Raw genomic sequence first — 55,415 nt, 5'->3', positions numbered from 1 at the left:
CCTGGACGGCACATGGAATCATCTACCACGAGCTCAGCCTCATACAGCGTCCGGATATGGGAAGGCTTCGTAGAATGGCGCGAAGCAAAGGAAGTAAAGTCATGAGTCCCGATCAGATGCTTCAATCCTTCCGCCATGGCCGCAGTGTCCAGCTTGACGGGATGATGGAATTGGGTTCGTCTCTGGAACAGATCCGGAAACTGGTTGGCATTGATGGTATACCGGTACGTCTTCCTTTTGGCTGACCTTCTGGAGTGGAACTCCAGCGGAACTTCTGCCGCCTCCCAGACGATAATGTCTTGGGGCAGCCTCGAGTTGAGGGCGATGCACCAGCGCTCGACGGGAATATCGGAAGAGGTGATGAAATTAAACACCTGGCCGCGAGCATGCACACCGGCGTCTGTTCGCCCGGAAGCATGGATCTTGACCTCTTCCCCTGTCAGCAGCTTAATCGCCTTCTCCAGGGCATCCTGGACCGTGCTGCCGTCCGGCTGGGTCTGGAAGCCGCAGTAGTCTGTACCGTCATAACTGACCTTCATGCATAGGTTGCGCATTTCTTAAACCTCCTGAATCCGATACCGCATGGTTTCCCGATGAACGGGGAATCCTATCCATTCGTACGTTTTTACACAAAAACGGCCCCACCGCGATATCACGGCGGAGCCGTTCCTGTATTCTGGCTCGGATGAACCGGCTGCTTCTTTTCAGAAAAAGAAGCTCCCTTCAGGAGCTCCTTAAACACGTCCCTAGAAGTGAAAAAAAGGGTTTGATCAGAATCATGGATTCCTTCCACCCTTTCCTCATCCTCATCAGTTTACGCGCGGTCAACCAGTTCCAAATAAACCATAGGCGCGGAATCACCGCGACGAGGTCCGAGCTTCAGGATACGTGTGTATCCGCCTGGACGCTCAGCGTAACGTGTAGCCAGCTCGCTGAACAGTTTTTGGATTGCGTCTTGCTCCCCATCTACCGTTTCACGACGAACGAATGCTGCCACTTGGCGACGGGCATGAAGATCACCCTTCTTTGCTTTCGTGATCAGCTTTTCAGCGATCGTGCGAACTTCTTTCGCTTTCGCTTCTGTCGTTTGGATACGCTCGTATAAGAACAGGTCGGTTACCAGGTCACGGAACAAAGCTTTACGTGCGCTGGAATCGCGGCCCAACTTTTGGTATGCCATGTTTTCCCCTCCTTCGCTAACAATCCTAAGATGCTATTCTTCTGTACGGAGTCCCAAACCGAGCTCTTCGAGCTTCTCTTGAACTTCCTCCAAAGATTTGCGGCCCAGGTTGCGGACTTTCATCATATCTTCTTCGGTTTTCGTGGTCAGCTCTTGCACCGTATTAATACCGGCACGTTTGAGACAGTTGTAAGAACGTACGGAGAGATCAAGCTCTTCGATTGTCATCTCAAGCACTTTTTCTTTTTTGTCTTCTTCTTTTTCGACCATGATTTCCGCATCTTTCGCTTCGTCCGTGAGACCCACGAACAGCATCAAATGCTCGGTCAAAATTTTGGCGCCGAGGCTAACCGCCTCTTCTGGTCTGATGCTGCCATCAGTCCATACTTCAAGCGTCAATTTGTCGTAGTTGGTCACTTGACCAACCCGCGTATTCTCCACGCCGTAATTCACGCGGCTAATCGGGGTATAGATAGAATCGACCGGGATGACGCCAATGGGTTGATCATCACGTTTATTCTTATCTGCTTGGACATAGCCACGACCGCGGTTAGCAAAAATACGCATATGGAGTCTCGATCCAGGACCCAGTGTAGCAATATGCAGGTCCGGATTAAGAATTTCCACATCGCTGTCCGCCCGGATGTCTCCTGCCGTCACGACTCCTTCGCCTTCAGCATCGATTTCGAACACTTTCTCTTCGTCCGAATGAATTTTCAGGGAAAGAGCCTTCAGGTTCAGAATAATTTCCGTTACGTCTTCCATGACGCCCGGAACCGTTGAGAATTCATGAAGCACACCGTCAATCTGAACAGATGTAACGGCCGCGCCAGGCAGCGAGGAGAGCAGAATCCGGCGAAGTGAATTCCCCAGAGTCGTTCCATATCCTCGTTCCAGCGGCTCTACCACAAATTTTCCATAGGCTCCGTCTTCACTGACGTCTACGGTCTCAATTTTCGGCTTTTCGATTTCAATCACGCAAGTACCCCTCCTTCAAACGTCGCTCCTATATGAAACTGTCACCTTGTTCAAGTGTATCCATGTAGTATGCCTAAACAACCATTATTAGCAGATTGTGCCGGTTTTATACCACATTCCCAGGTTGACTATCAATTAGACACGACGACGTTTTGGCGGGCGGCAACCGTTGTGAGGAATTGGAGTTACGTCTTTGATCAGGTTGACTTCCAGACCAGCAGCTTGCAAAGAACGGATCGCTGCTTCACGGCCTGCACCTGGACCTTTAACCATAACCTCAACTGCCTTCATACCATGTTCCATTGCAGCTTTGGCAGCTGTTTCAGCAGCCATTTGCGCAGCAAATGGAGTGGATTTACGGGAACCTTTGAATCCGAGGCCGCCGGAGCTTGCCCAAGAAATTGCGTTACCGTGAGGATCCGTGATCGTTACGATCGTATTGTTGAACGTGGAACGGATATGAGCCACGCCAGATTCAATATTTTTACGGTCACGACGTTTAGTACGTACGACTTTTTTCGGTTTAGCCATTGTCTTTTATCCCCCCTTATTATTTCTTCTTGTTCGCTACAGTACGACGAGGGCCTTTCCGTGTACGAGCATTGGTTTTAGTACGTTGTCCACGAACCGGCAGACCGCGGCGATGACGCACACCACGATAGCATCCGATTTCAACGAGACGCTTAATATTTAAGGAAATTTCACGACGCAGGTCACCTTCAACCTTAACCCCTTTGTCGATCGTTTCACGCAATTTGCTGACTTCATCTTCCGTCAAATCACGAACACGAGTGTCCGGATTGATGCCTGTTTCGCTCAGAATTTTCTGGGAAGTCGTTTTACCGATTCCGAAAATATAAGTCAAGGCGATCTCAACGCGTTTGTCACGTGGCAAATCCACACCAGCTATACGAGCCATTTTACGCTACACCCCCTTCTCTTAACCTTGTTTTTGTTTGTGCTTCGGATTTTCACAGATAACCATTACAGTACCTTTGCGACGAATGACTTTGCATTTTTCGCACATAGGCTTTACAGAAGGTCTTACCTTCATGTTCATTACCTCCCTAAAGTTTTGCCAAGCAAAACTCTCTTCGTAGGATGACTCGGAGTCAACCGGACCAGGTCCGGATAAAATGTTCACTACGTTAATTGCTGCAAACGGGATGTTTAACATCCTGAACGTTTCCCCTAAAGGAAACGGAATTGCTATTTACGATAAGTTATACGACCTTTGGTTAGATCATAAGGCGATAACTGAACGACCACTTTGTCGCCTGTCAGAATACGGATAAAGTGCATCCGCAGCTTACCGGAAACATGGGCAAGAATCTGATGACCGTTCTCCAGTTCGACCTTGAACGTTGCATTCGGCAATGGTTCAAGAACCGTGCCTTCCACTTCAATAACATCTTCTTTGGCCACAGTCAGTCTCCTTTCTCTTCAGCTTGGGATTCGGTGGACTTCATAAACTTCATCACTGCATAACGCAGCTTTCCGTTTGTGACCCGACCGCTTTCTTTTAAACTGTCAACAACCTCACTGCTGATAAACTTTTGGGGTTCCAGATGCAATAGATTCTTCTTCTTGCACTGGTCAAACTTTCGTTTGTCCCCGTCAGCTATATACACAAATCTGCTGTCAGCTATGGATACGACCACGGCGAGCTGTCCGGCATCCTTGCCTTTCAGGATCTTCACAATTTGACCGATTTGCGGGCTGCTTTGATTGCTCAAGAACGATCACCTACACATCCAGTTTTGTGAAAATCTCCATGCCGTCCGGCGTCACAGCCACCGTATGCTCGAAATGGGCACACAGGGAGCCGTCAACCGTAACGACCGTCCAGTTGTCTTCCAGCGTCTTAACATACCTTGATCCGGCATTGACCATCGGTTCGATCGCCAACACCATGCCGGGTTTAAGCCGAGGCCCTCGGTCCGGCGTGCCAAAGTTCGGAATTTGTGGTTCTTCATGCAGTTCTGCCCCAACACCGTGCCCGACATACTCCCGGACAACCGAGAAGCCGGCATCTTCAATCACGCGTTGAATGGCATGCGAGATCGTAAACAGGCGCACATCAGGTTTGACAAGCTCTAAGCCTGCATATAAAGACTTTTCGGTGACGTCCAGCAGACGCTGGGCTTCCTCCGAAATGCTCCCTACAGGATAGGTCCAAGCGGAGTCTCCATGGTAACCACGGTACTGCGCACCGATGTCTAGCGTAATAATGTCGCCTTCGTTTAATTTGCGTTTGCCGGGAAATCCGTGCACCAATTGATCATTGACTGAAGCGCAAATGCTGGCAGGAAAACCATTGTAGCCTTTAAAAGACGGCAGCGCATGTTGACTGCGAATGTAGTGGTCTGCAATCCGATCAAGTTCTCCGGTAGTGATCCCCGGTTCGATGTGTTTGGCCATAAGGCGATGCGTTTCCGCAACGATCCGTCCGGCCTCCCTCATAAAGCCAAGTTCCGTTTCGGACTTACAAATGATCATTACAATTAACCTCGCAGTACCGATACGATTTCATCGGATACCGTACCGATTTCCTGATCCCCATCGATCTGACGCAAAAGACCTTTGTTCTCATAAAACGTAAGGAGCGGTGCTGTTTTGTTGATATATTCGTCCAGGCGGGTACCTACGCTCTCTTCGTTATCATCCGAGCGCTGATACAGTTCGCCTCCGCATTTATCACATACACCTTCCTGTTTTGGCGGGTTGAAAATCACATGATAAGTTGCACCGCAGTTCTTGCAGATCCGGCGTCCCGTAAGGCGCGCCATCAGCTTGTCGCGGTCTACTTTCAGGTTGATGACATGATCAAGCTTCGTGTTCAGTCTGCTAAGAATTTCATCCAGCGCTTCCGCTTGCGAAAGGGTTCTTGGAAAGCCGTCCAATAAAAAACCTTTTTCGCAATCGGACTGCTGCAGACGTTCTTCAACAATGCCGATCGTTACATCATCCGGTACCAGGAGTCCTTGATCCATGTATTCTTTGGCTTTCTTCCCGATAGGAGTTCCCTGTTTAATCGCCAAACGAAATGCATCGCCTGTCGAAATATGGGGAATGCCGAATTCATTGACAATGACTTCCGCCTGTGTTCCCTTACCTGCCCCAGGAGGTCCCATGAATAGTATGTTCACGTTTCTCTCTCCCTCCAAACACTACCGTTACAAGAAACAACGCAATAAGCACCGGGAAGTTCAATGGACTTCACCGGGACCTATTACTATTTATTGATAAAGCCTTTGTAATGGCGCTTAATCAATTGACTTTCGATGGTCTTCATTGTATCCAGTGCCACACCGATGACGATGAGCAGTGAAGTTCCCCCGATTTTCACCGAGTTCGGCAGACCGGCAAGCGTACCGAAACCGATCGGAAGCAGAGAAATAACGGCCAGGAAGATGGCGCCGGTCATCGTTAACCGGGACATTACGCGGGTCAGGTACTTCTCAGTCGCTTTGCCAGGACGAATGCCAGGAATGTAGCCACCGTTTTTCTTCATGTTATCAGCCATTTGGTTTGGATTCATCTGCACGAATGTGTAGAAGAAAGTGAAACCAATGATCATCAGAACATACAGTACCATACCAAGAGGGTAATCATATCGCAAGTTTGTTTGGATCCATTGGGCCCAAGCATAAGTGTTAAAGAATCCTGCGATAATCGTAGGGAACTGCAGCAAGGAGACAGCGAAGATGACCGGAATAACACCCGCAGCATTGATCTTGAGCGGAATGTGTGTATTCTGTCCGCCGTACATTTTGTTGCCTACCACACGTTTTGCGTACTGCACAGGAATTTTACGAATCGCTTGCTGGATGTAGATAACACCCGCAATAATCGCCACGATCACAATAAGTATGATGATCGTCTTGAGTGTATTCATAAATACCTGACCATCTTGGATAAAGTTGGAGCTCGCTGTACTCCGGATATACATCGGGATGTTAGCGACAATCCCTGCAAAAATCAGAATGGAAATACCATTTCCGATTCCTTTTTCAGTAATTTGTTCACCAAGCCACATCAGGAATGCCGTACCTGCGGTCAATACGATCGCAACGAGTAGGTAATCCACGAAGGTGGCGTTAGGAATCATTTGCGTACCGTACAACCGGTTAAAACCGATGGCCATCGCAAACGACTGAATCAGGCCCAATACTATCGTACCATAGCGTGTCAATTGCGCCGATTTCTTCTTCCCGTGCTCGCCTTGTTTAGCCCATTCGGCAAGTTTCGGGACGACATCCATCGACAACAACTGCACGATGATGGACGAGGTAATATACGGCACGATCCCGAGGGCAAAGATGGAGAACTGATGAAGCGCTCCTCCCGAGAACGTGTTTAAGAGACCAAACAACTCGCTACCCTGCTGATTCGTTTGCTCCAGGACCGTTTTATCAACGCCTGGAACAGGAACGAATGAACCGATACGGTAAATGATCAGTACAAACAAGGTGAACAAGATTCTCTTGCGTAGGTCCTCAACCCGCCATATATTCTTCAGGGTCTTAAACATTAGATCACCTCGGTTTTACCGCCGGCAGCCTCGATTTTCTCTACCGCAGATTGAGAGAACTTGTTTGCTTTTACAGTCAATTTTACGGTTACTTCGCCATTACCAAGAATTTTGATGCCGCTCTTCGTGTTTTTCACGACGCCACTTTCCACCAAAAACTCAGGAGTTACTTCAGTACCCTCTGCAAAGCTGTTCAGTTCCTCGATGTTCACGATCGCATACTCTTTCCGCGTAGGATTTACAAATCCACGTTTCGGCAGACGACGATACAATGGGTTTTGCCCACCTTCGAAGCCAGGACGCACACCGCCGCCAGAACGAGCGTTTTGACCTTTGTGACCACGGCCAGATGTTTTACCAGTACCGCTACTTGTACCACGGCCAACACGTTTGCGTTCTTTGCGGGATCCAGCAGCTGAGGAAAGTTCGTGTAACTTCATCGTTCGTTGCACCTCCTTAATATTTCTAGGTTAATCTTTTTGCAAGATTAACCTTCAATTTCTGTAACAGATACCAAGTGGCTCACTTTGTTGATCATTCCGCGAATTGCAGGATTGTCGTTATGAACCACCGTCGAATTTAATTTACGCAAGCCGAGAGTTTTCACAGTCGTGCGCTGAGTTTCAGGACGGCCGATCAAACTGCGGACGAGGGTAATTTGAAGTTTAGCCATGACATTCCCTCCTTAACCGAGCAGCTCTTCGACAGATTTGCCACGCAATTTGGCTACATCTTCAGCACGCTTCAGACGGGACAAGCCCTCCAAAGTCGCGTTGACCATGTTCATGGAGTTCGAAGAACCCAAAGATTTTGTCAAGATGTCACCTACACCTGCCAGTTCCAGTACGGCACGCACAGGACCGCCGGCGATAACTCCAGTACCTTCAGACGCTGGTTTCAAAAGAACGCGTCCAGCACCAAAGTGGCCAGTGACCAGGTGAGGAATTGATGTTCCAACGAGAGGAACGTGAATCAGATTTTTCTTAGCATCTTCGATGCCTTTGCGGATGGCGTCAGGAACTTCGCCTGCTTTACCGATACCAGCACCAACCCAGCCTTTGCCGTCACCGACAACTACCAGCGCGCTGAAGCTGAAACGGCGTCCGCCTTTTACTACTTTAGCAACGCGGTTAATATTAACCACTCTTTCAGTCAGTTCCAAAGTGTTAGGATCTACACGCAAGTCGTTTACCTCCTTTTTAGAAATTCTTAGAATTCCAAGCCTGCTTCGCGAGCTGCGTCAGCCAGAGCTTGAATCCGTCCATGGTACAGGTATCCTCCGCGGTCGAATACGATCGAAGTATGACCTTTTTCTTTTGCACGCTTAGCAACGAGTTCGCCGACTTGACGAGCAGCCTCAACGCTGCCGCCGTTTTTCACGGAACCGCTAAGCTCTTTATCAACTGTAGACGCAGAAACGATGGTTACGCCAGCTACGTCGTCGATCAGTTGAGCGTAGATATGTTTAGAAGAACGGAATACGTTCAAACGTGGGCGTTCAGCAGTACCTTGGATCTTCTTGCGGACACGCAGATGACGTTTGAGACGAGCTTTGTTCTTATCCTCTTTTGTAATCATGTCTTCCCTTTCACTCCTTTCAGTTTTGCCATGACAGCTTCACTTTAAGACGCACGGGGTAAAGAAGGCTTAAGAAATAACTGCTTATTTCTTCTTACCTGCTTTACCTTCCTTACGGATAATGCGCTCACCTTCATACTTAATCCCTTTACCTTTGTAAGGCTCAGGCTCGCGAACGGAACGGATTTTAGCGGCGTATGCACCTACGCGCTCTTTATCGATACCGCGAACGATGATTTTCGTATTTGCAGGTACTTCGAACTCGATACCTGGTTCTGGAGTGATTTCTACCGGATGAGAGTAACCAACGTTCAGGACGATCTTATCTCCAGACTTGCTTGCACGATATCCGACCCCAACCAACTCCAGAGATTTCGAAAAGCCTTCAGTTACTCCGCTCACCATATTGTTGACAACGCTGCGGGTCGTGCCGTGAAGCGAACGATGCGCTTTGTTGTCGGATGGGCGCTCAACGACGATTTCGTTGTTTTCTACCGTTACCTTCATGTCTTTATGAAGTTCACGAGTCAAAGATCCTTTCGGTCCTTTAACCGTAATAACGGAATTGTTCAGTGTGATATCCACACCGCTTGGTACTGCGATTGGTTTGCGACCAATACGGGACATGTGTTGCACCTCCTTGTTCTGTGACGTGTATTACCAAACGTAGCAGACAACTTCTCCGCCAGCTTTGGATTGACGAGCTTCTTTGTCGGTCATAACTCCCTTGGATGTGGAGATAATCGCAATACCCAAACCGCCGAGGACACGAGGAATTTCGTTGCTCTTCGTGTACACGCGCAGACCTGGTTTACTGATTCTCTTCAAACCGGAGATGACGCGTTCATTGTTGGCACCGTATTTCAGGAAAACACGGATAATCCCTTGTTTGTTGTCATCGATATATTCTGCATCACGGATGAAACCTTCACGCTTCAAAATGTCAGCGATTTGTTTTTTCATCGTCGAAGCAGGCATTTCAACCGTTTCGTGACGCACAGTGTTGGCGTTACGAATACGAGTCAGCATATCTGCAATTGGATCAGACATAGTCATTTTGTGTGAACCTCCTTCCCGATTGTAAACTTCTTACCAGCTTGCTTTTTTCACGCCAGGGATCTGGCCTTTATAAGCTAATTCACGGAAACAAATTCTGCAAATTTTGAACTTTTGCAGTACCGAATGTGGACGACCGCAACGTTCGCAGCGTGTATAAGCACGCACTTTAAACTTAGGCGTACGTTGTTGTTTTACTTTCATCGAAGTTTTTGCCACTTAGCCTGACACCTCCTAAAAATTTTCGGAGAAATGGATTTGCGAATTACTTCGCAAAAGGCATTCCCAATTGAGCGAGCAGCTCGCGGGACTCTTCGTCAGTTTTAGCCGTCGTTACGATAACGATATCCATACCACGGACTTTATCAACTTTATCATACTCGATCTCAGGGAAGATCAGCTGTTCCTTGAGGCCAAGCGTGTAGTTGCCGCGTCCATCAAATGCTTTGGTAGACACGCCGTGGAAGTCACGGACACGTGGAAGGGTAACGTTGAACAATTTGTCCAGGAAGTAGTACATACGCTCTCCGCGCAGTGTTACCTTCACACCGATCGGCATATTCTCACGCAGTTTGAATCCGGCGATGGATTTTTTAGCACGAGTAATTACCGGCTTTTGACCAGCAATCAGCTGCATATCATTAACTGCGGCATCCAGTACTTTCGAGTTGGATACGGCATCACCCACACCCATGTTGATGACAACCTTCTCGATTTTAGGTACCTGCATTACCGTAGAATAACTGAACTTCTGCATCAAAGCAGGAGTAACTTCATTCAAAAAACGTTCTTTCATTCTTGCTGCCATGAATTATGAACCTCCTTTCTTAACGATTCGATTAGTCGATAACCTCTCCGGACTTCTTCGCAACACGGACCTTTTTACCGTTATCCAGCGTTTTGTAACCGATACGGGTTACTTTGCCGCTCTTCGGATCGATATGCATCACGTTGGATACATGGATCGGTGCTTCCTGCTCGATGATTCCGCCTTGAGGGTTGGATTGGTTCGGCTTTTGGTGTTTCTTCACCATGTTCACGCCTTCGACAAGCACACGGTTTTCACGAGGATACGCTGCGATGACACGGCCTTTTTTGCCTTTGTCTTTACCGCTGATGACCATAACCGTATCTTCTTTCTTCACGTGCAGTTTGTTGCTGTGCGATTCCAGAACCTTTTTCACTTTCGGCATTTTGTTACACCTCCTATGACTGCATGTCAGCGATTTATCGGGATCCCGTAACAGCTCACTGTCCGGGAATCAGCTATTAGATTACTTCCGGTGCCAAGGAAACGATTTTCATGAAATCTTTGTCGCGAAGTTCGCGAGCCACTGGTCCGAAAATACGAGTTCCGCGCGGGCTTTTGTCTTCTTTAACAACAACCGCTGCGTTTTCGTCAAAAGAGATGTAAGATCCGTCTTTGCGGCGTACAGAACGCTTCGTACGAACCACAACAGCTTTAACAACATCACCTTTTTTGACAACGCCGCCTGGTGTTGCTTGTTTGACGGAGCAAACGATCAAATCACCGATGGCTGCTGTACGACGTCCTGTACCACCCAGCACGCGGATACACATCAGTTCCTTCGCACCAGAGTTGTCAGCTACTTGAAGACGTGTAAATGGTTGAATCATTGAAATTTCCTCCTTTCGGAAAAACTAACTCTATCTTTAGATGATAACCGCTTTTTCAACGACTTCTACCAGTCTCCAACGTTTGTCTTTAGAGAGTGGACGAGTTTCCATGATTTTAACGGTATCTCCGATTTGTGCTGTGTTGTTCTCATCATGTGCTTTAAATTTCTTCGTGTATTTAATGCGCTTGTGGTAGAGATCATGCTTTTTGTAAGTTTCAACGGCTACAACAATGGTTTTATCCATTTTGTCACTGACAACTTTACCGATTTGCACTTTACGAGCATTGCGTTCTTCGCTCATAGTTAGCCTCCTTCCTGATTACAGACGAGCACGGCTGTGATCTATTAACTAATCCCAAGTTCTCTTTCACGGATGACGGTTTTAGCACGAGCTATTTCCTTGCGTACATCACGGATCCGAGTTGGGTTATCAAGCTGTCCGGTAGCCAATTGAAAACGGAGGTTAAAGAGTTCCTCTTTAAAGCCCGCAATCTTTTGCTCGATTTCTGCAGTGGTCAAGTTACGCAGATCATTAGCTTTCATTTGCTTCACCACCCAATTCTTCACGTTTCACAAACTTCGTTTTGATCGGCAGCTTGTGAGCGGCGAGACGCATCGCTTCGCGAGCGATTTCCTCAGACACGCCTCCAAGTTCAAACATAATCTTGCCTGGTTTGACAACTGCGACCCATTTCTCAACGTTACCTTTACCGCTACCCATACGAACCTCAAGAGGTTTTTGAGTGATCGGCTTGTCAGGGAAAATCTTAATCCATACTTTACCGCCACGCTTGATGTAACGCGTCATCGCAATACGCGCTGCTTCGATCTGACGGTTCGTGATCCAAGTTGGCTCCAGAGCTTGCAAACCGAATTCACCGAAGTTCAGTTCAGTTCCGCCTTTTGCCATACCCTTCATGTGACCGCGTTGTTGCTTGCGGTGTTTTACACGTTTTGGTACCAACATGATTAGTTGCCTCCTTCCTGAGCAGCTTGTTTCTTAGCCGTAGGAAGAACCTCTCCACGATAGATCCATACTTTTACGCCGAGACGGCCATAAGTTGTATGTGCCTCAGCCGTACCGTAGTCGATGTCAGCACGAAGCGTATGAAGTGGAACAGTTCCTTCACTGTAGCCTTCCGAACGAGCGATCTCGGCGCCGCCAAGACGTCCGCCCACTTGAGTTTTGATTCCTTTAGCGCCAGCACGCATCGTTCTTTGGATCGCTTGTTTCAATGCACGACGGAAAGAAACGCGGCGCTCCAATTGCTGAGCAATGCTTTCTGCAACCAGGACTGCGTCCAGGTCAGCTTGCTTAATTTCAGAGATGTTGATGTGAACTTTTTTACCGCCTGCAATTTTCGTAACTTGGCTGCGAAGTACTTCAACTTCGGAACCACCTTTACCGATAACCATGCCTGGTTTCGCAGTGTGGATAGTGACGTTCACACGATTTGCCGCTCTCTCGATTTCGATGCGAGAAACAGCAGAATCCTTCAATTTATTTTTCAGGTATTCACGGATTTTGACATCTTCCAGCAAAAGATTACCGAAATCTTTGCCAGCATACCATTTCGATTCCCAATCACGGATGATCCCGATACGGAGTCCGACTGGATTTACCTTTTGGCCCACACGTTATCCCTCCTTATTTTTCAGATACCACCAAAGTAATGTGGCTGGTGCGTTTATTGATCCGGCTCGCACGACCCATGGCGCGTGGACGGAATCTCTTCATTGTTGGGCCTTGGTTAACGAAAACCTGGCTCACAACCAAATTGTTAATATCCATCGAGTAGTTATGCTCAGCATTGGCGATCGCTGAGTTCAGCAGCTTCTCCACAACCAGGGAAGCCGATTTCGGAGTGTGGCGGAGAATGGCGATGGCCTCACCAACTTGCTTACCGCGGATCAAGTCAACAACGAGCTTGACTTTACGAGGAGCAATCCGAATAGATCTGGCATGTGCTTTTGCTTCCATTTGTTTTACCTCCTCTCAAACAAAGAGCTTCGAAATTATCTTCTTGTTTTCTTGTCATCGTCCGTATGACCCTTGTAGGTACGTGTTGGAGCGAATTCACCCAACTTGTGTCCTACCATGTCTTCCGTTACGTATACCGGAACGTGCTTGCGTCCGTCGTATACACCGAACGTGTGACCGATAAATTGTGGGAAAATCGTAGAGCGACGGGACCAAGTTTTGATAACCGCCTTCTTGTTCGATTCGTTCATCACTTCTACTTTTTTCAGCAGGTACCCGTCAATGAAAGGCCCTTTTTTCAAACTGCGACTCATCTATAAAATCCTCCCTTCATCCAATCTTCTCGTTACTTTCGGCACTTCACAAAGTTATGCACAGCGTGCATTATTTTGTGCGGCGGCGAACGATATATTTGTCAGAAGCTTTGCCTTTTTTACGCGTTTTGTAACCAAGGGTTGGTTTGCCCCATGGAGACATTGGCGATTTACGTCCGATTGGAGCGCGGCCTTCACCACCACCGTGAGGGTGATCGTTAGGGTTCATAACTACCCCGCGAACTTCAGGACGTTGTCCGAGCCAGCGGCTGCGGCCTGCTTTACCGATTTTGATCAGCTCGTGGTCTTCGTTACCAACGGAACCGATTGTAGCACGGCAAACTTTAAGCAGTCTGCGAACTTCGCCCGAAGACAAACGTACGGATACGTATTTATCTTCTTTACCAAGAAGCTGAGCTTCGGTACCGGCTGCGCGAACCAATTGTCCGCCTTTGCCAGGCTGCAGTTCGATGTTGTGGATAACAGTACCTACCGGAATGTTCTCCATTGGAAGTGCGTTACCGATTTTGATGTCGGCGTTTGGACCGGATTCAATTTTGTCTCCCACTTTCAGACCTTTAGGAGCGATGATGTAACGCTTCTCTCCGTCTGCGTAGTGGATCAGAGCAATATTGGAAGTACGGTTCGGGTCATACTCGATCGTAGCAACGGTACCTGGTATGCCGTCTTTCGTACGTTTGAAGTCGATGATGCGGTATTTACGCTTGTGTCCGCCGCCGTGGTGACGAACCGTAATTTTACCTTGGTTGTTGCGGCCAGCTGTTTTGCTGAGCGGTGCAAGCAACGATTTCTCCGGCTGATTTGTCGTGATCTCTTCAAAAGTAGACACGGACATGTTACGTCTAGCCGGGGATGTCGGCTTATACTTTTTAATAGGCACGTGATTTCCTCCTTACTCTACAGATTCAAAAAACTCGAGCGCTTTGCTGTCTTTGCTCAGCGTTACGATGGCTTTTTTCCACTCGGTTGTGTAACCGTTGTAGCGGCCATAACGTTTCGGCTTAGCAGGGACGCGCATTGTATTTACATTCGTTACTTTCACTTTAAAGATCGATTCAACAGCTTGTTTGATCTCGGTCTTGTTCGCACGGATATCCACTTCAAAGGCATACTTCAAGTCGCCCATGTATTCAGCCGTACGTTCAGTGATCACCGGACGTTTGATAATATCACGAGGATCTTTCATTACGCGAGCACCTCCTCTACCTTCTGAACTGCTTCTTTCGTAATGATCAGTTTGTCGTACAGAAGTACGTCAAGAACATTAATGCCGTCTGCTGCAACAAATTTCACGCCAGGAATATTCCGTGCGGAAAGAGCCACATTATCATCATAGCCAGGAGCTACGATCAGAGCCTTACGTTCTACTTTCAGATTGTTCAGGATCGCTGCGAATTCCTTTGTTTTAGGCGTGTTCAGAGCGAGTTGGTCCAGAACGATCAGATTGTTAGCGATCACTTTGGAAGACAATGCAGATTTAATAGCCAGACGACGAACTTTCTTAGGAAGCTTGAACGAGTAGCTGCGTGGTGTTGGACCGAATACAGTACCGCCGCCCTTCCATTGTGGTGAACGGATCGAACCTTGACGAGCACGGCCGGTTCCTTTTTGTTTCCAAGGCTTACGTCCGCCGCCGCGTACTTCAGAACGGCCCTTCACTTTGTGTGTACCACGACGCAAAGATGCTCTTTGCAGCAATACCGCTTGGTTCATTACGTGTACGTTTGGCTCTACGCCAAATACCGCATCGTTCAGTTCCAATTCTCCTACTTCGCTACCGCTGACATTAAACAGGGTTACTTTTGGCATTATGTGTTCCTCCTTTCCTTAGGTGATTATTTCTTCACCGTTTCGTTAATTTTAACGAAGCTGTTTTTAGGTCCAGGAATAGCACCTTTAACGAGCAATACGTTGCGTTCAACGTCAACTCTAACAACTTCAAGTTTTTGTACAGTTACCGTAGCATTACCCATGTGACCTGGCAGACGCTTTCCTTTAGGAACACGGTTAGCCTGGATCGAGCCCATGGAACCCGGTCTGCGATGGTAACGCGAGCCGTGAGCCATTGGTCCGCGGCTTTGTCCCCAACGTTTGATAACGCCTTGGAAGCCTTTACCTTTGGAAGTACCGGTTACGTCAACAAATTCGCCTTCTGCGAAGACATCCGCCTTCAGTTCTTGGCCAACCTCGAAAGCTCCGAGGTCAACACCGCGAATTTCGCGAACGTAGCGCTTAGGTGCAGTGTTAGCTTTTTTAGCATGTCCTGCTTCTGGCTTGTTTGCACGCTTCTCCTTCTTATCGGCGAAACCGATTTGAATAGCTTCGTAGCCATCGTTCTCAAGATCTTTCTTTTGCAGAACAACACAAGGACCTGCTTCGATAACCGTCACAGGAATTACATTACCTTCTGGAGTAAATACTTGAGTCATTCCGAGTTTTTTTCCTAAGATACCTTTCATGTTGACACCTCTTTTCCCGTCTTAATTCATTTCGAATTACAATTTGATTTCGATATCTACACCGGACGGCAGGTCCAAGCGCATAAGAGCATCCACAGTTTGTGGAGTTGGGTTAACAATGTCGATCAGACGCTTGTGTGTGCGCATTTCGAATTGCTCCCGAGAATCCTTATACTTGTGTACCGCACGGAGAATAGTAATGATTTGTTTCTCAGTTGGAAGCGGAATCGGTCCAGATACACCAGCACCCGAACGTTTTGCAGTTTCAACGATTTTCTCAGCGGATTGATCAAGAATTCTGTGATCGTAAGCTTTCAAACGAATACGAATTTTTTGCTTTGCCATTTTAGTCCCTCCTTCTATCGCCCAATTTGGTATCGGACATACTCCGTGAAAATTTTCTAACCCACCGCTCCATGGCAAAGGGGCCGGGTGTGTCAGTAACCTCTCACATCATCGCAACGTCTCAGAACAACATTCACTATTATATATAAAGAATGGGCATAATGCAAGCTTTTAATGAAAAGGTGTTGTTGTTCTTTTCTTCCTATATATAAAGAAAGGAATCCTCCCGCCAGGAGAGGATTCCTCTGTATCTCTTGCGTTTACAACACAGCGTTACTCGTTCCAGCACATCGTTGCTATATAGAAGGCAATTTGCCTTTTAATTATTTGCTGATTGTTGCGATGGCACCAGCAGCTACTGTACGTCCACCTTCACGGATCGTGAACTTCGTTCCTTCTTCAATCGCGATTGGAGCGATCAGTTGAACGGATACAGTGATGTTGTCGCCAGGCATAACCATTTCAGTTCCTTCTGGAAGGTTAACCACACCAGTTACGTCCGTTGTACGGAAGTAGAACTGTGGACGGTATCCAGTGAAGAAAGGCTTATGACGGCCACCTTCTTCTTTAGTCAAAACGTATACTTGAGCAGTGAACTCAGTATGCGGTTTAACGGAAGCTGGTTTGCAAAGTACTTGACCGCGCTCGATTTGGTTACGGTCTACACCGCGAAGCAGGGCACCGATGTTGTCACCAGCTTGAGCGGAATCCAGCAATTTACGGAACATTTCAACGCCCGTAACGACGGATTTCTTAGTTTCTTCAGCGATACCAACGATTTCAACTTCGTCGCCCACTTTAACCGTTCCGCGTTCTACACGGCCTGTAGCAACCGTACCACGACCAGTGATGGAGAATACGTCCTCGACTGGCATAAGGAAAGGTTTGTCAGTGTCGCGCTCTGGAAGAGGGATGTACTCATCGATGATGTTGAACATTTCGATGATTTTTTGTGCCCACTCGCCGTCTGGGTTTTGCAGAGCTTCACGAGCAGAACCTTGGATGATTGGAGTGTCGTCGCCTGGGAACTCATATTCGTTCAGCAGGTCACGAACTTCCATTTCAACCAGTTCAAGAAGTTCAGCGTCTTCAACCATGTCGCATTTGTTCAGGAATACGACGATGTAAGGTACGCCTACCTGACGGGAGAGCAGGATGTGTTCGCGAGTTTGCGGCATTGGGCCGTCAGCTGCGGATACAACCAGGATCGCTCCGTCCATTTGAGCAGCACCAGTGATCATGTTTTTAACATAGTCGGCGTGCCCTGGGCAGTCAACGTGTGCATAGTGACGGTTAGGTGTTTCGTATTCCACGTGTGCAGTGGAGATTGTGATACCGCGTTCGCGCTCTTCTGGAGCTTTGTCGATTTGATCGAATGCTACTGCAGCACCACCGTAAGTTTTGGACAATACAGTCGTGATAGCAGCAGTCAGAGTAGTTTTACCATGGTCGACGTGACCGATAGTACCGATGTTAACGTGCGGTTTAGTACGTTCAAACTTAGCCTTTGCCATTTGAACAATTCCTCCTTAAATGGATTGAATATAGGTTTTATGTTTGAACTGACCGGTGTTTATGCAAGCAGTTCTGGATGTAATCGTACCGGTCAGGGTTTAAAACTCAAAAGCAGATATTACTCGTCAGATCCTTTGGACTTCGAAACAATTTCTTCAGCAATGTTCTTAGGAACTTCTTCGTAGTGGGAGAGTTCCATGGAGAACACGCCGCGTCCTTGGGTACCGGAACGAAGTGTCGTCGAGTATCCGAACATTTCGGAAAGAGGCACTTTCGCACGGATGATCTGAGCGCCGGAACGGTTATCCATACCTTCGATACGTCCGCGGCGGGAGTTCAGCATACCCATTACGTCGCCCATGTATTCTTCAGGCACCGTAACTTCGACTTTCATGATTGGCTCGAGCAGGACAGGTTTACACTTGTCTTTAGCCGCTTTAAGCGCCATGGAACCGGCAATCTTAAACGCCATCTCATTGGAGTCGACATCATGGTAAGAACCGTCTACGATTGTAGCTTTGATGTCTACAAGCGGGAAGCCGGCAAGAACACCATTCTTCATGGCTTCTTCAATACCATTCAGTGCAGGCTGGATGTATTCTCTTGGTACAGAGCCACCGACGATCTTGCTGTCAAACTGGCTGCCAGTACCTGCTTCGAGAGGTTCAAACTCAACCCAGACGTGACCGTATTGACCACGACCACCGGACTGACGAACGAATTTACCCTCAACGCGTGCAGCTTGACGGAAGGTTTCACGGTATGCAACCTGTGGTTTACCCACGTTGGTTTCTACCTTGAATTCACGACGCATACGGTCAATGATGATGTCGAGGTGAAGCTCACCCATACCAGCCAAAATTGTTTGGCCAGTCTCTTCATCTGTATGAGCACGCAGCGTAGGATCTTCTTCTGTCAATTTGCCCAAAGCAACGCCCATTTTGTCTTGGTCGGCTTTGGTTTTAGGCTCAACTGCGATTTCGATAACCGGATCCGGGAAGTTCATGGATTCCAGGATAACCGGAGCTTTCTCGTCGCAGAGTGTGTCGCCCGTACCGGTATCTTTCAAGCCTACGGCAGCCGCGATGTCACCGGAGTAAACTTCGCTGATTTCTTGACGGCTGTTCGCGTGCATCTGAAGGATACGTCCGATACGTTCGCGTTTGCCTTTGGTAGCGTTCAATACGTAAGAACCGGATTGAAGGATACCAGAGTATACGCGGAAGAACGTCAATTTACCAACATAAGGGTCGGTCATGATTTTGAATGCCAGAGCCGCGAACGGTTCTTCATCGGAAGAATGACGCTCAACTTCTGTACCGTCTTCAAGGTGACCTTGAATCGATGGTACATCAACTGGAGCTGGCAGATAATCGATAACAGCGTCCAGCATCAGCTGAACCCCTTTGTTGCGGTAAGAGGAACCACAGATAACCGGGAAGATCTTAACTTCGCAAACCCCTTTGCGGAGGGCTGCTTTCAGTTCCGGAATGGTGATTTCTTCACCTTCCAGATACTTCATTGTCAGGTCTTCGTCGAGTTCTGCGACTTTTTCGATCAGTTCAGCGCGAAGTTCTTCAACTTTGTCTTGGAACTCGGCCGGAACGTCGACCACCTCAATGTTTTGACCCAGGTCGTCTTTGTACATATGAGCTTTTTGCTCAACCAGGTCGATGATGCCCACGAAGTCGTTCTCCGCACCGATCGGCAATTGAATCGCTACTGCGTTCGCTTGCAGACGATCGCGCATGTCGTTAACGACGTTCAGATAGTCGGCACCGATAATATCCATTTTGTTTACATATGCGATCCGCGGAACGCCGTAGCGGTCAGCCTGTCTCCATACGGTTTCAGACTGAGGCTCAACGCCCTCTTTCGCACTGAAAACACCTACTGCCCCATCCAATACACGAAGGGAACGTTCAACTTCAACCGTGAAGTCAACGTGCCCTGGGGTGTCAATGATATTAACGCGGTGACCTTTCCACGAAGCGGTCGTCGCAGCGGAAGTAATCGTGATCCCGCGCTCCTGTTCCTGCTCCATCCAGTCCATTGTAGCCGCACCCTCGTGAACTTCACCGATTTTGTGCGTACGGCCTGTGTAGAACAAGATCCGCTCTGTGGTGGTCGTTTTACCAGCGTCAATATGCGCCATGATCCCGATGTTGCGTGTATTTTTCAAGGAGAACTCTCTTGCCATGAAAATAGTCTCCCTTCAAAATTGAAGTGTAATTTGTTGAGCCGAATCCTACCAGCGGTAGTGAGCAAACGCTTTGTTCGCTTCAGCCATTTTGTGAGTGTCCTCGCGTTTCTTAACGGAAGCGCCTGTGTTGTTGGAAGCGTCGATGATCTCAGCCGCCAAACGCTCTTCCATTGTCTTCTCACCGCGGTTGCGGGAGTAGTTCACGAGCCAACGTAATCCCAAAGACGTACGTCTTTCAGGTTTTACTTCAATCGGCACCTGGTAGTTGGCACCGCCGACACGGCGAGCTTTAACTTCCAGTACTGGCATGATATTTTTGATAGCTGCTTCAAACACTTCCATAGGATCTTTACCCGTACGTTCTTGAATCAGGTTGAACGAATTGTAAAGGATGCTTTGGGCAACACCTCTTTTACCATCCAGCATGATGCGGTTGATAAGGCGTGTAACCAGTTTGCTGTTGTACACCGGATCCGGCAATACGTCTCTCTTACTAACTGGACCTTTGCGTGGCATGGATATCCCCCTTTCTCAAGTCTTTGAATTCTTATAGAAATCAATTACGATTTTTTAGCTTTCGGACGTTTCGCGCCGTATTTGGAACGAGCTTGCATCCGGTTGTTCACACCTGCAGTATCAAGCGCACCGCGAACGATATGGTAACGTACACCTGGAAGGTCTTTTACCCGTCCACCGCGAACCAATACCACGCTGTGCTCTTGCAGGTTGTGTCCGATCCCCGGAATGTAAGCAGTCACCTCGATGCGGTTCGTCAAGCGAACACGGGCATATTTACGAAGCGCGGAGTTCGGTTTCTTCGGAGTCATTGTACCTACACGGGTGCAGACACCACGTTTTTGAGGAGCGCTAAGTCCTGTCTCTTCACGCTTCAGAGCGTTGTATCCTTTCTGCAATGCAGGGGACTTCGACTTGTAGATCTTAGCTTGACGTCCTTTGCGAACTAGCTGGTTAATTGTTGGCATGTTAGCCACCCCCTTCCCATAATACTTATCCTCATTACAAACCTCTTTTTAAGTCCACAGACCCAGGCGGTTCATAAAAGAACAAATGAAAAGTCTTTGCCGGAAGAACTCTGTTGATTTCTCCAACAAAAACGTTCCTTACCCTATGATTTAACGATGGCAGCCATCGCTGCGCCCACTTCAATTCCACATGCTTTACCCAAATGATGCATAGTATCCACATAGGTGATCTTCACTCCATGCTTACTGCAAAGAGCTTCAACCTTTGAAACGAGCCGGTGTTCCGCATCTTCCGCCACAAACACTTCGGCGGCTTGGCCCAATTCTACGAGTTTCATCGTTTGTTTGGCACCGATCTTGACATGAGCATCCTGTAATCCTTTATCATTAGACATTTTAATATCCTCCAAAAGCACAGGGGTACTTAACTACTCACGCACCTTTGCTATATTAGCACTTGCATTAGGCGATGTCAAGAATGTTTCAGGAAAGTTTTCGCGGAAGCAGCCCTTTTTCATGCCGCCTCCGCGCAAAACCGCCTGTATAGCAGTCTTTTACTCTACTGTTGCCGTTTCAAGCTCTTTGGAGTCCTGATCTTCGGCGTTCGGATCATCGAACTTGACGCTGCGGTAACGGTTCATACCGGTACCTGCAGGGATCAATTTACCGATGATGACATTTTCTTTCAGGCCGAGCAGCTGGTCAACCTTGCCTTTGATCGCCGCATCGGTAAGAACGCGTGTCGTCTCTTGGAAGGATGCCGCGGACAAGAAGGAATCGGTCTCCAGGGAAGCCTTGGTGATACCGAGCAGAACCGGTTTAGCCACCGCAGGCTCTTTTCCGGACAGGATTGCTTCTTTGTTCGCTGCTTCATATTCATGAATGTCGGTGAATGATCCAGGAAGAAGCGGTGTATCTCCCGCATCGACGATACGGATTTTACGCAGCATCTGCTTGATCATGACTTCGACGTGCTTATCGTTGATTTCTACGCCCTGGTTACGGTATACGCGCTGTACTTCCTGCAGAATGTAGTTCTGCACCCCGCGGATGCCTTTAATGCGCAGCATTTCTTTCGGGTCGATGGAACCGTCTGTCAGCTCGTCGCCGGCTTCGATTTCCTGACCTTCGCTTACGCGCAGACGGGAACCGTAGGTAACGGAGTACACTTTCGTTTCCGCTTCACCTTGGACTTCGATTTCACGACGGTCTTTCGCTTCGCGGATTTCCTTCACGACGCCGTCGATTTCACTGATAGTTGCTTGACCTTTCGGATTCCGGGCTTCGAAAAGCTCCTGAATACGCGGAAGACCTTGGGTAATATCGTCCCCTGCGACACCACCGGTATGGAACGTACGCATGGTAAGCTGGGTTCCTGGTTCACCGATGGATTGCGCGGCGATGATGCCGACTGCTTCCCCGATTTCCACGAATTTGCCTGTGGCCAGGTTGCGTCCGTAGCACTTCTTACATACGCCGTGACGGGCACGGCAGCTGAGTACCGAACGGATTTGCAGTTTTGTTACGCCGGAGTTGACGATCAGGTTTGCTTTATCCGAATCGATCAGCTCGTTGCGGTTAACCAGAATTTCGTTGGTTTCCGGATGACGAACCGTCTCGAAGCAGTAGCGTCCTTCAATACGGTCATACAGATCCTCGATAACTTCTTTACCATCCTGAATCCGGCTGACGGTAAAGCCTTTATCGGTACCGCAGTCTTCTTCGCGGACGATAACATCCTGGGCAACGTCTACCAGACGGCGTGTCAGGTAACCGGAGTCCGCTGTACGCAGCGCGGTATCCGCCAGACCTTTACGGGCACCGTGCGTCGACAGGAAGTACTCGAGGACGGTCAGGCCTTCACGGAAGTTGGATTTGATCGGGAGTTCGATAATCCGGCCGGATGGGTTCGCCATCAGACCCCGCATGCCGCCGAGCTGAGTAATCTGCGATTTGTTACCCCGTGCTTTGGAATCAACCATGAGCATGATGGAGTTAAAGCGGTCCATGGATTTCATCAGGATGTCCGTAATGTCATCCTTCGCCTTGGACCAAATATCGATAACGCGGTCGTACCGTTCTTCGTTCGTAATCAAGCCGCGGCGGTATTGGTTTGTAACGACTGCAACCTTCTCGTCGGATTCCTTCAGGATCGCCTGTTTCTCATCAGGAACGATAACGTCGGATACCGCAACGGTTACGCCGGCACGCGTCGAATACGTGAAGCCGAGCTGCTTGATTTTGTCCAGAATAACGGAAGTTTCCGTCGTGTGGTAAATCTCGAAGCAGCGGGCAATGATTTGACCCAGATACTCTTTACCAACAGCGCTGCTTATAGGCAGGTCGTACATGCGCTCGCGGATGTCCGCGCCTTTTTCATAGACGAAATATTTTTCCGGCGTTCCGTTGAACAGATTGTCGCGGGTTGCTTCGTTAATGTACGGGAAGCTGCTCGGAAAAATTTCGTTGAAAATGATGCGTCCGACGGTCGTCAAGAGCATTGCGTCCTGCTGCTTGTCGGTAAAGCTCGTTTTACCAAGCGCTTTTACCGGAATGGCTACCCGTGCATGCAGACCTGCGGTTCCGCGTTGGTAAGCCGATACGGCTTCGTTCACGGAGCTCAGGATCATACCGGAACCTTTCTCTTCCTTGTTGTCCATGGTCAGATAGAAAGATCCGAGAACCATATCCTGCGAAGGAGTTACGACAGGTTTACCGTCTTTAGGGTTCAAAATGTTGCCGGAGGCCAGCATGAGGATACGGGCTTCAGCCTGTGCCTCAGCGGACAGCGGAACGTGAACCGCCATCTGGTCACCGTCGAAGTCGGCGTTGTAAGCCGTACATACGAGCGGATGCAGACGGATCGCGTGACCTTCCACCAGGATCGGTTCAAACGCCTGGATACCGAGACGGTGAAGCGTAGGGGCACGGTTCAGCAGAACCGGATGCTCTTTAATGACTTCTTCGAGAACGTCCCAGACTTCCGGACTCACGCGCTCAACCTTACGTTTGGCGCTCTTAATGTTATGGGCGAGGCCCTTGTTTACAAGTTCTTTCATGACAAACGGCTTGAACAGTTCCAGCGCCATTTTCTTCGGCAGACCGCACTGATACATTTTCAGGTACGGACCAACGACGATAACGGAACGGCCGGAATAGTCAACACGTTTACCGAGCAGGTTTTGCCGGAAACGTCCTTGCTTACCTTTCAGCATGTGGCTGAGGGATTTCAGCGGACGGTTGCCTGGTCCAGTAACCGGACGGCCGCGGCGGCCGTTGTCGATCAGGGCGTCAACCGCTTCCTGCAGCATCCGTTTTTCGTTCTGAACGATGATATCCGGAGCTCCCAGGTCAAGCAGACGCTTCAAGCGGTTGTTCCGGTTGATCACGCGGCGGTACAGGTCGTTCAGGTCAGACGTTGCAAAACGTCCGCCGTCCAGCTGTACCATCGGGCGCAGTTCCGGAGGGATAACCGGCAATACGTCCATGATCATCCACTCTGGCTTGTTGCCGGAGTTGCGGAAAGCCTCGATGACTTCCAGACGCTTGATCGCACGGTTACGGCGTTGGCCTTGAGCCGTGCGCAGCTCTTCCTTCAGAAACTCGAGTTCCTTTTCGATATCGAGATCCTGCAGCAGCTTCTTGATCGCTTCAGCACCCATGCCCGCTTGGAAACCGTAGCCGTATTTTTCACGGTAGCTGCGGTATTCTTTCTCGGACAGGAGCTGTTTCTTCTCCAGAGGCGTATCTCCAGGGTCGGTTACTACATAAGATGCAAAGTAAATGATCTCTTCCAGAGATCTTGGCGACATATCCAAAGCGAGACCCATACGGCTCGGAATACCTTTAAAGTACCAGATATGGGATACAGGAGCTGCCAGCTCAATATGACCCATCCGTTCGCGGCGCACCTTCGCGCGGGTAACTTCTACGCCGCAGCGATCGCAGACTACGCCTTTGTAACGGACACGCTTATATTTGCCGCAATGGCATTCCCAGTCTTTTTGCGGTCCAAAAATCCGTTCGCAGAACAGGCCTTCTTTCTCCGGTTTGAGCGTACGGTAATTGATGGTTTCCGGCTTTTTCACTTCTCCGCGGGACCATGAACGAATTTTCTCCGGGGATGCAAGCCCGATCTTCATGAATTCGAAATTGTTAACGTCCAACAAGGAGCAACCCTCCTTAACCTAGTCCTAATGATTTGAACCGTGAATGAGGACGGACGGTATTCCCGCCCGCCTTCACACGGTCTTTATTCCACTCCGACTTCTTCGCCTTCCAGGTTGAGGCTCAGCTTATCGCCGGCTGCCTCGTCTTCATCATCGAGCTCTTTCATCTCGATCTCCTGCTCGTCACCGCTCAGGATCTTAACATCCATACCGAGGGATTGAAGCTCTTTGATCAGAACCTTGAACGATTCAGGAACACCCGGTTCCGGAACGTTCTCGCCTTTAACGATGGACTCGTAGGTTTTCACCCGGCCGACCACATCGTCGGATTTGACGGTCAGGATCTCTTGCAGTGTATATGCGGCGCCGTATGCTTCCAGCGCCCAAACTTCCATCTCACCGAAGCGCTGTCCGCCGAACTGGGCTTTACCACCCAGAGGCTGCTGCGTAACGAGCGAGTATGGTCCAGTTGAACGAGCATGGATTTTATCGTCAACCATGTGGGCCAGCTTGATCATGTGCATGACGCCGACGGTAACTTCACGTTCGAACATCTCGCCCGTGCGGCCGTCGTACAGACGCGTCTTACCGTTGCGCTGCATGCCGGCTTCTTCCATGGTGTCAAATACGTCATATTCATTGGCACCGTCGAATACCGGCGTAGCCACGTGAATACCAAGACGCATGGCCGCAAAGCCCAAGTGGACTTCCAGAACCTGCCCGATATTCATCCGGGAAGGTACCCCCAGCGGGTTCAGTACGACCTGAACAGGCGTACCGTCCGGCAGGAACGGCATATCTTCTTCCGGCAGAATGCGGGCCACGACCCCTTTGTTACCGTGACGTCCGGCCATTTTGTCACCTTCAGAAATCTTACGCTTCTGAGCGATGTACACCCGAACCAGTTGGTTTACACCAGGAGGCAGCTCGTCGCCGTTCTCACGGGTAAACACTTTAACGTCCACGATAATCCCGTCACTACCATGCGGTACGCGCAGGGAGGTGTCGCGCACTTCACGCGCCTTCTCACCGAAGATGGCGTGCAGCAGTCGCTCTTCCGCCGTCAGCTCCGTTACGCCTTTCGGTGTAACTTTACCGACGAGAATGTCGCCGGCGCTGATTTCGGCACCGATCCGGATAATGCCGCGCTCGTCGAGGTTCTTGAGAGCTTCCTCGCCGACGTTCGGAATATCGCGGGTAATTTCTTCCGGTCCGAGCTTGGTGTCGCGCGCTTCGGATTCGTATTCCTCGATGTGAATCGAAGTGTACACATCTTCCTTCACCAGCTTCTCGCTGAGGAGGATGGCATCCTCGTAGTTATAACCTTCCCAGGTCATGAATGCTACGACAACGTTACGTCCAAGAGCCAACTCGCCCATTTCCGTCGAAGGTCCGTCCGCGAGGATGTCGCCCTTCTTGATGACGTCGCCTCTCTTCACGATCGGGCGCTGGTTGATGCATGTGCCTTGGTTCGAACGCATAAATTTGTGTAATTTATGTTTAACGATGTCGCCTTTGACTTCTTTGCCGTCCACGGTCTCGATGCGGCGCACCCAGATTTCGTTGGCGGAAGAACGTTCAACTACACCGTCATATTTGGAAACGATACATACTCCGGAATCCTTCGCAGACTTGTGTTCCATTCCTGTACCAACCAGCGGAGCTTTAGGTACGAGAAGCGGCACAGCCTGACGCTGCATGTTCGATCCCATCAGGGCGCGGTTGGAGTCATCGTTCTCGAGGAACGGAATGAGCGCCGTTGCGACCGATACGACCTGTTTCGGCGAAACGTCCATGTAGTCCACGCGATCGCTCGGCATCGGCAAGATGTTGTCGGACTGCTTGTTGTAACGGACGATAACCATATCCTCCGCGAACGTGCCGTCTTCATTCAGCTTCGCGTTTGCCTGTGCGACCACATAGTTGTCTTCCTCGTCAGCTGTCAGGTAGTCGATCTGGTCGGTTACAACACCCGTCTTCGGATCGACCCAACGGTACGGAGCTTCGATAAAGCCGTATTCGTTGATCCGTGCGAACGTAGACAACGAGTTGATCAAGCCGATGTTCGGACCTTCCGGCGTCTCGATTGGACACATCCGGCCGTAGTGACTGTGATGGACGTCACGAACTTCAAAGCCCGCGCGCTCACGCGTCAAACCGCCGGGTCCGAGTGCAGACAGACGGCGTTTGTGCGTCAGTTCAGCAAGCGGGTTGGTCTGGTCCATAAACTGGGACAGCTGGGAGCTTCCGAAGAACTCTTTGATCGACGCGATAACCGGTCGAATGTTGATCAGGGCTTGCGGCGTGATGACATTCGCATCCTGGATGGACATTCTTTCGCGTACGACACGTTCCATACGGGACAGACCGATACGGAACTGGTTCTGCAGCAATTCACCGACCGAACGCAGACGACGGTTACCAAGGTGGTCGATATCGTCCGTGTCGCCGATGCCATGCAGCAGGTTAATAAAGTAGCTGATCGAGGAAATAATATCAGCAGGCGTAATATGTTTAACCGATTTATCAATATTACCGTTCGCAATCACTTTAACGACCTTGCCGTCTTCGATCGGGGAGAATACGTCGATGCTCTGCATCGGAATGTCATCGGCATCAAGCACACCATTGGCAACATGGTACGTCTTGTGTCCGACATTCTTCTCCAGGTGCGGCAGGATTTCGTCAAGGAGACGGCGGTCCACCATTTGTCCGGCTTCGGCAATGATCTCACCGGTATCGGTATCGATCAGTGATTCAGCAAGACGCTGGTTGAACAGACGGTTTTTGATATGCAGCTTTTTATTGATTTTATAGCGGCCGACATTGGCCAGGTCATAACGCTTTGGATCAAAGAAGCGCGCTACCAGCAAGCTCTTCGCATTGTCGAGGGTAGGCGGCTCGCCCGGACGGAGGCGTTCGTAAATTTCGATGAGCGCTTTTTCCGTGGAATCGGTGTTGTCTTTGTCCAGCGTGTTGCGGATGTATTCGTCGTTGCCGAGCAGGTCCAAAATTTCGGCGTCGCTGCCGAAACCAAGCGCCCGCAGCAAAACGGTAACCGGGATTTTACGGGTACGGTCGATCCGGACATACATGATGTCCTTTGCATCCGTCTCCAGTTCAAGCCAGGCACCACGGTTTGGAATCACTGTTGCAGTGTAGGTTTTCTTACCGTTCTTATCGACTTTCGTGCTGAAATAGACGCTAGGAGAGCGTACCAACTGGCTGACAATGACCCGTTCTGCACCGTTGATAATAAATGTACCGGTCTCCGTCATCAGCGGGAAATCTCCCATGAATACTTCCTGTTCTTTGACTTCTCCGGTTTCTTTGTTGATGAGCCGTACTTTCACCCGAAGCGGCGCCGCATACGTCACGTCACGCTCTTTCGCGTCATCGACGGTGTATTTGGGTTCGCCCAGGCTGTAGTCGATGAACTCCAGCACCAAATTGCCCGTAAAATCCTGAATTGGCGAGATATCCTGGAACATTTCGCGCAATCCTTCCTCCAAAAACCATTCATATGATTTCTGTTGGATTTCGATCAGGTTCGGAATCTCAAGTACTTCATTAATTCGTGCATAACTTCGCCGAGTGCGTCGACCATACTGAACAAGATGTCCTGCCAACTTTAACTCACCCCTCATGTCTACTCACTTTAAAAATTGATTGCGAACCTCTGTTTGGAACCTTATAATGGATTCATGCAGAGGATTCATCCACAAATAAAGAAAAGCCCTTACCCGAATGCTTTCGAACAAAGAGCAACTTATCCATGGTCTTGCCTTCTAAACATAGAAGTGACTTCATATCCAGTAGATTTGCCCAAAATGTACATATTATACGTGGACATGCCCTATTTTATGCATATCTCCGCATAAAAACTTTTGACATTTCAGCCAACTAAAGACAAGAAGCCTATCCTAATACTGACATTTTATAATAATATCACACATGATTTTTCAAGTCAATAGTCCTATTGCATATTATTGAAAAGATTTTGTAGCCTTAAAAATCCGGTACCCTTTATCTTTGGTGACTTCCTCCACCTGTGCGAACAAGCTCTCCAGCTTCGCCTTTGCCGATGGTGCCCCCTGCTTCTTCTGAATCACGATCCACAAGGTTCCACCTTCACGAAGATGCTCATACGCCTGCTCGAAAATCCGATGCACCGTTTCCTTGCCCGCACGAATCGGCGGATTGGTCAGGATGACATCGAAAGCTTTCCCTTCTACCTGCTGCAGCAGATCGCTCTCCAGAATCGTCACGTTCGTAATTCCGTTCAGCCTGGCGTTTTCCTTGGCGAGTTCCACTGCACGGCTGTTCACATCCAGCATCGTCACATGCCCATCCCCGGCCAGTCTTGCCGCCACCAGTCCGATAGGACCGTACCCGCAGCCCACATCCAGAACCTCGGCCCCCTGCGGAATATCCATCGCTTCGATCAGTACCTTGCTGCCAAAATCAATTCCCTTCTTGGAAAACACCCCGGCATCGCTCGTGAACTTGTAGACTGCACCCCGCAGTCGCTCTTCCAGACTCCGCCGGTCATGTCCGGCTTCGGGCTGGTTGGAATAGTAATGCTGTGACATGCTTTCCCTCCGAATCCTTGGTTTCATTACACAGGATCCCCTGGTTCTAGTCGTTTAGTCACAAGGGATGCGGTTTTACAAAAACAAACCCCTTGAATGATCAAGGGGTTTGCTATGTGCTTCAACTGAGAAGGAATTACTTCACTTCTACAGTAGCGCCTGCTTCTTCCAATTTAGCTTTAACGGATTCAGCTTCTTCTTTACCCACTTTTTCTTTCAGTGGTTTTGGAGCGTTGTCAACGAGTTCTTTAGCTTCTTTCAAGCCAAGACCTGTGATTTCGCGAACGGCTTTGATAACGTTGATTTTGGAAGCACCAGCGTTAGCCAGGATTACGTCGAATTCAGTTTGCTCAGCAGCTTCAGCTGCGCCAGCGCCGCCGCCAACTACAGCTACTGGAGCTGCAGCAGTTACGCCGAATTCTTCTTCGATTGCTTTAACCAGGTCGTTCAGTTCCAAAACAGTCATACCTTTGATTGATTCCAAGATTTGCTCTTTACTCATGGTTGAACCTCCATTTTATAATAAAATTATTTTTTGTTTACTTTTAAGCTGTCAGAACGGGAAGCTTACGCTCCTTGTTCTTCTTTCTCAGCCACAGCCTTAACTGCAAGCGCGAAGTTGCGAACTGGAGCTTGAAGCACGCTGAGGAGCATGGAAAGGAGACCTTCGCGGGATGGCAGTTCTGCCAACGCCTTGATTTGGTCAACGCCGACTACACGGCCTTCAACCACGGCACCTTTCAGTTTCAAAGCTTCGTTCTTCTTAGCAAAATCGTTAAGGATTTTAGCTGGTGCTACGGCGTCTTCTGCACTGAATGCGATAGCTGTTGGACCGGTCAATACTTCGTCCAGTTCAGTCAGCTCAGCAGCGGCAGTCGCACGGCGCAGCAAAGTGTTCTTCAACACTTGGAATTCAACACCCGCTTCGCGAAGCTGCTTACGCAGTTCGGTAGCTTGGGCAACGTTCAATCCGCGGTAGTCGGCCACTACTGTCGTTGCACTTTCGCGCAATTTCGCAGTTACCGCATCTACAGCTTCTTGTTTCGCTTGAATCACTTTTGCGTTTGCCAATGTCTACACCTCCTGAAAGTTTCAATGACTGTCCAGCCGGACTTGCCGGCCGCCAGTTCGATCTACGTCGGAGTCCGCTTCGAGTCTGAGTACTCTTGGCTTCTCCGATTTCATAGGCAAGTAAAAAGCCTCCGTAGATTTACGAAGGCCTGATGAATGATGATTGTCCGGGCAAAGCGCAGGAAAATCATATATATTCTATCACAACACCTCGGTAGGAAATTAAGCCCTTAGGCACCTACTGTCTACGGTAAGCATATTCAACTTTAGTGGTCGGTCACAAGGACCTAAACAACAACTTTTATATAGTAACAGATAACTCAGAACGAGTCAACGATAACTTATTTAAAGGTTGCTGTATTCACGCGTGCGCTTGGTCCCATCGTCGAGGATACGGCGATCCCCTTCAGATAAACACCTTTTGCAGCAGCTGGTTTAGCACGGTTGAGTGCGTCGATGAGAGATTTGAGGTTCTCATTCAGTTTGGCCGCATCAAAAGATACTTTACCGATCGGTGCGTGAATTTGACCTGCTTTGTCCAGACGGTATTCGATTTTACCGGCTTTGATTTCTTGAACAGCCTTGGCAACATCGAACGTAACTGTTCCTGCTTTAGGGTTAGGCATAAGGCCTTTACCACCGAGCAGACGACCCAGTTTACCGACTTCGCTCATCATATCAGGTGTAGCGACGCAGACGTCGAATTCGAACCAGCCTTGTTGGATCTTGTTGATCATGTCTTGATCGCCAACAAAATCTGCGCCAGCCGCTTCCGCTTCCTTCGCTTTGTCACCTTTCGCAAATACCAATACGCGTTGTGTTTTACCCGTGCCATGAGGCAGGACAACAACACCACGAACGGCTTGGTCTTGTTTACGTGGGTCAACGCCCAAACGAACTGCAACTTCAACGGTTTCGTCGAACTTGGCAGTCGCAGCCTTTTTCACAAGCTCTACAGCTTCTGCTGGCTCGTATACTGCTTCGCTGTCGATCAGCTTGGCAGCTTCAACATACTTCTTACCATGTTTAGCCATGTTTGTTCCTCCTTTGTGGTTTTAGCGGATATTCCTCCCACATGTGCCGGCCTCATAGGCCGGGTGTCGCAAGAAAAACCGGATTAGTCTTCGATTGTGATACCCATGCTGCGCGCAGTACCTTCAACCATACGCATAGCTGCTTCAACGGAAGCTGCGTTCAGGTCAGGCATTTTTTGCTCAGCGATTTCACGGACAGTGCTGCGTTTAACGGTAGCGACTTTCTTCTTGTTAGGTTCGCCGGACCCCTTCTCGATTTTGGCAGCTACGCGAAGCAGAACTGCAGCCGGTGGAGTTTTGGTAATGAACGTAAAGGAACGATCCTCAAATACCGAAATTTCAACCGGAATGATCAGACCAGCTTGATCAGCGGTACGAGCGTTGAATTCTTTACAGAATGCCATGATGTTGACACCTGCTTGACCCAATGCTGGACCTACTGGCGGCGCCGGATTCGCTTTACCTGCAGGGATTTGCAGTTTAACAACCTTGATTACCTTCTTTGCCATGTAAGACACCTCCTTCAAAAGTGGTTAGCGGGCCTCGAGGCCCTCCCACAAGAAACCTGAAGAACATTATATCTTCTCCACCTGAGTATAATCCAGCTCAAGCGGGGTTTCCCGTCCAAACATGTTGACGTGTACCTTCAGCTTGCTCTTGTCGACGAGAATTTCTTCTACCGAGCCAACAAAATTCGCAAAAGGACCAACTTTGATACGTACGGATTCTTTAATATCGAATTCGATCTTCGGCTTCGGCTCTTCCATACCCATATGCTTCAGAATCTGTTCCACTTCTTCCGGAAGCAAAGGCGTCGGCTTGGAACCCGAACCCGTCGAACCGACAAATCCCGTAACCCCTGGCGTATTGCGTACAACGTACCAGGAATCGTCAGTCTGGATCATTTCCACCAAGACATATCCGGGGTAAACCTTTCTCATGACGACCTTTTTCTTGCCGTCCTTGTTTACCACTTCTTCTTCCATCGGAACAAGAACGCGGAAAATCTTGTCTTCCATGCCCATGGACTCAACGCGTTTTTCCAAATTGGCTTTGACCTTATTCTCATACCCAGAGTAGGTATGAACTACGTACCATCTTTTTTCCATATCAAGCCACCCGGGACCCTTCTTAAATAATCGCTTCGATCACAGCGGAAATGCCGATATCTAGAACCCAAAAATAAATCGTGACGATCGCAATGGTGCCAAGTACGATAAGCGTGTAATTCGTCAACTCTTTACGATTAGGCCAGCGAACTTTTTTAAGTTCCGCCCAGCTTTCAGAGAAAAAGGAAAACAGAGACTTGAAACCTTTCACGCCGACTACACCTCCAAAAAACTATCTGGTTTCGCGATGAGGAGTTTGCTCGTTACAAAACTTGCAAAATTTCTTCATCTCCATGCGGTCGGGGTGATTTCGCTTGTTTTTGGTAGTCGTATAGTTTCTTTGTTTGCAATTCGTACAAGCCAAAGTGATAATTACCCGCATGCTGTGCACCTCCCGAAGACGTCCTTCTATTTCAGAAGAGTCAATATTGATCCCTAGTAGGAAACAGCCTAAACTTTTCATCGCTGAAAAGAAAAAAAACCGTTCCTGCGAAATGAACGATTAAGCTCGTGCCGAAGCCTTTGCTCTCTCATTCATTAAAACACGCGAATTTAGGCCTACCTAAAACACTTTATCACAAGGGTCAAACCATGTCAACGAAAGAATGGCCTTGTCAATACGCGTTTAAAAACCACGATTCCCTGTCGTTTCAAGCCTTTTTTCTCATCATAAGCCGCCTGCATTCATTTACCAGTATGATTCATTCGTCCAGAGGTTAAACCTCGGCACTTCCGAGTGAATAAAAAAAGACTCCTTACGAGCCTTTCTTCACCTTAGCGTCTGTTCAATTGTCGCGAACTTCCAAATATCTCTCCAGCTTGCGCTTGACCCGCTGCAGAGCATTATCGATCGATTTCACATGCCGTTTCAAATCCACCGCAATTTCCTGATAGGAGCGGCCGTCCAAATACAGCATCAGCACTTTGCGCTCCAAGTCGCTCAGAATCTCGGACATCTTGTCCTCGAGTCCGACGAACTCTTCCTGGTTAATAATCAGCTCTTCCGGATCGCATCCCTGCGAGCCGCAAATCACGTCAAGCAGCGTACGGTCGGAGTCCTCATCATAGATAGGCTTGTCCAATGACACGTAAGAATTCAGCGGGATATGCTTCTGTCTCGTCGCGGTCTTGATCGCCGTAATGATCTGCCTCGTAATGCACAGCTCGGCAAAAGCCTTGAACGAGGACTGCTTGTCCCCTCTGAAATCACGGATCGATTTGTATAAACCGATCATGCCTTCCTGGATGATATCCTCGCGGTCGGCGCCGATCAGAAAATAAGATCTGGCTTTGGCCCGCACGAAATTCCGGTACTTGTTAATCAAGTACTCCAGCGCTTCACTGTCACCTTCGCGGAAATATTCGACTACGTCCTCATCCGTCTTGTAATCATAATCAGATAACATTAACTCTTTAAGGTCGACGCTCACCAAGAAACCCCCCGGCTGCAACGCAAGGTACCCGTTACTCGTGAAATATACGAACAGTATAAATGATGCTCTCCAAGCCGTCAACCACGGATTATCCAAAAAAGAACAGCGATAGCAAAATTGTCAAGAGCTGCAAATTTGTCATTTCATACAAAAGTTGGCTATTCCCGCCGCCATCGTTCGAAGATTTCGCGGATGTCCGGCGACAGCTTGCTGTCCAGCGTATTGCGCGTCGATCTGGCCTGATCTTCCTTGATCCGCTTCTGGATCATCTGCTCGCTGTTCTCCACTTCGATCAGCAGCTCCCGGGCGGACAAGCGAAGCGCTCCCCGCGCGAAGATGACATGCTGTTCGATCAAATCGCTGGTCGCCACATAAATCTGCCTGCTTCGCCGGGTCAGCTCTCCAACAAGACGCTCAATGCATTCGTCCGCCGTCTCCTTCTCCTTCGTAAAGTACACCTGGACCTTGCTCTGCGAAAAGGATTTGCCCAGACCCGGCACCCGGTAGGCGTCAAATACCGCGATCACTTTTCTTCCGGAAAAAGCCTGGTAATCGGCCAGCCTGGCCAGCAGCTCGTCCCTGGCCTCCTGCATGCTGATCTGCGACAGCTCTGCAAGGGACGGCCATCCGCCGATCATGTTATAGCCATCGACCAGAAGCACATCGCGCAAAGCCGCCATTCCGGCTAACCTTGGGTGCGGCGCCGGCGCAGAACTTCGTACATCACGACTCCCGCGGCCACGGAAGCGTTAAGCGAGTTGATTTGACCTTTCATGGGGAGTTTCACCAAAACATCGCATTTTTCGCGGATCAGTCTGCCCATGCCTTTCCCTTCGTTACCGATGACTACGGCGACGGGGCCGTCAAACACATTCGTGTCGTACATCTCGGAGGAAGCCGACACGTCGGTACCGACGACCCAAATCCCTCTCTCTTTCAGCTCCTCAATGGTCTGCCCCAGGTTCGTTACGCGTGCGACCGGGACGTATTCGGCGGCGCCGGCGGACGTCTTGGACACGGTCGCGGTAACCTGCGCCGACCGGCGTTTCGGCACGATTACCCCATGAACGCCGGTGCAGTCCGCGGTCCGGAGAATGGAGCCGAGGTTGTGCGGATCTTCGATCTCATCCAACAGCAAGATGAACGGCGCCTCCCCCTTGGCTTCCGCTGCCTGCAGGATGTCCTCCACTTCGGCGTAGGCATAAGGCGCCGCCTGCGCGACCACCCCTTGATGCTGCATGCCCGGCGCCATCTGGTCCAGCTTGCGCTTGTCCACCTGCTGAATGACGACGCCAAGCTTTTTGGCCTCGAAAATGATCGGCTGCGTCAGATGCTTTTGGGCATTTTCCGCAATCCATATTTTATTGATCGTCCGCCCGGATCGAAGCGCTTCGGTGACCGAATGCTTCCCGGCAATGATTTCTTCCTCCATCGATTTTCCTCCTGATTCTTATTGCCTGTGATGGCCTGCCATCTTATTTCTTCTTGGGCAGCTGCTCTATGAACTTGATCCCCGTGTCGATTAACTCCTGCATGCGCCCGAACTGCCCGGTATAGTACAAGTATCCGATCAGGGACTCGAAAGCGGTGGCATGCCGGTATTCCAGCACGTCGGCATTTTTCGGAATGGTGCCCGACTTGGCGTTGCGGCCTTGGCGGACTACGTCGCGCTCCTCTTCAGTCAGCATCTCCTCCAGCGCGCCGATAATCCGGCTCTGGGCCTTGGCCGAGACAAGTCCGGTCGCCGAACGGTGCAGCTGATTGGGCCGCAGATTCGTCTTGGAGATCAAATATTGGCGGATGGCCACCTCATAGATAGCATCGCCAATATAAGCCAAGACGATCGGCGGAATCAGCCGGGCCGGCTTGGATGGCGGGTAGCTGAACATCCAGCTTCCCGCACTTTCCGGCAGCAGTTCGTTGCCGTCCGCCCCGCTCATTTGCGGCGCCAGCGCATGCCCTGCGCCGTATCCTCCAGCAGAATTCCCTTGGCCGCGAGCTCGTCGCGGATTTCATCCGCGCGGCCCCAGTTTTTGTTCTTCCGGGCTTCGGCACGCTCGGCGATCAGCTGCTCCACTTCCTCGTCCAGAAGCTCGGCCTTTTCCTCGAAATAGAGCCGCAGCACCGCGTTCAATTCGTCAAAAGCCGCCAGCATCGCCCGCAGTTCCGCAGGGTTCGCCACAGGCTCCTGAAGCAGCAGATTGGCTTCGCTCACCCATTCGAATACGGAGGTAATCGCATCCGGCGTATTGAAATCATCGTTCATTTTTTCATAGTAGGAAGCGAGAATCGCATCCAGCTTCTGCTGCACGGATTCGCGGACCGGACCGTTTCCGTCCGGAGCCACCGTATCCAGGCGGTGCTTCATATTCGTGACGGCGTTGGCGATCCGCTCCACGCTGTTCATCGCCTGATCCATCGTCTCGCTGTTGAAGTTGAGCGGATTGCGGTAATGCGTGGACAGCATGAAGTAGCGGATTGCTTCTTTTTTATATTGGGCGCGCAGATCTTTGACCAAAATGCCGTTTCCGAGCGATTTCGACATTTTCTCGTTATTGATCTTGATATACCCGTTATGCATCCAGTAGTTGGCCAGCGGCTTGCCGGTCAAAGCTTCCGACTGCGCAATTTCGCACTCGTGATGCGGAAACTGCAGGTCCTGTCCGCCTCCGTGGATATCCAACGTGTCGCCAAGGTAGCGGCGGGCCATGGCCGAGCATTCGATGTGCCAGCCAGGGCGGCCGTCGCCCCAAGGGCTTGCCCAGTAAATCTCTCCCGGCTTCGCGGCTTTCCAAAGCACGAAGTCTTCCGGGCTTTCCTTCCGCTCGTCGACGCCGATCCGGATGCCGAACTGCAGCTCCTCCAGCTTCTGATGCGAAAGCTTGCCGTAACCCGCAAATTTGCCGGTCCGGTAGAAGACGTCGCCCCCTTTTTCGTAAGCGAAGCCTTCGTCTTCCAGCTCCTTGATAAAGGCGATGATGTTATCCATGTTCTCCGTCACCCGCGGGTTGATCGTCGCCTTATGAATGCCCAGCCCGTCGAGGTCTTCGTAGTACGCTTTAATAAACGTATCCGCCACCACCGGCACGGTGCTGTTCATCTGCTCGGCCTTGCGGATCAGCTTGTCGTCCACGTCCGTGAAGTTCACCACGTAATTGACTTCGTTGCCGATCTGCTCCAGATACGCGCGAACGACGTCGAAAAAGATCATCGGACGCGCATTCCCGATATGAATGTAGTCGTATACGGTCGGACCGCACACGTACATGTTCACCTTTCCCGGCTGCTTCGCCACAAACTCTTCTTTCGCCCGGATCATCGTATTATAAATTTGAAGGGACATATCCACATTTCCTTTCATCCATGAAATTCGCTGCTTCTTTATTTCGAACGTGCTCCAGCCGGGGTTTCCTCCTGCTGCAGCCGGTTGCTTTCCGTTTGTAGTCTTTCCAATTCACCGCGAAGCTGTTCGATCTCCTGCTGCATGCTGCGCAGCGAATCGACGATCGGGTCAGGCAGCTGGTGACTGAGGCGGTCCACCCGGCGCCCGTCCTGCTTCACGATTCTTCCCGGAATGCCCACCACCGTGCTGTTCGAGGGGACTTCCTTCAGAACGACCGAGTTGGCTCCGATGTTGCACTGGTCGCCGACCGTAAACGATCCCAGCACTTTCGCGCCGGACGCAATGACGACATTGTTGCCGATGGTCGGATGCCGTTTGCCTTTTTCCTTCCCGGTGCCCCCGAGGGTAACGCCCTGGTAAATGACGACGTCGTCCCCTATCTCACAAGTCTCCCCGATGACCACACCCATGCCATGGTCGATGAACAGGCGCTTGCCGATCTTCGCTCCGGGATGGATCTCGATCCCCGTCATGAAGCGGCTGACCTGGGAAATCACGCGCGCCAGCGTAAACCACCGGCGTTTGTACAGTGCATGCGCAACCCGATGAGCCCAGATGGCATGCAGCCCGGAATAGGTGAAAATGACCTCGAACAGACTTCTGGCCGCCGGATCATTCTCGAATACGGTTTGGATATCCGATTTCATGTGCTTGAACATATCCGTTCCCCTCTTTGCTTCTTCTGTTCTCCATCGTTTCGTGGAGGCACAACCCCTTCTCGTCCTGACAACAAAAGCGATCATCGACGCTTGTTCATCGAAGCCCAACACGCTCAGCGAAGATTCTTTCAACAAAAAACGCCCCTGCAGCATCATGCTGCAGAGACGTTATACGCGCGGTCCCACTCTGCTTGGGCCTTGCTGCTGACGTGCCCGCCGGTAATTCCGGCAGACTGCATCGCAAACGAAAAGCCCCACTTTCTGTCCTCATAACGGCGGACGTCCGGCACAGTCTAACGGGGGAGACCCTCCTCCGCTCATCCATGCAGCTCACAGGTGCATTTCCACTGCCGGCCAATAGGTAACTTCCAGCCTGAAGGGAAGCTTGCGCCTCCCTTGCGGTCACCCTCTCTGTCAATGGCGTGATCAATGTACTTCTCCTGATCTTCGCTGATCGCACATTGGATCATTCGGCACTCCCTGTAACAGCGGGGCCGAAATGATTTTGCTTGTAATTATAGCCGATAAGTCGTCTTACTGACAAGAAGTGTTTCAGGGAGCTTATGGGTTAGAATATGCTGTGATTACAAGAAAGAATCCACTTATGCTCCCTTAATTTGCGATTTCAGCCGCTCGATCACGCGTCCGCGGCCCAGCAGGAAGATCGTCTCGTTCAGATCGCGGCCATGCATCTGGCCGGTCAGCGCGACGCGGATCGGCATAAAGAGCTGCTTGCCTTTCACGCCGGTCTCCTTCTGAACCTCTTTAATAAGCGCGGCAATATGCGAAGCGGTATACTCCTCCGAGGCTTCGATCTTCGCCAGCAGCGCCGACAATACAGTAGGTACCTGCTCCTCAGCCAGCACCGGCAGGGCTTCCTGATCGATTTCCAGATGAGTGCGGAAGAACACCTCCGACAGATCGACAATATCCGATGCGGCTGTCATCTGTTCCTGATAGAGGGCGACCAGCTTGCGCGTCCATGCCTTCTGCTCCTCATCCAGTTCAGCCGGCAGGCGGCTCGCCCGCTGCAAGTGCGGAATCGCCAGCTCCGTAATCCGGTCGGTATCGGCATTCTTAATGTACGTATTGTTCAGATGAGCCAGCTTGTTCTGATCGAACACGGCCGGGCTCTTCGACAGACGGTCCGGATTGAAGATCTTGATCAGCTCTTCTCTGCTGTAAATCTCTTCTTCGCCTTCCGGAGACCAGCCCAGCAGGGCGATAAAATTCACCATCGCTTCCGGCAGGTAACCCAACTGGTCGTATTGCTCGATAAACTGGATGATCGATTCATCCCGCTTGCTGAGCTTCTTGTGGTTCTCATTCACGATCAGCGTCATATGACCGAACAGCGGCGGCTCCCAGCCGAACGCCTCGTAGATCATCAGCTGGCGCGGCGTGTTGGAAATATGGTCTTCCCCGCGCAGCACGTGGGAAATTTCCATCAGATGGTCGTCGAGCACCACCGCGAAGTTGTACGTCGGAATGCCGTCCTTTTTCACAATGACAAAGTCACCGGTGTCCTGGGTATTGAAAGAAATCGTGCCTTTGACCATATCGTTGAACGTGTACGTCTTATTATCCGGTACCCGGAAGCGAATGCTGGCCACCCGGCCTTCCGCTTCGAATGCCTGACACTGCTCAGGCGTCAAGTCACGGTGCTTGCCGGAATAGCGCGGCGTCTCGCCGCGGGCGATCTGCTCTTCCCGTTCCTTCTCCAGCTCTTCCTCGGTGCAATAGCAGCGGTAAGCCAAGCCGCGGTCCAGCAGGTCCTGCCAGTATTTCTTGTAAATGTCCAGGCGCTCAGTCTGGCGGTAAGGGCCATACGCCCCGCCCACATCAACGCTTTCGTCCCAGTCCATGCCAAGCCATTTCAAATACTTCAGCTGGCTTTCTTCGCCGCCTTCGATATTCCGCTTCACGTCCGTATCTTCGATTCGGATAATAAACTCTCCGCCCTGGTTACGGGCATACAAATAGTTAAACAGCGCCGTTCTGGCATTGCCAATATGTAAATGTCCGGTTGGACTCGGTGCATAACGTACGCGCACTTTGCTCATCCTGATCCCCTCCGTCATATCATTGATCAATAAAGTCCGTTCAGAAATACTTTACCCTATTCCAGCTTAAATCCTTCAAGATGATAGCACATCTTGGATCAAGCATACAACCGATTGGGCTGCAATGCCTTCTCCCCGACCGGTGAATCCGAGCTGCTCCGTCGTAGTTGCCTTCACGTTGACCTGTGACACGTCGGCATCCAGTGCCTTGGCGATGACTTCAGCCATCTGCGGAATATAAGGAGCCATTTTCGGACGCTGGGCGATAATGGTCGAATCGATGTTGCCCAGGCGGTACCCCCGCTCCTTGGCGAGGTCCCATACATGCAGCAGCAGCTTCAAACTGTCCGCGTCCTTGAATTCCGGATCCGTATCGGGAAAATGCTTGCCGATGTCCCCCAGCGCAAGCGCACCCAAAATCGCATCCGCAACGGCATGCAGCAGCACGTCCGCGTCGGAATGTCCCAGCAGCCCCTTCTCGTACGGAATCGTGACTCCGCCAATGATGCACGGCCTGCCCTCCACCAGCTGGTGAACGTCAAACCCTTGTCCTACACGTATCATCCCTTTTTCTCTCCCTTGCGTTTCTGCATAAATGCGGCGTACTCCAAATCTTCCGGCGTCGTAATTTTGATATTCGTATAGCTGCCTTCCACAACCGCCACGGGAATGCCCAGCCGCTCCACGAGCATGGAGTCGTCGGTGCCGGCGAAGCCGTCCGCTGCGGCGCGTTCATGAGCCCTTTTCAAATCGGAAAGACGAAAAGCCTGTGGGGTGTGAATGGCCCACAGACTCCGGCGATCAGGGGTCGCCAGAATCGTCCCCGAATCGTTCACCTGCTTGATGGTATCCTTCACCGGCACCGCCAGCACGGCCGCTCCTTCCTGGAGCGCCTTCCGGTAGCAGGCCTCAATGTGTTCAGGTTCCACGAACGGGCGAACCCCGTCATGAACCATTACCCATTCTGTGCCAATTTCCATCAAGCCGTTGTATACGGATTGTTGTCTTTCGCTTCCGCCGGCGATGACCTTGGTTACTTTACCAAGTCCGTAATCCCGGATCCACTGCTCGCAGCGCGGAATATCGTCCGCACCGGTGACCAGGACCACTTCTTTCACCAGCGGCATTTGTTCAAAAATGTCCAGCGTATGCATAATGATGGGCTTGTCTTCAAGCATAAGGTACTGCTTGCTTTCCTGCGTCCCCATCCGGGAGCCGCGGCCCGCGGATACCACAATGACGCCCACCTGATTCTCTGTGCCCAAGTCGATGCAAAGCCTCCTCAACAACTGACCGAAAAAGAGTATACCCCCATCATACCGCGTTTACTGGGCTTTTTCCAACAGTTTCGGTTTGGCGAAGATCATCCGCCCCGCGGAGGTCTGCAGCACGCTCGTTACCAGCACTTCCATCATATTGCCTATATAGTCGCGTCCGCCTTCAACCACAATCATGGTTCCGTCGTCGAGATAAGCCACTCCCTGGCCATGCTCTTTGCCGTCCTTGATCACCTGCACCATAATTTCTTCCCCCGGCAGGACGACCGGCTTCACGGCGTTGGCCAAATCGTTAATGTTCAGTACGGATACGCCTTGCAGCTCGCACACCTTGTTCAGGTTAAAATCATTGGTCACCACTTTGCCCTGCAGCACCTTGGCGAGCTTCACCAGCTTGCTGTCCACCTCGGAAATTTCTTCGAAATCCCCTTCATAGATCAGCACCCTGACGTCCAGTTCCTTCTGGATCTTGTTCAAAATATCGAGTCCTCTGCGTCCGCGGTTCCGCTTCAAGAGGTCCGAGGAATCCGCGATATGCTGAAGCTCTTCCAGTACGAATTCGGGAATGACGATCGTTCCTTCGATAAAACCGGTTTTGCAAATGTCCGCGATCCGGCCGTCGATGATGACGCTCGTATCGAGAATTTTATGCTCCTCAATCCGGCGTTCCTCCGGCAGCTCGCCCCGGCTCCATTTGCCGGAAGTCCACAGGGAAGCGAGCTCCTCTTTCTTTTCCAAGCCAATCCGAAGTCCCATATAACCGCACACAAACGTCACGCCGACAGCCAGTAAATCCCCGGCATGTCCAATCCAGGCAAGGCTGGGGTAGATTAATAGAGCCAGCAGCAGTCCTCCGATCAGACCCGACGCTCCGGCCGCCAGTTCATTCATCGGCGTGTTCGAGAACGAAGCGATAAACGAATGCAGACGATACGATACAGCTTGAGCACACAGGGAACCAATCAACATAAATAAAATTGCGCCAACCACAGCGAACATCAGGCTGCCCCACAGCGAATCATCAATTCCAATTCCAGGGAACGACCAGCCTGCTGCATGATGCAGCGAGTACCCGATCCATGCCCCGCATAATCCGGCAAATGCCGTGATCGATTTCCTCAGCATCAGTTCCCTCACCTCCTTAAATCCATATTTTTAATAGTTGCAGATTTCATTAGCAGTATGGTCCATTTTGCAGCAACCTAATCCTGTATATTCCAATTTTTATTGGACGGCTGAACCTTTCTTTTGTACCATCCTACAGAAGTCTCGTTTTTGGTTGAAAATGGGGAATTGACTGGAATATAATAAGTTCAATTCAAAAAACTAGAGGTTAGAGGTGAATAGGTTACATGGGCACACCAAGTTTACAAGACTTTCAAGATCAGGTTTCCGAACTGTTGCTCCGTCACCGCAGTCTGCTGGATGTATTGTCAAAGAATGGACAAAGCAGTGCCTCCGTTAACCGGTCCGTCGCCAAGGCGATTACCGATTGCGGTTGTATTGAACTTCATGCCACTAAACAAACCTTTGCTCCGGGACTGAACCTCGAGGAAGCCAAGGAAACGGTACGGACCCATGTCCAAGGGGAGCTGTGCGAGAACTGCCGCGAGGTGATCAGCACCGAGCTCGGGCGGAACCTGTTCTATATGTCGGCGCTGTGCAATCTGCTCGATATCAATATGGATGAAGTGGTCCGGAAGGAATCGCAAAAATGCTCTACCCTCGGTCTGTTTAACATGTCATAGACGACAAGATTTTTTATACATCAAAAAAAGCATTTATCTCGCTGCTCCGGGCAGGAAATAAATGCTTTTTATTTTTGCATCCCGTTCTATTAAACAGGACGTCGTTTATGAGGAGTGGTCGTTGAACACTTTATCGGACTGCTCGCGATGGCGCCGGCGTCTCCGCGACAACCTTCTCACGTTCTCCTTCACACCGTAAGCGGCATACAACACCAGCGGCAGGAAAATCAGCTTGGAGAGCTGATCCAGGAACGTAACGGCGACCGCAACTCCGGCCAGGATGACGAACGGCGCGTACATCATCGCTTTCTTCGGAAAACCGATTTTCTTGAAGTTCGGATACCGGACCGTGCTGACCATCAGGTATGACAGCAGCAGCATGGCGATGATCATATAGGGGGCGGAAATATCATCACGGAACAAAGATAATGTTGCAAGCACACCGCCCGCTGCCGGTATAGGCAGACCTATAAAGTATCCCGGGCTGCCTGATTGGACGTTAAAGCGGGCAAGCCGAAGCGCCCCGCACATGGGAAATACGGCGGTTACCGTCCAGATCAGCGCATGATGCATATCGTGGAAACAAGAAATGTACATGATAAGAGCGGGTGCAACACCAAAGGAAATTACATCCGAGAGGGAGTCCAGTTCCTTGCCCAACTCACTCTGTGCATTGAGCGCCCGGGCCACCCGGCCGTCCAATCCGTCGAGAAGCATTGCAATGATAATCATGATGGCCGCCAAGCTCAGCTTGTTGTCGAGGGCCAGCATAATCCCTACCATTCCGAGAAACAAGTTACCCAAGGTACACATGTTCGGAATTGATTTCGTAAACATTTTCTCACCTCAAATATCGTAGTACCCCCATGTCATCCATTGATTGTATGGCATTTAAATTTGTCTGTCAATGAATACTTGTTCCTGCAAGCGTTTCAGTCCCTCTTTAATATTGCGGGCTCTGACTTCGCCAATTCCATCCACTTCATCCAATTCTTCGATCGTAGCCATCATGATATGCGGCAGCCGTTCAAAGCGTTCCACCAGGTTGTGAATGATGACGTTCGGCAGACGTGGAATTTTATTGAGGATCCGGTAACCACGGGGTGCTACAGACTCTTCTGAGGTTGCCGCCGACAACGGATATCCCAGCAGGCGGACGACATAGTGGATATCGAGCAGCTCGTCGTCGGTCGCCCGTTTCAGTCCGGCGATCATCTCGCGGATCTTCTCATCGTTGTCGTCACGGGCATAGTCTTTGTACAGGAGCCAGGCTTCTTCCTCCATGTTGCTCACAAGCTCTTCCATCTGCATGCTGATCAGGCGCCCTTCGTTCCCCAGCTCGTTGATGTAGCGCTTGATTTCCATCTTGATGCGCAGAACCATCTCCACGCGCTGAATGACGTTGACTACTTCGGGAACGGTGACCAGCTCTTCGAATTCGGAAGCCGACAGGTTTGTCAGCGACTGGTTCAGCACCGCCCGGTACTTCTCCAGTGTCTGAAGCGCCTGGTTGGCTTTGGTTAGAATGACGCCGATCTCTTTCAACGCGTAGCGGAGCGTACCTTGGTACAAGGTAATGATGTTCCGGCGCTGGGAAATCGACACGACCAGCTTGCCGGTCTGTTTGGCGACCCGCTCGGCCGTCCGGTGCCGAATCCCCGTTTCGATCGAAGATATGGACGAGTCCGGAATCAGCTGGGTGTTGGCATACAGAATCCGCTTCAGGTCTTCACTCAAAATGATGGCCCCGTCCATCTTGGCCAGCTCATATAAGTAGTTGGGCGAGAAATCGCAGTTGATGGAGAAGCCTCCGTCCACAACCTCCATCACTTCGGGACTGTAGCCGACCACCAGCAGTCCCCCGGTTTTGGCGCGCAGCACGTTTTCCAGGCCGTCGCGAAACGGCGTGCCGGGTGCCACGAGCTTCAATAAATCGTTCATTTTCTCCAATTGGCTCGGTTCTTTCATCTTCATTTGCCCCCTAATCTAACGCGACCGCTAGTGCATCTGCAACGGTACTCACTCCGATGATTTCAATACCTTTGGGGTGCCTCCATCCTTTCAAACTTTTCTCCGGTAAAATAATCCGCTTGAACCCCAGCTTCTCCGCTTCCCGGACGCGCTGTTCCACACGGGAGACGCCCCGGACTTCGCCGGTCAGGCCGACTTCGCCGAACATGACGTCATACGGCTTTGTCGGAATATCCCGAAAGCTGGAGGCGATGCTGACGGCGATGGCCAGATCGACCGCCGGTTCGTCCAGCTTGACGCCCCCCGCCACGTTCAGGTACGCATCCTGATTCTGCAGGAACATGCCCATCCGCTTCTCCAGCACCGCAATGATCAGTCCCATCCGGTGATGGTCGATCCCGGTGCACATGCGCCGGGGTGACGGAAAATGGGTGGAAGAGATCAAGGCCTGAAGCTCGACCAGGACGGGTCTGGTGCCCTCCATGCTGGCCACGACCGTAGATCCCGCCACGCCGAGCGGACGTTCGGACAGAAACAGCTCCGACGGGTTCCCTACTTCGACCAACCCGACCTCGTTCATCTCAAAAATGCCGATCTCATTTGTCGATCCAAAGCGGTTCTTAACGGCTCTTAACAGCCGGTAGGTATGATGACGCTCGCCTTCAAAATAAAGCACACAGTCCACCATATGCTCCAGCAGCCTCGGTCCGGCGATGGCCCCTTCCTTTGTAACATGCCCCACAAGGACGGTGGCGATGCCGAGCCCCTTGGCTACCCGCATAAACCGGGCCGTACATTCCCGGACCTGCGCCACGCTTCCCGGCGCGCTGGTCACCTCGGGAATGTAGACCGTCTGGATGGAGTCGATCACCAGAAACTGAGGCTTTACACTCTCGATCGCCTCTTCGATCAGATCCATATTCGTCTCGCACAGAACGTACAGTTCCGGCGACAGGGCACCAAGGCGATCCGCCCGGAGCTTGGTCTGACGGACCGATTCCTCACCGGACACGTACAGCACGCGCAGGCCGGACTGCGTCAGGGCGTGCGACGTTTGCAGGAGCAGGGTCGACTTGCCGATGCCGGGGTCGCCCCCGACAAGAATGAGCGATCCGGGAACGATCCCGCCGCCCAGAACGCGGTTGAGCTCGCCAATCCCGGTCAGCACCCTTGCTTCCTGGCTGCTCTCTATATTTATGATCGAAAGCGGCTTTTCTTTACTATGAAAAAGCGGGGAATTCATCCCCTGCGTCTTGATGATGCTTTCCGTTTCTTCTACCATCGAGTTCCAGGCTTGGCAGCCCGGACACTTTCCGTACCACTTGGCAGCTTCATAGCCGCACTCGGTACAGTAAAATTTCGTTTTCGATTTGGCCATGCTCTCTCCTTTGCTGCCGCCAATTTGTCTAATTATGTCGTTACCTCAGAATTTTGGCATTATTTTAAGTTTACCATTTATTAAGATTTATCGTAAAGTCTATCCAAAAACTTTACATTGATTTATCACTGCAATACAAACAGAAAAGGGACCGACCCGCCGGATCCATAAAAACCGGCGGGGCAATCCCTTGTTGTTTCAGGCTTCGTATGAAGTCACCGGCTCATTTACGACTGTGTATTGGCCGATACATTTTCGTTTTTGCTGACCGTCAGGGCGCCGTTCTCTTCATCGATAATCAGCGAGTCGCCCTTGGACACATGGCCCGTGAGCAATTCTTCCGACAGACGGTCCTCGATATGCTTCTGGATCGCCCGGCGAAGCGGACGGGCACCGAATGCCGGGTCGTAGCCTTCTTTGGCGAGGAATGCCTTGGCTTTATCCGTCAGGGTAAAGTCGACATTGAATTCGCGCAGGCGTTTACGCAGCTCTTCGGTCATCGTCGTCACGATTTCGGCGATGTGCTTCTCTTCGAGCGAGTGGAAGACGATGATTTCGTCGATCCGGTTCAGGAACTCCGGACGGAAGCTCTTCTTCAGCTCTCCCATCACTTTATCCTTCATGTTGTTGTAATCGGCCCCCGCGTCAGCGGCTGCCGTGAAGCCCATCGTGGAGTTCCGCTTGATCGCTTCCGCACCGACGTTGGAGGTCAGAATGATCAGCGTGTTGCGGAAGTCCACCACGCGGCCCTTGGAGTCGGTCAGACGGCCGTCTTCCAGCACTTGAAGCAGAATGTTGAATACTTCAGGGTGCGCCTTCTCGATTTCGTCCAGCAGAACGACCGAGTACGGCTTGCGGCGTACTTTTTCGGTCAGCTGGCCGCCTTCATCATAGCCGACGTATCCCGGAGGCGCTCCGACCAGCCGGGACGTGGAGTGTTTCTCCATGTACTCGGACATGTCGATGCGGACTACCGCATTTTCGTCGCCGAACATCGCTTCGGCCAGAGCACGGGCCAGCTCGGTTTTACCGACACCCGTAGGTCCAAGGAAGATGAACGATCCAATCGGACGTTTCGGATCCTTCAGACCGGCACGGGAACGTCTTACCGCGCGGCTGACCGCCTTGACGGCTTCTTCCTGGCCGATAACGCGCTCGTGGAGAATGGTCTCCATATTCAGCAGGCGTTCCGTTTCTTCTTCCTTCAGCTTGCTGACCGGAATACCGGTCCAGCTGGCTACAACCTGGGCGATATCCTCAGGCGTCACTTCGGAGTCCGTACGGCCCTGTTTCTCTTTCCATTGGTTCTTCGTAACGTCGAGCTCTTCGCGGATCTTCTGCTCCGTATCGCGAAGGGCGGCCGCTTTCTCGAATTCCTGGCTTTGCACGGCCGAATCTTTTTCCTTGCGGATATCTTCAAGCCGGCTTTCCAGTTCTTTCAGATTCGGCGGAATGGTGTACGTGTGAAGCCTTACCTTGGAGCCCGCCTCGTCGATCAGGTCGATCGCTTTATCCGGCAGGAACCGGTCGGAAATGTAGCGGTCCGACAGCTTCACCGCTTCCACGATCGCCTCATCCGTAATCTTCACACGGTGATGCGCTTCGTAGCGGTCGCGCAGGCCGAACAGAATTTGAATCGCCTCTTCCGGAGACGGCTGATCCACCGTGATCGGTTGGAAACGGCGTTCCAGAGCGGCGTCTTTCTCGATATATTTGCGGTACTCATCCAGCGTGGTGGCACCGATGCACTGCAGCTCGCCGCGGGCAAGCGACGGCTTCAGAATGTTGGATGCGTCGATGGCGCCTTCCGCGCCGCCGGCACCGATCAGCGTGTGCAGCTCGTCGATAAAGAGGATGATGTTGCCCGCTTGGCGGATCTCATCCATGATTTTCTTCAAGCGGTCCTCGAATTCGCCGCGGTATTTCGTACCGGCTACAACCGATCCCATGTCCAGCGTCATGACGCGCTTGTCACGCAGCGTTTCCGGGATTTCGTTGTTGATAATTTTTTGCGCCAGGCCTTCGGCGATGGCGGTTTTACCAACCCCCGGCTCACCGATCAGCACCGGATTGTTTTTGGTCCGGCGGCTGAGGACCTGGATAACTCTTTCGATCTCGTTGCTGCGTCCGATAACCGGATCCAGGTTGCCTTCCTTGGCAATCGCAGTCAAGTCACGGGCCAGGCTGTCGAGCGTCGGCGTGCTGACGTTGGATTGGTTGCCGTGATGGCTGGATACAGCCTCGCTGCTGCCCAGCAGCTGCAGCACTTGCTGGCGCGCCTTATTCAGGCTGATGCCGAGATTATTCAACACACGGGCGGCCACGCCTTCGCCTTCGCGAATGAGGCCGAGCAGGATATGCTCTGTGCCCACATACGTATGACCCAATTTGCGCGCTTCGTCCATGGACAGCTCAATTACCTTTTTGGCGCGAGGGGTATAAGCGATATTCGTCGGCTGTTCCTGCCCCCGTCCGATGAGCGTTTCCACTTCATCCTGGATTTTTTCAAGGCCAAGTCCGAGTCCGATTAAAGCTTTAGCGGCTATGCCGTCCCCTTCCCGGATCAGTCCAAGCAAAATATGCTCCGTACCAATGTTGTTATGCCCTAAACGAACCGCTTCCTCTTGTGCCAATGCGAGCACCTTCTGCGCACGTTCCGTAAATCTTCCGAACATCATATCTCCTGCACCTCCATGAGTTTTATCATCGCTTCTCTACTTGCGTTCTTCATCGTAAAGCTGTATATCATAAAGGCTCAGCGCTTTCCGAGGGTTTCCCGGATGAGCTTCGCCCGGTAAATATCGCGTTCTTCGGTGTTCATCTCGTGACCGTAAGTTTTCTGCAGGAAGCCCGGCTGGGTCATCACATTCAGTTCATTCATCATCGAAATAGACGGTCCCTCAAGAATCCCGAGGTCCACTCCAAGGCGCACGTCGGAGAGACGCTGCCCTGCCTCTTTCGAATCCATCACTTCCGCGTAGGATAAAATCCCATAGGACCGTTTGATGCGGTCGGTAATGCGGAGTCTGGAATCGTTCATAAGCCGCGTGCGTGCATTTTTCTCATGCTCGATAATCTGCAGCACAACGCTGTGGAGGTTGTCGATGATTTCATTCTCGGTCTGTCCCAAGGTAATCTGATTCGAGATTTGGAACAGGTTACCTATTGCTTCGCTGCCTTCCCCGTAAATTCCTCTAACGGTGAGCCCAACTTGTGAAACAGCGGATAAAATCCGGTTGATCTGCTGGGTCATCACCAGCGCCGGGAGGTGCATCATGACCGAAGCCCGCAGGCCTGTGCCCACATTGGTTGGACAGCTGGTCAAGTACCCGTGCTTATCGTCAAAGGCGTAATCGATGTATTCCTCAAATTTATCGTCAATGCTCGAGGCCTTCTCCCAGGCTTGGCGGATTTGAAAACCGGGGTATAGACATTGAATGCGAAGATGGTCCTCTTCGTTAATCATAATGCTGACCGATTCGTCCTCACTGAGGATGACCGCGCCGTTCTGGGATTCATTCGCCAAATTAGGGCTGATCAAATGCTTCTCTACCAGCACCCTTTTGTCCAGCGGATCGATGTGGTCGAGCTCCACGGTATAAAAAGTTCCAAAAGACTGAAGGTGATCACTGGGAATACCCGTCAGACGTTTGAGCACTTCCTCCGACTGCTGGCGGGTGGCCAATAGCGGAAAAGGAAGATGCTGCAGGTTGCGCGCAACCCGAACCCGGCTGCTGATGACGATTTCGGAAGCATCGGCCTGGCCGCGCATCCAATCGCTCAGCGCTTTCTCGGTAAACCGGAGATTTGGCATCACGCATTCCTCCTCCTTCGAGTGAACTTTACTGTTCCGACAATTCTTTCTCAAGCTTACGGATCTGGTCGCGCAGCTTCGCAGCCTCTTCGAATTCCTCTTCGTGAATACGCTGCTGAAGCTCGAGCTTCAAGCCGTCGATTTTCCGTTTGGCTTGAATTTTGCTGCCGCCTCTCTTGGGCAGCTTGCCGACATGTACGGTACTGCCGTGAACTCTTTTGAGGAGAGGGTCCAGGCGGTTGCCGAAGTACTTATAACAGGAGCTGCAGCCGAACCGGCCGATCTTACTAAACTGCGAGTACGTCATCCCGCACTCTTCACATCTCAGCGATTGAGCAGCCTTGGCGTTGCTTGCCGCCCCCTTGCCGGCCATGTCAATGTCCATGAGACCAGACAGCAGGCTGTGTATAGAAAATCCGCCAGAGGTTCCGGGGATCATTTCCCCTTTCTCCCGGGCACAGGATTCGCAAAAATGAAACTCCGTCTTCTCACCATTCACAATCTTGGTAAAATGGAGAGTCGCCGGTCTCTTACCACATTCTTGGCAAAGCATACCGATGTACCTCCTTTTTCTCCGTAAGCCTATTTGCCTAACAAAGAAATCAGCATCGCCTTCATCAGCCGAGCACGTATCTCATCCCGGTAAGGAAGCTTGATCATCAGGCACTCTCTGGATATCGCGGCGCGCATAATGCTCGCTTCGCGCTTACTAAGGATGCGTGCCTCCTCCAACTGATAGATCAGCCCTTCGGCCACGTTCTGATCGATGCGTTCCCCAATCGTTTGGTGGAGATGCGTATGAAGCGCCGAGTATTGCGGGAGTTCAATCCGTTGAATCCGGATATACCCTCCGCCACCGCGCTTGCTTTCCACAAGATAACCTTTTTCCAGCGTGAAACGTGTACTGATCACATAGTTGATCTGGGATGGAACGCATGAGAACTGATCAGCCAGATCGTTGCGCTGAATTTCAATCATTCCTTCGGGACTATCATGCAGAATACCCTTCAGATATTGTTCAATAATATCAGAGATATTACGCATTGTTCATCCTCCATTACGTTAAAACGTCAAGACCTTCATGGTCATTCGTTAGTCCGTTCGCATACCCAAACCATCTTCTTTAAACTTAACCAATGGTCGTGGGCTCGAATCTGGATCTTAACCCGGTGAATATGTTATAACTGATCTAAACCTTGCGCATTCACTATTGTGAGTTCAACCGTAAACAAACATACATTTGAATTTACGTTGACTTTGACTTTCTTTGATCTAAATTATAACATATTCTCACGTTTTGCCAAGAGGGTGTATCTTCATTTTTGACGTTCTCCTTCTTTTTATACCGCACCGATACGAAATAACCCCCTGCAACGTATGCAGAGGGTTATTATTCTGACCGGATCCCGGCTCTTTAGAATTGTTCGGAAAGGTATTTTATTCCATAATTAAAAGAAGTCCATAAACAAGGTCTGTCGGACGGGGATCCGCGCTTCAAGGATGCTCACTGCCTTCGCACTGCCTGCAATTCGCCCGGATTGGTAAAGTTCAGCCGGCCGTTTGAACCCCGTCAGCAGGACGGTCAGTGCCTGGATGTCGCAGCTAAGGACCTCTTCCTGCTGTTCTTGAGATGAATCCAGGGGAGAGACCGATGCGGTTCCGTCCGATGAGAACGCCCAGCTCCAAACGCCTTCATTCCAAGGTGCATACATATCCGTCAGCTGAATCGTTAGACGCTCGGATCCCCCCTCGCCGGAGGCTGTAAAAGGATACGTTTCGACGAGTTTCTTCATATTTACGACACGGGCCATCCCATATGGGATAATTTCCTGGTTAATCCGTGGATCGGCCAAATGATATGTAAGACTGTCATCCATCGGCATGAAATTGACGATCACCTGTGTCACCATTGAATCGTGATTGGCGATATAAGTCCATAGCGCACGGCGTGCCTCATCCGTGACATAAACGAGTTCATCGATGGTAAACTCCTTGTTTTCCACCTTATAAAGAACATATCCCTCCGGCGCACCTGAAGCCGAATAATAAACCGCCGTATGTCCATCCTCGTCCAGTACCGAACGGGTCCACCATTCCCGCGTCCGAACCATTAATCCATTATAACGTTTGGAAAATGCAGCATAGACCGTATCTAGAACATCCACGTCTTTGATATCCCGCCGAACTGCACCTTCAGTGGTGACCTTTGCCGGCAATTTATCGGTAGAAATGACATATTTCTTGTACTCACTGAACATTTCCCAGCCGTATTTCCGGTAAAACGGGTAGGAAAAAGGATGCAGCATGGAAAAGACCTGCCCGTTCTCATTCATCTGCTGCAGCGCGTGCGTCAACAGATGCTTAATATAACCCTGCCGGCGGTTCTCCGGCCATGTGGAAACGCTCGCAATCCCGCCCATAGGAAAAGTCTCACCTTGAACCGATACCGTAAACGGGATTAACACCAGCTTAGCCGCCAGTTGCTCATCTTCGTCAAAAATGCCCCACACCTGATCAGGTTTAAATCGTTCTTTGGCCAGCTGCTTCTGCTCGGGAGTCATCTTGTATTGAAAAGCATATTCGCTTAGCCGAGTGCTTTGCTCAAATTCATCTTCCCGTAAATTCCGGATTTCCATGCTTCCACCTCGCCTATTAAGGATGTGCCTGCGAATTCAGTCAGACCCTCATCGTCCTGACAATCATTGAATTCAAAGACGAGTATGGCAAAACCTGTGTGCAAAGTCAATCCATCCTGCAATCTATCCTGTTTACCTGGGGACAACTTATATAAAGAATAGGATCTTGTCGTGGTTATTCACGATCATCTGTGGGTTATGGGGATCATTTTGTGTATTTGTGGATGGTTTTTTGGCGAAACGGGGAGTCGAAAACGTTATCTGTGCATAATTAAGATGAAGAAATGTTAAAAACATTGGAGCCTGTGGATGAAAAAAGCCCCTTATCAACAGGAGCGGGGGAACAAAAAAACCACCGTTGATATTCATCAACAGTGGTCCTTCGCTTGGCAACGTCCTACTCTCCCAGGACCCTTCGGTCCAAGTACCATCGGCGCTGGAGGGCTTAACGGTCGTGTTCGGGATGGGTACGCGTGGAACCCCTCCGCTATCGCCACCAAACGTTCAAGTGTTTGATCACTTGAAAACTAGATACGAAACGAATCTGTGTTTTATATTTATTGGATAAGCCCTCGACCGATTAGTATTGGTCAGCTCCATGCATTGCTGCACTTCCACCTCCAACCTATCTACCTCGTCGTCTACAAGGGGTCTTACATACTGGGAAATCTCATCTTGAGGGGGGCTTCACGCTTAGATGCTTTCAGCGCTTATCCCGTCCGTACGTAGCTACCCAGCCATGCTCCTGGCGGAACAACTGGTGCACCAGCGGTACGTCCATCCCGGTCCTCTCGTACTAAGGACAGCTCCTCTCAAATTTCCTACGCCCACGACAGATAGGGACCGAACTGTCTCACGACGTTCTGAACCCAGCTCGCGTACCGCTTTAATGGGCGAACAGCCCAACCCTTGGGACCTACTTCAGCCCCAGGATGCGATGAGCCGACATCGAGGTGCCAAACCTCCCCGTCGATGTGGACTCTTGGGGGAGATAAGCCTGTTATCCCCAGGGTAGCTTTTATCCGTTGAGCGATGGCCCTTCCATGCGGTACCACCGGATCACTAAGCCCGACTTTCGTCCCTGCTCGACTTGTAGGTCTCGCAGTCAAGCTCCCTTCTGCCTTTGCACTCTTCGAATGATTTCCAACCATTCTGAGGGAACCTTGGGGCGCCTCCGTTACTCTTTAGGAGGCGACCGCCCCAGTCAAACTGCCCACCTGACACTGTCCCCATACCGGATTACGGTACCAGGTTAGAACCTAGATACGATCAGGGTGGTATCCCAACGGCGCCTCCACCCAAGCTGGCGCTCAGGTTTCAAAGGCTCCCACCTATCCTGTACAGATCGTACCCAAATCCAATATCAAGCTGCAGTAAAGCTCCATGGGGTCTTTCCGTCTTGTCGCGGGTAACCTGCATCTTCACAGGTATTAAAATTTCACCGGATCTCTCGTTGAGACAGCGCCCAAGTCGTTACGCCATTCGTGCGGGTCAGAATTTACCTGACAAGGAATTTCGCTACCTTAGGACCGTTATAGTTACGGCCGCCGTTTACTGGGGCTTCGGTTCACAGCTTCGGGATTACTCCCTAACCGCTCCCCTTAACCTTCCAGCACCGGGCAGGCGTCAGCCCGTATACTTCGCCTTGCGGCTTCGCACAGACCTGTGTTTTTGCTAAACAGTCGCTTGGGCCTTTTCACTGCGGCCCCCTCGTGCTATTCACACTACCGGGGCACCCCTTCTCCCGAAGTTACGGGGTCATTTTGCCGAGTTCCTTAACGAGAGTTCTTCCGCGCGCCTTAGAATTCTCTTCTCGCCTACCTGTGTCGGTTTGCGGTACGGGCACCTTCACCTGGTTAGAGGCTTTTCTTGGCAGTGTGAGATCATGACCTTCGGTACTATAATTTTCCCTCCCCATCACAGCCCAGCCTTAAAGTGTGCGGATTTGCCTACACACCAGCCTCACTGCTTGGACGAGCATCCATCAGCTCGCGTCACTACCCTCCTGCGTCACCCCATCACTCATAACGGTTTACGGTGGTACAGGAATTTCAACCTGTTGTCCTTCGATTACGCCTGTCGGCCTCACCTTAGGTCCCGACTTACCCTGAGCGGACGAGCCTTCCTCAGGAAACCTTGGGCTTTCGGCGGATCAGATTCTCACTGATCTTTTCGTTACTCATACCGGCATTCTCACTTGTATACGCTCCAGCACTCCTTACGGTATACCTTCAACGCTGTATACAACGCTCCCCTACCCCTGATGCATAC

Annotated in this window: 68 protein-coding genes, 1 rRNA gene and 3 other annotated features (1 of these 72 only partly in view); of the genes, 1 reads left to right on the top strand and 68 read right to left on the bottom strand. The window is 50.7% G+C overall.

Annotated elements, in window-relative coordinates:
* The 59 genes from truA to BCV73_RS31705 form a co-directional block, all read right to left on the bottom strand.
* Positions 1–554, bottom strand: partial view of a tRNA pseudouridine(38-40) synthase TruA gene (gene truA, locus BCV73_RS31985; protein ID WP_089549797.1) — the 5' portion only. Its footprint begins 271 nt before the window's first position; only the first 554 of its 825 coding nucleotides appear in the window; the start codon lies at positions 552–554; its stop codon lies beyond the left edge, outside the window.
* 260 nt (positions 555–814) lie between these two features.
* Positions 815–1,180, bottom strand: a complete 366-nt coding sequence (gene rplQ / locus BCV73_RS31980) for a 50S ribosomal protein L17 (RefSeq protein WP_076176759.1) — start codon at positions 1,178–1,180, stop codon at positions 815–817.
* Positions 1,181–1,213: 33 nt separating this feature from the next.
* Entirely contained in the window at positions 1,214–2,158 is a 945-nt protein-coding gene (locus BCV73_RS31975) for a DNA-directed RNA polymerase subunit alpha (protein ID WP_076176758.1), read from the bottom strand.
* Positions 2,159–2,293: 135 nt separating this feature from the next.
* Complete coding sequence (gene rpsK, locus BCV73_RS31970; protein WP_009589209.1) at positions 2,294–2,689, bottom strand: 30S ribosomal protein S11; 396 nt, start codon at positions 2,687–2,689, stop codon at positions 2,294–2,296.
* Between the two features lie 19 nt (positions 2,690–2,708).
* The gene (rpsM, locus tag BCV73_RS31965; protein WP_076176757.1) at positions 2,709–3,077 is read right to left on the bottom strand and encodes a 30S ribosomal protein S13; all 369 of its coding nucleotides are present in this window, start codon (positions 3,075–3,077) and stop codon (positions 2,709–2,711) included.
* A gap of 21 nt (positions 3,078–3,098) precedes the next feature.
* On the bottom strand, positions 3,099–3,212 hold the full coding sequence (rpmJ, locus tag BCV73_RS31960) for a 50S ribosomal protein L36 (protein ID WP_026688601.1): 114 nt from the start codon (positions 3,210–3,212) through the stop codon (positions 3,099–3,101).
* A gap of 155 nt (positions 3,213–3,367) precedes the next feature.
* Positions 3,368–3,583: a translation initiation factor IF-1 gene (gene infA / locus BCV73_RS31955; protein ID WP_017692098.1), complete on the bottom strand. Its 216-nt coding sequence runs from the start codon at positions 3,581–3,583 to the stop codon at positions 3,368–3,370.
* Between the two features lie 2 nt (positions 3,584–3,585).
* Positions 3,586–3,894, bottom strand: coding sequence for a KOW domain-containing RNA-binding protein (locus tag BCV73_RS31950; RefSeq protein ID WP_076176756.1), 309 nt, complete (start codon positions 3,892–3,894; stop codon positions 3,586–3,588).
* A gap of 10 nt (positions 3,895–3,904) precedes the next feature.
* Positions 3,905–4,657 carry a type I methionyl aminopeptidase gene (gene map, locus BCV73_RS31945; RefSeq protein WP_076176755.1) on the bottom strand — a complete coding sequence of 251 codons (753 nt, stop codon included), beginning with the start codon at positions 4,655–4,657 and terminating at the stop codon, positions 3,905–3,907.
* A 5-nt stretch (positions 4,658–4,662) separates the two neighbouring features.
* Complete coding sequence (locus tag BCV73_RS31940; RefSeq protein WP_076176754.1) at positions 4,663–5,307, bottom strand: adenylate kinase; 645 nt, start codon at positions 5,305–5,307, stop codon at positions 4,663–4,665.
* A gap of 86 nt (positions 5,308–5,393) precedes the next feature.
* Positions 5,394–6,692 carry a preprotein translocase subunit SecY gene (secY, locus tag BCV73_RS31935; RefSeq protein ID WP_089549796.1) on the bottom strand — a complete coding sequence of 433 codons (1,299 nt, stop codon included), beginning with the start codon at positions 6,690–6,692 and terminating at the stop codon, positions 5,394–5,396.
* The gene (gene rplO / locus BCV73_RS31930; RefSeq protein WP_076176752.1) at positions 6,692–7,132 is read right to left on the bottom strand and encodes a 50S ribosomal protein L15; all 441 of its coding nucleotides are present in this window, start codon (positions 7,130–7,132) and stop codon (positions 6,692–6,694) included. The genes secY and rplO overlap by 1 nt, the downstream gene beginning before the upstream one ends.
* Before the next feature lie 47 nt (positions 7,133–7,179).
* Complete coding sequence (rpmD, locus tag BCV73_RS31925; RefSeq protein WP_076176751.1) at positions 7,180–7,365, bottom strand: 50S ribosomal protein L30; 186 nt, start codon at positions 7,363–7,365, stop codon at positions 7,180–7,182.
* A 12-nt stretch (positions 7,366–7,377) separates the two neighbouring features.
* Positions 7,378–7,875 carry a 30S ribosomal protein S5 gene (rpsE, locus tag BCV73_RS31920; protein WP_076176750.1) on the bottom strand — a complete coding sequence of 166 codons (498 nt, stop codon included), beginning with the start codon at positions 7,873–7,875 and terminating at the stop codon, positions 7,378–7,380.
* A 26-nt stretch (positions 7,876–7,901) separates the two neighbouring features.
* Positions 7,902–8,270, bottom strand: a complete 369-nt coding sequence (gene rplR, locus BCV73_RS31915; protein WP_076176749.1) for a 50S ribosomal protein L18 — start codon at positions 8,268–8,270, stop codon at positions 7,902–7,904.
* 84 nt (positions 8,271–8,354) lie between these two features.
* A complete protein-coding gene (gene rplF, locus BCV73_RS31910) occupies positions 8,355–8,897 on the bottom strand; it encodes a 50S ribosomal protein L6 (RefSeq protein ID WP_076176748.1) in 543 nt (180 codons plus the stop codon).
* A gap of 30 nt (positions 8,898–8,927) precedes the next feature.
* Positions 8,928–9,326 (bottom strand): 30S ribosomal protein S8, encoded by a 399-nt coding sequence (gene rpsH / locus BCV73_RS31905; RefSeq protein ID WP_076176747.1) that lies wholly within the window; start codon positions 9,324–9,326, stop codon positions 8,928–8,930.
* A gap of 33 nt (positions 9,327–9,359) precedes the next feature.
* Complete coding sequence (locus BCV73_RS31900) at positions 9,360–9,545, bottom strand: type Z 30S ribosomal protein S14 (protein ID WP_013312154.1); 186 nt, start codon at positions 9,543–9,545, stop codon at positions 9,360–9,362.
* 46 nt (positions 9,546–9,591) lie between these two features.
* Positions 9,592–10,134 (bottom strand): 50S ribosomal protein L5, encoded by a 543-nt coding sequence (gene rplE, locus BCV73_RS31895; protein WP_076176746.1) that lies wholly within the window; start codon positions 10,132–10,134, stop codon positions 9,592–9,594.
* Positions 10,135–10,165: 31 nt separating this feature from the next.
* Positions 10,166–10,519: a 50S ribosomal protein L24 gene (gene rplX, locus BCV73_RS31890; protein WP_076176745.1), complete on the bottom strand. Its 354-nt coding sequence runs from the start codon at positions 10,517–10,519 to the stop codon at positions 10,166–10,168.
* 76 nt (positions 10,520–10,595) lie between these two features.
* Positions 10,596–10,964, bottom strand: coding sequence for a 50S ribosomal protein L14 (gene rplN, locus BCV73_RS31885; RefSeq protein ID WP_076176744.1), 369 nt, complete (start codon positions 10,962–10,964; stop codon positions 10,596–10,598).
* A 36-nt stretch (positions 10,965–11,000) separates the two neighbouring features.
* A complete protein-coding gene (gene rpsQ / locus BCV73_RS31880) occupies positions 11,001–11,267 on the bottom strand; it encodes a 30S ribosomal protein S17 (protein WP_025336666.1) in 267 nt (88 codons plus the stop codon).
* A gap of 44 nt (positions 11,268–11,311) precedes the next feature.
* Entirely contained in the window at positions 11,312–11,509 is a 198-nt protein-coding gene (gene rpmC, locus BCV73_RS31875; protein ID WP_076176743.1) for a 50S ribosomal protein L29, read from the bottom strand.
* Positions 11,499–11,933, bottom strand: coding sequence for a 50S ribosomal protein L16 (gene rplP / locus BCV73_RS31870; protein ID WP_076176742.1), 435 nt, complete (start codon positions 11,931–11,933; stop codon positions 11,499–11,501). The genes rpmC and rplP overlap by 11 nt, the downstream gene beginning before the upstream one ends.
* 2 nt (positions 11,934–11,935) lie before the next feature.
* Complete coding sequence (rpsC, locus tag BCV73_RS31865; RefSeq protein ID WP_076176741.1) at positions 11,936–12,601, bottom strand: 30S ribosomal protein S3; 666 nt, start codon at positions 12,599–12,601, stop codon at positions 11,936–11,938.
* 13 nt (positions 12,602–12,614) lie between these two features.
* Entirely contained in the window at positions 12,615–12,947 is a 333-nt protein-coding gene (gene rplV, locus BCV73_RS31860; RefSeq protein WP_076176740.1) for a 50S ribosomal protein L22, read from the bottom strand.
* Between the two features lie 35 nt (positions 12,948–12,982).
* On the bottom strand, positions 12,983–13,261 hold the full coding sequence (gene rpsS / locus BCV73_RS31855; RefSeq protein ID WP_076176739.1) for a 30S ribosomal protein S19: 279 nt from the start codon (positions 13,259–13,261) through the stop codon (positions 12,983–12,985).
* 70 nt (positions 13,262–13,331) lie between these two features.
* On the bottom strand, positions 13,332–14,162 hold the full coding sequence (gene rplB / locus BCV73_RS31850; protein WP_076176738.1) for a 50S ribosomal protein L2: 831 nt from the start codon (positions 14,160–14,162) through the stop codon (positions 13,332–13,334).
* Positions 14,163–14,174: 12 nt separating this feature from the next.
* A complete protein-coding gene (gene rplW / locus BCV73_RS31845) occupies positions 14,175–14,468 on the bottom strand; it encodes a 50S ribosomal protein L23 (protein WP_076176737.1) in 294 nt (97 codons plus the stop codon).
* Positions 14,468–15,091 carry a 50S ribosomal protein L4 gene (gene rplD, locus BCV73_RS31840; protein WP_076176736.1) on the bottom strand — a complete coding sequence of 208 codons (624 nt, stop codon included), beginning with the start codon at positions 15,089–15,091 and terminating at the stop codon, positions 14,468–14,470. The genes rplW and rplD overlap by 1 nt, the downstream gene beginning before the upstream one ends.
* Before the next feature lie 26 nt (positions 15,092–15,117).
* Entirely contained in the window at positions 15,118–15,741 is a 624-nt protein-coding gene (gene rplC / locus BCV73_RS31835) for a 50S ribosomal protein L3 (RefSeq protein ID WP_076176735.1), read from the bottom strand.
* 36 nt (positions 15,742–15,777) lie between these two features.
* A complete protein-coding gene (rpsJ, locus tag BCV73_RS31830) occupies positions 15,778–16,086 on the bottom strand; it encodes a 30S ribosomal protein S10 (RefSeq protein WP_005544556.1) in 309 nt (102 codons plus the stop codon).
* 323 nt (positions 16,087–16,409) lie between these two features.
* Entirely contained in the window at positions 16,410–17,600 is a 1,191-nt protein-coding gene (gene tuf, locus BCV73_RS31825; RefSeq protein ID WP_076176734.1) for an elongation factor Tu, read from the bottom strand.
* Between the two features lie 119 nt (positions 17,601–17,719).
* Complete coding sequence (fusA, locus tag BCV73_RS31820; protein WP_076176733.1) at positions 17,720–19,801, bottom strand: elongation factor G; 2,082 nt, start codon at positions 19,799–19,801, stop codon at positions 17,720–17,722.
* 48 nt (positions 19,802–19,849) lie between these two features.
* The gene (gene rpsG, locus BCV73_RS31815; RefSeq protein ID WP_076176732.1) at positions 19,850–20,320 is read right to left on the bottom strand and encodes a 30S ribosomal protein S7; all 471 of its coding nucleotides are present in this window, start codon (positions 20,318–20,320) and stop codon (positions 19,850–19,852) included.
* 44 nt (positions 20,321–20,364) lie between these two features.
* Positions 20,365–20,787, bottom strand: a complete 423-nt coding sequence (rpsL, locus tag BCV73_RS31810; protein WP_076176731.1) for a 30S ribosomal protein S12 — start codon at positions 20,785–20,787, stop codon at positions 20,365–20,367.
* A gap of 143 nt (positions 20,788–20,930) precedes the next feature.
* Positions 20,931–21,182: a ribosomal L7Ae/L30e/S12e/Gadd45 family protein gene (locus BCV73_RS31805; protein ID WP_076176730.1), complete on the bottom strand. Its 252-nt coding sequence runs from the start codon at positions 21,180–21,182 to the stop codon at positions 20,931–20,933.
* A 159-nt stretch (positions 21,183–21,341) separates the two neighbouring features.
* Positions 21,342–24,956 carry a DNA-directed RNA polymerase subunit beta' gene (gene rpoC / locus BCV73_RS31800; RefSeq protein WP_076176729.1) on the bottom strand — a complete coding sequence of 1,205 codons (3,615 nt, stop codon included), beginning with the start codon at positions 24,954–24,956 and terminating at the stop codon, positions 21,342–21,344.
* A gap of 83 nt (positions 24,957–25,039) precedes the next feature.
* Positions 25,040–28,585, bottom strand: a complete 3,546-nt coding sequence (gene rpoB / locus BCV73_RS31795) for a DNA-directed RNA polymerase subunit beta (RefSeq protein ID WP_076176728.1) — start codon at positions 28,583–28,585, stop codon at positions 25,040–25,042.
* A gap of 357 nt (positions 28,586–28,942) precedes the next feature.
* Complete coding sequence (locus BCV73_RS31790) at positions 28,943–29,548, bottom strand: class I SAM-dependent methyltransferase (protein WP_089549795.1); 606 nt, start codon at positions 29,546–29,548, stop codon at positions 28,943–28,945.
* Between the two features lie 136 nt (positions 29,549–29,684).
* Positions 29,685–30,050, bottom strand: a complete 366-nt coding sequence (rplL, locus tag BCV73_RS31785; protein ID WP_076176726.1) for a 50S ribosomal protein L7/L12 — start codon at positions 30,048–30,050, stop codon at positions 29,685–29,687.
* A 65-nt stretch (positions 30,051–30,115) separates the two neighbouring features.
* Complete coding sequence (gene rplJ / locus BCV73_RS31780; RefSeq protein ID WP_076176725.1) at positions 30,116–30,619, bottom strand: 50S ribosomal protein L10; 504 nt, start codon at positions 30,617–30,619, stop codon at positions 30,116–30,118.
* A 112-nt stretch (positions 30,620–30,731) separates the two neighbouring features.
* Positions 30,732–30,888: a sequence feature (ribosomal protein L10 leader region), on the bottom strand.
* Positions 30,889–30,960: 72 nt separating this feature from the next.
* On the bottom strand, positions 30,961–31,653 hold the full coding sequence (rplA, locus tag BCV73_RS31775; protein ID WP_076176724.1) for a 50S ribosomal protein L1: 693 nt from the start codon (positions 31,651–31,653) through the stop codon (positions 30,961–30,963).
* A gap of 83 nt (positions 31,654–31,736) precedes the next feature.
* Complete coding sequence (gene rplK, locus BCV73_RS31770; protein WP_076176723.1) at positions 31,737–32,162, bottom strand: 50S ribosomal protein L11; 426 nt, start codon at positions 32,160–32,162, stop codon at positions 31,737–31,739.
* Positions 32,163–32,228: 66 nt separating this feature from the next.
* The gene (gene nusG, locus BCV73_RS31765) at positions 32,229–32,762 is read right to left on the bottom strand and encodes a transcription termination/antitermination protein NusG (protein ID WP_076176722.1); all 534 of its coding nucleotides are present in this window, start codon (positions 32,760–32,762) and stop codon (positions 32,229–32,231) included.
* Positions 32,763–32,784: 22 nt separating this feature from the next.
* Positions 32,785–32,973, bottom strand: coding sequence for a preprotein translocase subunit SecE (secE, locus tag BCV73_RS31760; RefSeq protein ID WP_076176721.1), 189 nt, complete (start codon positions 32,971–32,973; stop codon positions 32,785–32,787).
* A gap of 21 nt (positions 32,974–32,994) precedes the next feature.
* Complete coding sequence (gene rpmG, locus BCV73_RS31755) at positions 32,995–33,144, bottom strand: 50S ribosomal protein L33 (protein WP_076176720.1); 150 nt, start codon at positions 33,142–33,144, stop codon at positions 32,995–32,997.
* Positions 33,145–33,547: 403 nt separating this feature from the next.
* Positions 33,548–34,192, bottom strand: coding sequence for an RNA polymerase sporulation sigma factor SigH (sigH, locus tag BCV73_RS31750; protein WP_089549794.1), 645 nt, complete (start codon positions 34,190–34,192; stop codon positions 33,548–33,550).
* A 161-nt stretch (positions 34,193–34,353) separates the two neighbouring features.
* Complete coding sequence (locus tag BCV73_RS31745) at positions 34,354–34,875, bottom strand: NYN domain-containing protein (RefSeq protein ID WP_076176718.1); 522 nt, start codon at positions 34,873–34,875, stop codon at positions 34,354–34,356.
* 5 nt (positions 34,876–34,880) lie between these two features.
* A complete protein-coding gene (rlmB, locus tag BCV73_RS31740) occupies positions 34,881–35,627 on the bottom strand; it encodes a 23S rRNA (guanosine(2251)-2'-O)-methyltransferase RlmB (RefSeq protein ID WP_089549793.1) in 747 nt (248 codons plus the stop codon).
* A gap of 43 nt (positions 35,628–35,670) precedes the next feature.
* A complete protein-coding gene (locus BCV73_RS31735; RefSeq protein WP_089549792.1) occupies positions 35,671–36,135 on the bottom strand; it encodes a Mini-ribonuclease 3 in 465 nt (154 codons plus the stop codon).
* Positions 36,132–37,538, bottom strand: a complete 1,407-nt coding sequence (cysS, locus tag BCV73_RS31730) for a cysteine--tRNA ligase (RefSeq protein WP_089549791.1) — start codon at positions 37,536–37,538, stop codon at positions 36,132–36,134. Before cysS ends, BCV73_RS31735 begins: the two co-directional genes overlap by 4 nt.
* A gap of 38 nt (positions 37,539–37,576) precedes the next feature.
* Positions 37,577–38,257: a serine O-acetyltransferase gene (gene cysE, locus BCV73_RS31725; RefSeq protein ID WP_089549790.1), complete on the bottom strand. Its 681-nt coding sequence runs from the start codon at positions 38,255–38,257 to the stop codon at positions 37,577–37,579.
* Between the two features lie 152 nt (positions 38,258–38,409).
* Positions 38,410–38,547, bottom strand: a complete 138-nt coding sequence (locus tag BCV73_RS35515) for a hypothetical protein (RefSeq protein WP_163883127.1) — start codon at positions 38,545–38,547, stop codon at positions 38,410–38,412.
* A gap of 27 nt (positions 38,548–38,574) precedes the next feature.
* Positions 38,575–38,727 carry a hypothetical protein gene (locus BCV73_RS35270; protein WP_179232107.1) on the bottom strand — a complete coding sequence of 51 codons (153 nt, stop codon included), beginning with the start codon at positions 38,725–38,727 and terminating at the stop codon, positions 38,575–38,577.
* A 132-nt stretch (positions 38,728–38,859) separates the two neighbouring features.
* Entirely contained in the window at positions 38,860–40,320 is a 1,461-nt protein-coding gene (gltX, locus tag BCV73_RS31720) for a glutamate--tRNA ligase (RefSeq protein WP_089549789.1), read from the bottom strand.
* 75 nt (positions 40,321–40,395) lie between these two features.
* Entirely contained in the window at positions 40,396–40,884 is a 489-nt protein-coding gene (ispF, locus tag BCV73_RS31715) for a 2-C-methyl-D-erythritol 2,4-cyclodiphosphate synthase (protein ID WP_089549788.1), read from the bottom strand.
* Positions 40,881–41,591, bottom strand: coding sequence for a 2-C-methyl-D-erythritol 4-phosphate cytidylyltransferase (gene ispD / locus BCV73_RS31710; protein WP_373309649.1), 711 nt, complete (start codon positions 41,589–41,591; stop codon positions 40,881–40,883). The genes ispF and ispD overlap by 4 nt, the downstream gene beginning before the upstream one ends.
* Positions 41,592–41,645: 54 nt before the next feature.
* Positions 41,646–42,722: a PIN/TRAM domain-containing protein gene (locus BCV73_RS31705; RefSeq protein ID WP_076176711.1), complete on the bottom strand. Its 1,077-nt coding sequence runs from the start codon at positions 42,720–42,722 to the stop codon at positions 41,646–41,648.
* Between the two features lie 227 nt (positions 42,723–42,949).
* On the opposite strand from BCV73_RS31705, the gene BCV73_RS31700 reads away from it, so the two are divergent.
* Positions 42,950–43,345, top strand: coding sequence for a nucleoside triphosphate pyrophosphohydrolase family protein (locus BCV73_RS31700; protein ID WP_076176710.1), 396 nt, complete (start codon positions 42,950–42,952; stop codon positions 43,343–43,345).
* A 105-nt stretch (positions 43,346–43,450) separates the two neighbouring features.
* Here the strand turns inward: BCV73_RS31700 and pssA are convergent, their stop codons facing one another.
* The 9 genes from pssA to rrf form a co-directional block, all read right to left on the bottom strand.
* A complete protein-coding gene (gene pssA / locus BCV73_RS31695; protein WP_089549787.1) occupies positions 43,451–44,182 on the bottom strand; it encodes a CDP-diacylglycerol--serine O-phosphatidyltransferase in 732 nt (243 codons plus the stop codon).
* 54 nt (positions 44,183–44,236) lie between these two features.
* The gene (gene disA / locus BCV73_RS31690) at positions 44,237–45,313 is read right to left on the bottom strand and encodes a DNA integrity scanning diadenylate cyclase DisA (RefSeq protein WP_076176708.1); all 1,077 of its coding nucleotides are present in this window, start codon (positions 45,311–45,313) and stop codon (positions 44,237–44,239) included.
* A 13-nt stretch (positions 45,314–45,326) separates the two neighbouring features.
* Positions 45,327–46,694, bottom strand: coding sequence for a DNA repair protein RadA (gene radA, locus BCV73_RS31685; protein ID WP_089549786.1), 1,368 nt, complete (start codon positions 46,692–46,694; stop codon positions 45,327–45,329).
* A gap of 227 nt (positions 46,695–46,921) precedes the next feature.
* Positions 46,922–49,372 carry an ATP-dependent protease ATP-binding subunit ClpC gene (gene clpC, locus BCV73_RS31680; RefSeq protein ID WP_076176706.1) on the bottom strand — a complete coding sequence of 817 codons (2,451 nt, stop codon included), beginning with the start codon at positions 49,370–49,372 and terminating at the stop codon, positions 46,922–46,924.
* A gap of 77 nt (positions 49,373–49,449) precedes the next feature.
* Entirely contained in the window at positions 49,450–50,508 is a 1,059-nt protein-coding gene (gene mcsB, locus BCV73_RS31675; protein ID WP_089549785.1) for a protein-arginine kinase McsB, read from the bottom strand.
* A gap of 28 nt (positions 50,509–50,536) precedes the next feature.
* Complete coding sequence (mcsA, locus tag BCV73_RS31670) at positions 50,537–51,061, bottom strand: protein-arginine kinase activator protein McsA (protein WP_089549784.1); 525 nt, start codon at positions 51,059–51,061, stop codon at positions 50,537–50,539.
* A gap of 29 nt (positions 51,062–51,090) precedes the next feature.
* A complete protein-coding gene (locus tag BCV73_RS31665) occupies positions 51,091–51,552 on the bottom strand; it encodes a CtsR family transcriptional regulator (RefSeq protein WP_076176703.1) in 462 nt (153 codons plus the stop codon).
* A 404-nt stretch (positions 51,553–51,956) separates the two neighbouring features.
* Positions 51,957–53,144, bottom strand: a complete 1,188-nt coding sequence (locus BCV73_RS31660) for a GNAT family N-acetyltransferase (protein ID WP_089549783.1) — start codon at positions 53,142–53,144, stop codon at positions 51,957–51,959.
* A gap of 384 nt (positions 53,145–53,528) precedes the next feature.
* Positions 53,529–53,645: ribosomal RNA gene (gene rrf / locus BCV73_RS31655) — 5S ribosomal RNA — on the bottom strand.
* A 71-nt stretch (positions 53,646–53,716) separates the two neighbouring features.
* Positions 53,717–54,577, bottom strand: a sequence feature (23S ribosomal RNA rRNA prediction is too short).
* A gap of 1 nt (position 54,578) precedes the next feature.
* Positions 54,579–55,327, bottom strand: a sequence feature (23S ribosomal RNA rRNA prediction is too short).
* Positions 55,328–55,415 lie beyond the last annotated feature (88 nt).

This window comes from Paenibacillus sp. SSG-1, from assembly GCF_002224835.1.
Classification (GTDB): domain Bacteria; phylum Bacillota; class Bacilli; order Paenibacillales; family Paenibacillaceae; genus Paenibacillus_AQ; species Paenibacillus_AQ favisporus.
This window is presented reverse-complemented; position numbering and strand designations above follow the sequence as displayed.

Excerpts from the sequence above, each read along its gene's own strand:
- rplE (WP_076176746.1), bottom strand. The coding sequence starts at position 10,134 with ATGGCAGCAAGAATGAAAGAACGTTTTTTGAATGAAGTTACTCCTGCT.
- rplR (WP_076176749.1), bottom strand. The coding sequence starts at position 8,270 with ATGATTACAAAAGAGGATAAGAACAAAGCTCGTCTCAAACGTCATCTG.
- mcsA (WP_089549784.1), bottom strand. The coding sequence starts at position 51,061 with ATGCTTTGCCAAGAATGTGGTAAGAGACCGGCGACTCTCCATTTTACC.
- ispF (WP_089549788.1), bottom strand. The coding sequence starts at position 40,884 with ATGATACGTGTAGGACAAGGGTTTGACGTTCACCAGCTGGTGGAGGGC.
- rplC (WP_076176735.1), bottom strand. The coding sequence starts at position 15,741 with ATGAAAGGTATCTTAGGAAAAAAACTCGGAATGACTCAAGTATTTACT.
- BCV73_RS31745 (WP_076176718.1), bottom strand. The coding sequence starts at position 34,875 with ATGGCGGCTTTGCGCGATGTGCTTCTGGTCGATGGCTATAACATGATC.
- tuf (WP_076176734.1), bottom strand. The coding sequence starts at position 17,600 with ATGGCAAAGGCTAAGTTTGAACGTACTAAACCGCACGTTAACATCGGT.
- BCV73_RS31705 (WP_076176711.1), bottom strand. The coding sequence starts at position 42,722 with ATGCTGAGGAAATCGATCACGGCATTTGCCGGATTATGCGGGGCATGG.
- rplW (WP_076176737.1), bottom strand. The coding sequence starts at position 14,468 with ATGAAAGATCCTCGTGATATTATCAAACGTCCGGTGATCACTGAACGT.
- rpsG (WP_076176732.1), bottom strand. The coding sequence starts at position 20,320 with ATGCCACGCAAAGGTCCAGTTAGTAAGAGAGACGTATTGCCGGATCCG.
- rpmG (WP_076176720.1), bottom strand. The coding sequence starts at position 33,144 with ATGCGGGTAATTATCACTTTGGCTTGTACGAATTGCAAACAAAGAAAC.
- rplD (WP_076176736.1), bottom strand. The coding sequence starts at position 15,091 with ATGCCAAAAGTAACCCTGTTTAATGTCAGCGGTAGCGAAGTAGGAGAA.
- map (WP_076176755.1), bottom strand. The coding sequence starts at position 4,657 with ATGATCATTTGTAAGTCCGAAACGGAACTTGGCTTTATGAGGGAGGCC.
- secY (WP_089549796.1), bottom strand. The coding sequence starts at position 6,692 with ATGTTTAAGACCCTGAAGAATATATGGCGGGTTGAGGACCTACGCAAG.
- disA (WP_076176708.1), bottom strand. The coding sequence starts at position 45,313 with ATGAAAGAACCGAGCCAATTGGAGAAAATGAACGATTTATTGAAGCTC.
- rplQ (WP_076176759.1), bottom strand. The coding sequence starts at position 1,180 with ATGGCATACCAAAAGTTGGGCCGCGATTCCAGCGCACGTAAAGCTTTG.
- rpmD (WP_076176751.1), bottom strand. The coding sequence starts at position 7,365 with ATGGCTAAACTTCAAATTACCCTCGTCCGCAGTTTGATCGGCCGTCCT.
- rplO (WP_076176752.1), bottom strand. The coding sequence starts at position 7,132 with ATGAAGTTACACGAACTTTCCTCAGCTGCTGGATCCCGCAAAGAACGC.
- rplK (WP_076176723.1), bottom strand. The coding sequence starts at position 32,162 with ATGGCAAAGAAGGTAATCAAGGTTGTTAAACTGCAAATCCCTGCAGGT.
- rpsJ (WP_005544556.1), bottom strand. The coding sequence starts at position 16,086 with ATGGCAAAGCAAAAAATTCGTATTCGTTTGAAAGCTTACGATCACAGA.
- BCV73_RS31660 (WP_089549783.1), bottom strand. The coding sequence starts at position 53,144 with ATGGAAATCCGGAATTTACGGGAAGATGAATTTGAGCAAAGCACTCGG.
- nusG (WP_076176722.1), bottom strand. The coding sequence starts at position 32,762 with ATGGAAAAAAGATGGTACGTAGTTCATACCTACTCTGGGTATGAGAAT.
- rpmJ (WP_026688601.1), bottom strand. The coding sequence starts at position 3,212 with ATGAAGGTAAGACCTTCTGTAAAGCCTATGTGCGAAAAATGCAAAGTC.
- rpsM (WP_076176757.1), bottom strand. The coding sequence starts at position 3,077 with ATGGCTCGTATAGCTGGTGTGGATTTGCCACGTGACAAACGCGTTGAG.
- rplA (WP_076176724.1), bottom strand. The coding sequence starts at position 31,653 with ATGGCTAAACATGGTAAGAAGTATGTTGAAGCTGCCAAGCTGATCGAC.
- clpC (WP_076176706.1), bottom strand. The coding sequence starts at position 49,372 with ATGATGTTCGGAAGATTTACGGAACGTGCGCAGAAGGTGCTCGCATTG.
- radA (WP_089549786.1), bottom strand. The coding sequence starts at position 46,694 with ATGGCCAAATCGAAAACGAAATTTTACTGTACCGAGTGCGGCTATGAA.
- rpsQ (WP_025336666.1), bottom strand. The coding sequence starts at position 11,267 with ATGAGCGAAGAACGCAATGCTCGTAAAGTGCAAATCGGTAAAGTTGTC.
- mcsB (WP_089549785.1), bottom strand. The coding sequence starts at position 50,508 with ATGCCAAATCTCCGGTTTACCGAGAAAGCGCTGAGCGATTGGATGCGC.
- rlmB (WP_089549793.1), bottom strand. The coding sequence starts at position 35,627 with ATGGAGGAAGAAATCATTGCCGGGAAGCATTCGGTCACCGAAGCGCTT.
- BCV73_RS31790 (WP_089549795.1), bottom strand. The coding sequence starts at position 29,548 with ATGTCACAGCATTACTATTCCAACCAGCCCGAAGCCGGACATGACCGG.
- BCV73_RS31665 (WP_076176703.1), bottom strand. The coding sequence starts at position 51,552 with ATGCGTAATATCTCTGATATTATTGAACAATATCTGAAGGGTATTCTG.
- BCV73_RS31700 (WP_076176710.1), top strand. The coding sequence starts at position 42,950 with ATGGGCACACCAAGTTTACAAGACTTTCAAGATCAGGTTTCCGAACTG.
- rplP (WP_076176742.1), bottom strand. The coding sequence starts at position 11,933 with ATGTTGGTACCAAAACGTGTAAAACACCGCAAGCAACAACGCGGTCAC.
- gltX (WP_089549789.1), bottom strand. The coding sequence starts at position 40,320 with ATGAGCAAAGTGCGCGTACGTTATGCACCGAGTCCAACCGGACATTTA.
- rpsL (WP_076176731.1), bottom strand. The coding sequence starts at position 20,787 with ATGCCAACAATTAACCAGCTAGTTCGCAAAGGACGTCAAGCTAAGATC.
- pssA (WP_089549787.1), bottom strand. The coding sequence starts at position 44,182 with ATGTTTACGAAATCAATTCCGAACATGTGTACCTTGGGTAACTTGTTT.
- rpmC (WP_076176743.1), bottom strand. The coding sequence starts at position 11,509 with ATGAAAGCTAATGATCTGCGTAACTTGACCACTGCAGAAATCGAGCAA.
- rplV (WP_076176740.1), bottom strand. The coding sequence starts at position 12,947 with ATGGAAGCAAAAGCACATGCCAGATCTATTCGGATTGCTCCTCGTAAA.
- rplX (WP_076176745.1), bottom strand. The coding sequence starts at position 10,519 with ATGCCGAAAGTGAAAAAGGTTCTGGAATCGCACAGCAACAAACTGCAC.
- rplF (WP_076176748.1), bottom strand. The coding sequence starts at position 8,897 with ATGTCCCGTATTGGTCGCAAACCAATCGCAGTACCAAGCGGTGTGGAT.
- fusA (WP_076176733.1), bottom strand. The coding sequence starts at position 19,801 with ATGGCAAGAGAGTTCTCCTTGAAAAATACACGCAACATCGGGATCATG.
- BCV73_RS31805 (WP_076176730.1), bottom strand. The coding sequence starts at position 21,182 with ATGTCTAATGATAAAGGATTACAGGATGCTCATGTCAAGATCGGTGCC.
- rpsS (WP_076176739.1), bottom strand. The coding sequence starts at position 13,261 with ATGAGTCGCAGTTTGAAAAAAGGGCCTTTCATTGACGGGTACCTGCTG.
- cysS (WP_089549791.1), bottom strand. The coding sequence starts at position 37,538 with ATGTCCCTTCAAATTTATAATACGATGATCCGGGCGAAAGAAGAGTTT.
- BCV73_RS31735 (WP_089549792.1), bottom strand. The coding sequence starts at position 36,135 with ATGAGCGGGGCGGACGGCAACGAACTGCTGCCGGAAAGTGCGGGAAGC.
- cysE (WP_089549790.1), bottom strand. The coding sequence starts at position 38,257 with ATGTTCAAGCACATGAAATCGGATATCCAAACCGTATTCGAGAATGAT.
- BCV73_RS35270 (WP_179232107.1), bottom strand. The coding sequence starts at position 38,727 with ATGATCCAATGTGCGATCAGCGAAGATCAGGAGAAGTACATTGATCAC.
- rplN (WP_076176744.1), bottom strand. The coding sequence starts at position 10,964 with ATGATTCAACCATTTACACGTCTTCAAGTAGCTGACAACTCTGGTGCG.
- rpsH (WP_076176747.1), bottom strand. The coding sequence starts at position 9,326 with ATGACTATGTCTGATCCAATTGCAGATATGCTGACTCGTATTCGTAAC.
- rplL (WP_076176726.1), bottom strand. The coding sequence starts at position 30,050 with ATGAGTAAAGAGCAAATCTTGGAATCAATCAAAGGTATGACTGTTTTG.
- rpsK (WP_009589209.1), bottom strand. The coding sequence starts at position 2,689 with ATGGCTAAACCGAAAAAAGTCGTACGTACTAAACGTCGTGACCGTAAA.